Genomic DNA, 54010 nt, shown 5'->3' with positions numbered 1-54010 from the left:
CCGGCCGTGCTTCTTGAAGTACGCGGGCGTGCCGCAGACGACGCGCCGGTTGCTCGCCAGCTTCACCGCGACGAAATTCGGATCGACCGCGCCGCCGATGCGAATCGACAGGTCATAGCCCTCGCGCACCAGATCGACGACGCGATCGGTCAGATTGAACGACATCTGCAATTCCGGTTTGTCGCGCAGGAACGGCGGCGCGTGCGGCGCGACGTGCATGCGCCCGAAGGCCGCCGGCGCCGACACGATCAGATGCCCGCCCACCGCGCGCCGTCCCGCCGCCAGTTCGTTCTCAGCCTGATCCCAGTCCGCGAGCAGGTTCTTGCAGCGGTCGAGGAACGCCGCGCCCTCTTCGCTCACGACGAGCCGTCGCGTCGAGCGATACATCAGCTTCACGCCGAGGCGCTTTTCGAGCGCGTCGATGCGCCGTCCCAGAATCACGGGCGACACGCCCTCTTCCAGCGCCGCCGCCGCGAGACTGCCCGCCTCGGCCACGCGCACGAACGTTTCTATCTGCTTGAAGCGGTCCATCTGCGTCTCCCGCCGATGCCTCATCACTCGGGCATTCGATACTTTTTGTTTGGAAAAAAGCGACTGACGCTGATCTTATCAAACCTTTTTCACAGACTTAAAGTGCAACGGAACCCTGCTTGAATGCAGACAGCGATTTCGGATAGAGACCCCAGGAAGGAGACAACCATGCCCAAAATGAGAGCCGTCGACGCAGCCGTCCTCGTGCTGGAAAAGGAAGGAATCGATACCGCGTTCGGTGTGCCGGGCGCGGCCATCAACCCGTTTTACTCCGCGATGAAAAAGTCGGGCGGCATCAGCCACGTGCTGGCGCGTCACGTCGAAGGCGCATCGCACATGGCCGAAGGTTATACCCGCGCGGCGCCGGGCAACATCGGCGTGTGCATCGGCACGTCGGGCCCGGCGGGCACGGACATGATCACCGGCCTCTACTCCGCCCAGGCCGATTCGATTCCGATTCTCGCGATCACCGGCCAGGCGCCGCGCGCGCGTTTGTACAAGGAAGATTTCCAGGCCGTCGATATCGAATCGATCGCCAAGCCCGTCACGAAGTGGGCTGTCACCGTGCGCGAGCCGGCGCTCGTGCCGCGCGTGTTCCAGCAGGCTTTCCATCTGATGCGCTCGGGCCGTCCGGGTCCGGTGCTCGTCGATTTGCCGATCGACGTGCAGCTCGCCGAAATCGAATTCGACATCGACACGTACGAGCCGCTGCCGGTCTACAAGCCGAAAGCGACGCGCGCGCAGATCGAAAAAGCGCTGACGATGCTCAACGACGCCGAAAAGCCGTTGATCGTCTCGGGCGGCGGCGTGCTGAACGCGGCGGCGGAAGATCTGCTCGTGCAGTTCGCGGAAACGCTCGGCGTGCCGGTCATTCCGACGCTCATGTCGTGGGGCGCGATTCCCGACGATCATCCGCTGATGGCCGGCATGGTCGGCTTGCAGACGTCGCACCGCTACGGCAACGCGACGATGCTCGCCTCCGATTTCGTGCTCGGCATCGGCAATCGCTGGGCGAACCGCCACACGGGCAGCGTCGAGGTTTACACCAAGGGCCGTAAGTTCGTGCACGTGGATATCGAGCCGACGCAGATCGGCCGCGTGTTCGGACCGGATCTCGGCATCGTCTCGGATGCGAAGGCGGCGCTCGAACTGTTCGTCGAAGTGGCGAAGGAATGGAAGGCCGCGGGCAAGCTGAAGGACCGCGGCGCGTGGGTCGCGGACTGCCAGCAGCGCAAGCGCACGATGCAGCGCAAGACGCACTTCGACAATGTGCCGATGAAGCCGCAGCGCGTCTACGAAGAGATGAACCTCGCGTTCGACCGCGACACCTGCTTCGTCACGACGATCGGTCTGTCGCAGATCGCCGGCGCGCAGTTCCTGCACGTGTTCAAGGCGCGCAACTGGATCAACTGCGGCCAGGCCGGCCCGCTCGGCTGGACGATCCCGGCCGCGCTCGGCGTGCGTGCCGCGGACCCGCAACGCAAGATCGTCGCGCTCTCGGGCGACTACGATTTCCAGTTCATGATCGAAGAGCTCGCCGTCGGCGCGCAATTCAAGCTGCCGTACGTGCACGTCGTCGTGAACAACTCGTATCTCGGCCTGATCCGTCAGGCGCAGCGCGGCTTCGACATGGACTACTGCGTGCAGCTCGCGTTCGACAACATCAACGCACCTGAGCTCGAAGGCTATGGGGTCGATCACGTCGCGGTCGCCGAGGGTCTCGGCTGCAAGGCGCTGCGCGTGTTCAAGCCGGAAGACATCGCGGGCGCGCTGAAGCAGGCGCAAGCGTTGGCGGTGGAGCATCAGGTGCCGGTCGTCGTCGAGATGATTCTCGAACGCGTGACCAACATCGCGATGGGCACCGAGATCGACGCGATCAACGAGTTCGAAGAGCTCGCCGAAACGAAGGCAGATGCACCGACCGCCGTTACGCCGCTCGACTAAAGCATCGCCGCCGCGCGTTCATGCAGGAACGCGCGGCGTGCATCCACTGACCGACCATCAGGAAAGAACAATGCCGAAATTTGCCGCGAATTTGACCATGCTGTTCAACGAAGTCCCGTTTCTCGACCGCTTCGCCGCGGCCGCGAACGCGGGTTTCAAGGCGGTCGAGTTCCTGTTCCCCTATGCCTTCTCGATCAGCGACATCCAGACGCGCCTGAAGGACAACGACCTGCAGATCGTGCTGCACAACCTGCCTGCCGGCAACTGGGAAGCGGGCGAGCGCGGCATTGCGTGTCTGCCGGATCGTGTCGCGGAATTCCGCGACGGCGTGCCGCGCGCGATCGAATACGCGAAGGCGCTGAACGTGCCGCAACTGAACTGTCTCGTCGGGATTCCGACGGCGGGCGTATCGGCGGATCAGGCGCGCGCGACCATCGTCGAAAACTTGCGCTTCGCAGCGGAAGCGCTGAAGAAGGAAGGCATCCGCTTGCTCGTCGAGCCGTGCAACGCGTACGACATTCCGGGCTTCGCGCTGAATCGCTCGAAGGAAGGACTGGACGTGATCCAGGCCGTCGGCTCGGACAATCTGTTCTTGCAGTACGACATTTATCACATGCAGCGGATGGAAGGCGAACTCGCCGCGACGATCAGGAAGAACCTGCCGAAGATCGCGCATATCCAGCTCGCCGATAACCCCGGCCGCAACGAACCCGGCACGGGCGAGATCAACTACCCGTTCCTGTTCGGGCTGCTCGACGAGATCGGCTATCAAGGCTGGATCGGCTGCGAGTACAAGCCGCTCAACGGCACGGAAGCGGGCCTCGGCTGGCTGCAGAACATCGGCGGCGTGAAGCAGCACGCGACCGCTTAAACCAGACACATAGGAGGAGCTAGAAGTATGGCAACGATCGGTTTCATCGGCCTCGGCATCATGGGCGCGCACATGGCGCGCAATCTCATCAAGGGCGGCCACACGCTGGTCGTGAACGGCAAGTTTCCGGTGCCGGACGATATCCGCGCGCAGACGCAGGTCGTCGCGGACTCGACCGAAGTCGCACAGGCGAGCGAAATCGTCATCACGATGGTGCCCGACACGCCCGATGTCGCCGCCGTGCTGTTCGCCGATGACGGCGTCGCGAAGGGTCTCACGAAGGGCAAGCTCGTGATCGACATGAGCTCGATCGCCCCGCTCGAGACGCAGGAGTTCGCGAAGAAGATCAACGCGCTCGGCTGCGACTATCTCGACGCGCCGGTGTCCGGCGGCGAAGTCGGCGCACGCGAAGCGACGCTCACGATCATGGTCGGCGGCCCGGAGAAGTCGTTCAATATCGCGAAGCCGCTGTTCGAACTGATGGGCAAGAACATTTCGCTCATTGGCGACAACGGCGCGGGTCAGACTTGCAAGGTCGCGAATCAGATCATCGTCGCGCTGAACATCGAGGCGGTCGGCGAGGCGCTGCTCTTCGCGGCACGCTCGGGCGCCGACCCGGAGCGCGTGCGTAAAGCGCTGATGGGCGGCTTCGCGTCGTCGCGCATTCTCGAAGTGCACGGCGAGCGCATGACGAAGCGCACGTTCAATCCGGGCTTCCGTATCGAACTGCATCAGAAGGACCTAAACCTTGCGCTCGACGGCGCGCGCAAGATGGGCCTCGCCCTGCCCCACACCGCGAGTGCGCAGCAGCTTTTCAGCGTATGCGCGGCGAACGGCGGCAAGGCGTGGGATCACTCGGCGCTTGTGCGTGCGCTCGAAATCATGTCGAACTTCCAGGTGGCCGACGAGCCGCAGCAGGCCAAAGCCGCTGCGTGATTCGCGTCACCTGAACCGTGGGGCGTCCCGCGTATGGGCACGCGGGACAAATGCCGCTCTGGGCTGAGGGCGGCAAAGTGGGGTCCGAGAAGCGGCACCCGGCGGTGCGCCGGGTAAGCCTTGGTCGGTCAGACGGTTTGTCGTCGGGTGTCCGCGTCGGATTGTTGCAAACTGCGTCCTAACGCCGATGCATAGGCGGTGCTACAAATCCTTTTGTTGAAACTCAGAACTATCCGGTGGTCATCGCGACTAATCTGCCTAGACTTCGCGGGCCGTAACACCACCGTCAACCAAGGAGTGAACAATGGGAATCCTCAGCTTTATCAAGGAAGCAGGCGAGAAACTCTTCGGCGCAGCCACGCCGAGCGCGCAGGCGGCGCCCGCTGCGGCACCCGTGGATGTCGCCGCGCTAAATCAGAAGGCAGGCGAAGCCATCGCGACGTACATTCGTTCGCAGGGTCTCAATGCGGACAATCTCGATGTGAAATACGACGGCGCTTCGCATACGGTGACCGTTTCGGGTCAGGCGCCGGATCAGGCCACGAAGGAAAAGATTCTCGTCGCCGCGGGCAATGTGCAGCATGTCGATAAGGTCGACGATAAGCTGACCGTGCCGAGTAGCGAGCCTGAATCGCAGTATTACACCGTCGTGTCGGGGGACAATCTTTGGAAGATCGCCGAGAAGTATTACGGCAATGGGTCCAAGAACGATGTGATCTTCGAAGCGAATAAGCCGATGTTGAAGAGTCCGGATAAGATCTATCCGGGGCAAGTGTTGCGGATTCCTGCTGTTAACTGATTGTTTCTGCTCTACTCGAGAACGCGGACTTCGGTTCGCGTTTTTGCTTTCTGCTGAGGTGGATCTTGGTTTGCCTGCGCTTCTCGGCAATCCTGTGATCGTGTCGGTCTATTAGCGTTGCCCCTGTGCGGGGCGGCACTCACTTTCTTTGCTGCTGCAAAGAAAGTAAGCAAAGAAAGCAGCTCCTGATACGCCCGCGGTCACACGCAATTTGGGTAGTCCTCTCGTCCATCGTGGGCTGCCTAAAGAGTGCCCTCAAACACCTAATCGGGCTTGGCTCGCGCACGGTCTGAACCATCGCACCACACAACAAACTGGTTCAGCACCAAATAGCTCCAGCCCGCTTCGCGGCCGACCGGTCAATCGGGAATGCGCGTGCTTCGCTACTAACGTCTTCATCTCGCCGCCTTTGCCGTACGTCGGTTTCCCTTGCATACCCGGCGGCAGCGCGTAGCGCTGTGCCGAAGCCATTTCGTGCTGAACCAGCGCCCTCGAACTTATTGGGCGGCAGACCGTGCGCGAGCCAAGCCCGATTAGGTGTTTGAGGGCACTCTTTAGGCGAGTGCCGCCTGGGACGAGAGAACTACCCAAATTGCGTGTGACCGCGGGCCTGAAAAGCTGCTTTCTTTGCTTACTTTCTTTGCAGCAGCAAAGAAAGTGAGTGCCGCCCCGCACAGGGGCAACGCTAATAGACCGACACGAATACAGGATTCCACGACCGACCGCCCGACCAACCGGCGGCCCGCCCGCCCAACACCCCAAACACCTCAATAAACATCAAAAACGCGCTGCACGTCCTGCACATTCGAAGCCACTGCAAGCATAAGCAGCACCCGCGCCTTATAAGGATTCAGCGTCCCCGCGCTGACCGTCCCGAGCGCATCATCGTTAGCGGCGCCGTTGCGCATCACATGTCCCGAACCCACGCGCGAAGCGCGCACCACGGCAACGCCCTGCTTCACCGCATCAGCGAGCGCCTGCGTGAGCACCGCATGCATCGAGCCATTGCCCGTGCCCGCGACGACGATACCCCTCACGCCCGCAGCAACAAGCGCATCGACCGTCACACGAGACACATCCGCGTAGCTCGCGACGATCTCGACCATCGGCCATCGATCGGCGACAGCGAACTCGCTCGCGACGGTATGCGCCCGCACGACCGTGCGCTGAAACTCGACGCGTCCGTCCTGCACGAACCCGAGCACACCGGTGTCAGGCGAGCGAAACGCATCGACGGCATAAGTGCTCGTCTTGGTGACATCGCGCGCGCTGTGAATCTGATTGTTGAAAGCGACGAGCACGCCCTTGCCCGCCGCATCGTTCGACGCCGCGACCGTCACCGCATTGAGCAAATTCAACGGACCATCGGCGGAAAGCGCGGTCGATGGGCGCATCGCCGCCGTCAGCACGACGGGCTTCGCGCTCTTCACCGTGAGATGCAGCAGATACGCGGTTTCTTCGAGCGTATCGGTGCCGTGCGTGACGACGACGCCATCGATATCGTCCTGCGCAAGCAGCTCATCGATACGCCGCGCGAGTTGCGTCCACAGCGCGGCGCTCATGTCCTTGCTGTCGATGCTCGCGATCTGTTCCGCGTGGATTCGCGCGATCGAGCCGAGCGCGGGCACGGCGTCGAGCAGCTTGTCGACGCCGACGACGCCCGCCTTGTAGCCCGCGGTCTTGGAGGAATCGCCGGCCTGACCGGCAATCGTGCCGCCCGTGGCAAGCACGGCGACACGAGGAAGCGAGGAAGTATTCATGCCGGCGATTGTAAAACAGCCGGCACGACTCTAAGCGGCTTCGCGAAGCTGCGCGGCGATCTGCGCTTCATCGAGTTGCGGCGCGAACATTTCGATCAGCCGATACGCATACGCGCGCAAGAACGCGCCCTTTCGCAAGCCGACACGCGTCGTGCTCGCCTCGAACAGATGCTGCGTATCGAGCGCGACGAGCTCGGTGTCGCGCTTCGCGTCATACGCCATCGCCGCGACGATGCCGATGCCCATGCCCAGTTCGACATACGTCTTGATGACGTCGGCATCGATTGCGGTCAGCACGATATCGGGCATCGCGCCCGCGCTCGCGAACGCCTGATCGACGTGCGAACGCCCGGTGAAATCGTTGTCGTACGTGACGATCGGATATTCGGCGATCTGCTCGAGCGTGATGTTCTCGCGCCCGACGAGCGGATGATCCTTCGGCACAACGACCGTGTGATGCCACGAATAGCACGCAAACGTGACGATGTCCGGATAACGGTCGAGCGCTTCGGTCGAGATGCCGATATCCGCTTCGCCGTTGATGATCATCTGCGCGATCTGCTGCGGGCTGCCCTGACGCAGCGCGAGATGCACCTTCGGAAACACCTCGGTGAACTGGCGGATGACCTTCGGCAACGCGTAACGCGCCTGCGTGTGCGTCGTCGCGACGACGAGATGGCCGTTGTCCTGATCCGCGAACTGGCGCGCGACGCGCCGCAGATTCTCGGCATCGAGCAGCATGCGCTCGATCAGCTGATGCACTTCCTTGCCCGGCTCGGTCAGTCCCGTCAGACGCTTGCCGCGGCGGATGAAGATATCGACGCCGAGTTCGTCCTCGAGATCCTTGATCTGCTTCGACACGCCCGACTGCGACGTGTAAAGGACGTTGGCGACCTCCGTCAGATTCATGTTCTGACGCACGGCCTCGCGCACGAAGCGCAACTGCTGGAAGTTCATGTCAGCCTCTTTGATTTTTATGATGTCACTGCGCGGGAAACACTCGCAACGCGCGTGGAACGGCGGTCACGCCATCGCCGATATCGAGCCTGAGCGCGCGCCACGCCTCGCGATCCAGTTCTGCCTCGATCACGCCGCCCGTGTTGCCTTCGAGCTCGACGCGCACCGAGCCGCCCAGCGTCACGACGCGCCGCACGCCCACCACGATGCCGTCGCGATGCGTGCCGTCGGCGGGATACAGCGCGAGATCATGCGGACGCACGTACGCGAGCGCCCGCCCGCTGAAATGCGCCTGAGCCGCGATCGGGCTCGCGGCGCCATCGGCGATGAAGCCGTTCGCGTTCACTTCGCCCTGCAGCCGGTTCGCGGCGCCGAGAAACTCGTAGACGAAGGACGTCTGCGGATGATCGTACACGTCTTGCGGACTGCCCACCTGCTCCACGCGGCCATGATTCATCACGACGATGCGATCCGCCACTTCGAGCGCCTCTTCCTGGTCGTGCGTGACGAAGAGCGTCGAGATATGCAGATCGTCGTGCAGCCGGCGCAGCCAGCTGCGCAGTTCCTTGCGCACTTTGGCGTCGAGCGCGCCGAACGGCTCGTCGAGCAGCAGCACTTTCGGCTCGACGGCAAGCGCCCGCGCCAGCGCAATACGCTGCCGCTGTCCGCCTGACAGTTCCGACGGAAAACGCTCCGCGAGCCAGTCGAGTTGCACGAGCTTCAGCAGCTCATGCACTTTCTCGCGAATTTTCGCTTCGCTCGGACGCTCGCGGCGCGGCTTCACGCGCAAGCCGAACGCGACGTTCTCGAACACGGTCATGTGCCGGAACAGCGCGTAATGCTGGAACACGAAGCCGACCTGACGCTCGCGCGCGCCGACCGCCGCGACGTCTTCGCCGTGCAGCACGACCTGTCCCGCATCGGCGAATTCGAGGCCCGCGATCACGCGCAAGAGCGTGGTCTTGCCACAGCCCGAAGGCCCGAGCAGCGCGACCAGTTCGCCCGCCGGAAAGTCGAGCGACACGTTGTCGAGCGCGGTGAAATCGCCGAAGCGTTTTTGCAGATTGCGAACGATGATGCTCATGATGTTTATCGGCCTCTCAATTCTGTGCGGTGGCTTTTGCGGCGGTCAATGCTTGCGTCATGCGGCGCTCCGCGAGGAGTTTCAGCGCGAGCGTCACGAGCGCGAGCAGCGCCAGCAGCGACGCCACCGCGAACGCAGCCGAGAAGTTGTATTCGTTGTAGAGAATTTCGACGTGCAGCGGCATCGTGTCCGTCTGCCCGCGGATGTGCCCGGACACCACCGACACCGCGCCGAACTCGCCCATCGCGCGCGCGTTGCAGAGAATCACGCCGTAGAGCAGGCCCCACTTCACGTTGGGCAGCGTCACGCGCCGGAAGATCTGCCATCCCGATGCGCCGAGCACGTGCGCCGCTTCCTCTTCGTCGTTGCCTTGCGCCTGCATCAGCGGAATGAGTTCGCGCGCGACGAACGGAAACGTGACGAAGATCGTCGCGAGCACGATGCCCGGCACCGCGAAGATGATCTGCACGTCGTGCGCGGCGAGCCACGGGCCGAACCATCCTTGCGCGCCGAACATCAGCACATAGACGAGACCCGAGATGACCGGCGACACCGAGAACGGCAAGTCGATGAGCGTCGTCAGGAGCGCCTTGCCGCGAAACTCGAACTTCGCGATCGCCCACGACGCCGCCAGTCCGAAGACGACATTCAGCGGCACGGCGATCGCGGCGGTGATCAGCGTGAGCTTGATCGCGGACCACGCGTCGGGATCCTTCAGCGACTCGAAGTAATAGTCGATGCCCTTGGCGAACGCCTGCACGAACACCGCGACGAGCGGCACGACGAGAAAGAACGCGAGAAACGCGAGTGCGATACCGGTCAGGAGCCATCGCACGGCGCGCGGCTCGGTGACGGGATTGAGGCCGTGCGCGTCGCGCTGTGTCGTCGTCTGCAATGGAAGCACCTCGCTCATGCCGTTTCTCCCGCTGCCAGGGAGACGTTGACCGGCGCCGCGCCCGTCTTGCTCGTGCGGCGCTGCAGCCACCATTGCAGCGTGTTGATCAACAGAAGCATCAGGAAGGACACGCACAGCATCACGACGGCGAGCGCGGTCGCGCCGGCATAGTCGTACTGTTCGAGCTTCGTGATGATGAGCAGCGACGTGATCTCCGACTTCATCGGCACGTTGCCCGCGATGAAAATCACCGAGCCGTATTCGCCCAACGCGCGCGCGAACGCGAGTGCGAAGCCCGTCAGCAGCGCCGGAAAGAGCGACGGCAGCACGACGCGCCGGAACGTGAGCCAGCGCGTCGCGCCGAGGCACGCGGCGGCTTCTTCCTGCTCGCGCTCGAAGTCTTCGAGCACGGGCTGCACGGTACGCACGACGAACGGCAGGCCGATGAACGTCAGCGCGACGAGCACGCCGAGCGGCGTGAACGCGACCTTGATGCCGAGCGGCGCGAGATATTGCCCGATCCAGCCATTGCCCGCGTAGACCGCGGCGAGCGAAATGCCGGCGACCGACGTCGGCAGCGCGAACGGCAGATCGACCATCGCATCGACGATGCGCTTGAACGGGAACGTGTAGCGCACGAGCACCCACGCGACGAGAAAACCGAACACCGCGTTGATGAGCGCGCCGCCGAGCGCCGCACCGAACGTCAGCCGATACGATGCGAGCACGCGCGGCGACGTCACCGCGCGCACGAACTGCGCCCAGTCGAGCGTCGCCGTCTTAGCGAAGGTGGCGGCAAGCGGAATCAGCACCACGAGGCTCAGATAAGCCACCGTGATGCCGAGTGTGAGGCCGAAACCGGGTAGCGCGCTCGGTTTCCTGAATGTGAGAGTCGTCATCCTTGAATCATCCTTTTTGCGCGCGGGGTGGGCGCGCGTTGCTGCTTCGGGCGCGCGGCGTCTTGAACGCGCCGCGTCGCCGGTTGACGCTTATTGCGGCTGATAGATCGAATCGAACACGCCGCCATCCGCGAAATGCGTCTTCTGCGCCTTGGTCCAGCCGCCGAAGGTGTCGTCGATGGTATAGAGCTTCAGCTTCGGAAACTGCTTCGTCAGATCGGCGGGCACCTTGTCCGAACGCGGCCGATAGAAATTGCGCGCGGCGATCTGCTGCCCTTCGTCGCTATACAGATACTTGAGATACGCTTCGGCGAGCTTGCGCGTGCCGTGTTTGTCGACGACCTTGTCGACCACCGCGACCGGCGGCTCCGCCAGAATGCTCACGGACGGCACCACGATCTCGAACTTGTCCGGACCGAATTCCTTCAGGGACAGGAACGCCTCGTTTTCCCACGCGATGAGCACGTCGCCCTGACCGCGCTGCACGAAGCTCGTCGTCGCGCCGCGCGCGCCGGAATCCAGCACGCCGGCGTTCTTGTAGAGCTTCGTCACGAACTCCTTGGCGGTCTGCTCGTTGCCGCCCGGCTTGTGCTGCGCGTACGCCCACGCCGCGAGGTAGTTCCAGCGCGCGCCGCCCGATGTCTTCGGATTCGGCGTGACGATCGACACGCCCGGCTTCGTCAGATCGTCCCAGTCCTTGATGTGCTTCGGATTGCCCTTGCGCACGAGAAACACGATCGTCGACGTGTACGGCGATGCGTTGTCCGGCAGGCGCTTCTGCCAGTCCGCGCCGACGAGTCCCTTGCCCGCGAGCGCGTCGATGTCATAAGCGAGTGCGAGCGTAACGACGTCCGCCTGCAGTCCGTCGATGACCGCGCGCGCCTGGCCGCCCGACCCGCCATGCGACTGCTTGAAGGTTACGGTCTCGCCCGTCTCCGCCTTCCACTTTTTCGCGAAAGCCTGATTGAAGTCCTGATACAGCTCGCGAGTCGGGTCGTAGGAAACGTTCAGAAACGACGTATCCGCCTGCGCCGGCGCCGTCATGATCAAACCCGCCGCGCCGAGCGTCGCCGCAGCAAGAAGCCGTCGCAATCCCGTGTTGATGCTTTGCATTCCCCGTTCTCCGTCTTATCGAATTGACGGAATCAGTCTAACGAGGCCTCTATATGATTGAAAATAATCGTTATTCACTTTTTTATACGTAAAACTGCTAAGAACGATATTCCTGGATGGAAGAAGCGCCGGCGGGCGCGATCCGACGGTGCGGAGGCTTCGTGGCCGCGAACTTAAAGTAAAGCTTGAAAAGCGCCAAATACTGTATAAAAATACAGTCACCTGTCCATTCATACAGTGCATCAGGGGCTCGAGCCAGTGACCAAAACATCAAAACTTACCGCGCGGCAGCAGCAGGTGTTCGAACTCATCCAGCGCGCGATCGACCGCACGGGCTTTCCGCCCACGCGCGCCGAGATCGCGGCGGAGCTCGGCTTCAGTTCGGCCAATTCCGCCGAGGAGCACCTCAGGGCGCTGGCCCGCAAGGGCGTCATCGAGCTGGCGGCGGGTTCGTCGCGCGGCATCCGGCTGCTCGGCGATGCATCTCGCATCGATCGGTCCGAGGAGCTGCCGCATCAGTTCACGCTGCCGCATCAGAGCATCATGCAATTGTCTCTGCCGCTCGTCGGCCGGGTCGCGGCGGGGAGTCCTATCCTCGCGCAAGAGCACATCTCGCAGCACTATGCGTGCGACCCCGCGCTCTTCTCCAGCAAGCCGGACTATCTGTTGAAGGTGCGCGGCCTCTCGATGCGCGACGCAGGCATTCTCGACGGCGATCTTCTCGCCGTGCAAAAGCGCAACGAAGCGAAAGACGGACAGATCGTCGTCGCGCGTCTTGGCGACGACGTCACGGTCAAGCGCTGGAAACGGCGCGCGGACGGCGTCGAACTCATCGCCGAAAACCCCGAGTATGAAAACATCTTCGTGCGCGCCGGCAGCGGCGATTTCGCGCTTGAAGGCATTGCCGTCGGGCTGATCCGCTCCGGCGAATTCTGATGTTGGCCCGCGAACGGGCAAGGCACGAAAGTCGAAGCACATTACTTTCGCACCGAGACACGAAATGTCTCATTGACATCGCAAGATAGCCTCACCAACCGCTTTCGACACCTGATTCAGGCGTCTCACAACACAACAAGCATGACGGCCACCGCGCGCGGTGCGCCGCGGTGCGTCCTATCGTCTGGAGAGTCATCATGGAACGTTTTGCCCGTCTGCTGCCCTTCCGTCAATTCGGCCGCCTGCGCCATCTGCGCACGCTGATCGCCTGCGGCATGCCGCGCGCCGAAGCCACGCCCGATCTCTTCAACGAAATGCCCGCGTTGCCGTCCCGTCAGCCGGCCTTCGCTCGCGTTTCCCTCAACAGCACGGTGCACGCCGAGGCCGAGCAGCGCGCGCCAGTGCGCGTGTATCGCGGGCAATCGCGCGTGATTCTGGTGGGCAAGATCGACGAGGTTTCGCGCATGATCGACCGCTGCATCGCCGAGGAAAATGCCGGGCTGGCCGGCGGAATCCTCGCCTGAATGGAACGCCATCGCACGCACGACGTGAATTCACGGGATTTAACCGGCGCCCGCGCGGTCAATCCGTAATTCACGTTTTGCAAGAGGCTTGGCCCAAGCATGTCCCGCACTACCCGTTCTATTGTCGTTACGCTCGTCGTCCTGGTTATCGTCGCGGCGCTCGGTTTCGTTTACGCATCGCCTTACATCGCACTCGATCGCGTGAAGCGCGCGGCCGATGCCCGCGATGCGCAAACCGTCAACGAATACGTCGATTTTCCGGCGCTGCGCGCGAGCCTCAAGGACCAGATCGCGGCGCTGCTCACGCGTCGCGTGGATATTCAAAAGAGCGGGAATCCGCTCGCGATCATCGGTGCGATGATCGGCGCGGCGCTCGTCGGTCCGCTGGTGGATTCGTATGCCACACCGGACGGCGTCGCGGCGATTCTGAACGGCATCCCGCCGCGCGGCGATCCGGGCGAGCGTCCGCCGCAAGCTGGCGACGGCGCACCAGCGAATGCGGGGAATGGGCCCGCGTCCGGCGTCACGACCGCACGGCAGCCGCCGAAAGAGCCACCGCAGACGACGGCGGGTTATCGAAGCCTGAACACGTTCGTCGTCACGTATCAACACGGCGCCGGCGATGCGCGATACTCCGCGATCTTCCACCGCAACGGGCTCGTGTCGTGGAAGCTCGTCGCGGTCGATCTCAACGGTTGACGCGTCAAGCGTCGCGGCTCACGCTTCGCACCGCATCACGCCCCGGCTTCGGCCTTGACGGGCTTCGCCGCGTACGCCGCTTCGTCTTCCGCTTCGGCCGATTCACCGGCCTGACAGACGGCAACCAGGATGCTGCACTTCACGCGATCCAGCAGCGGCGTGTTGCCCGCGCCCATCCACCAGCGCGCGAGGCCGCTGCGGCAGCGATGCCCGACGACGACGAGATCGACCTGAAGGCTGTCGGCGAGCGCCGCGATTTCGTCGATCGGATGGCCGAACGCGAAATGTCCCTGTGCCTGAAGGCCACGCTCGCGCAGCCATTCGACGCCCTCTTGCAGGATGTCGCGCGCGGCCTCTTCGAAGCGTCCGCAGGCCATGTCGGTTAGCAGTCCGGCGCTCTGCGCGATGCTCGAGCGCATATCCACCACCGCGAGCACATGCGTCTCCGCATTCAGGTCGAGCGCGAGATTGGCGCCCTGACGCAGTGCCTTGCGGCCTTCTCTGGAGCCGTCGTAGCACAGCAGGATTTTTCGGTAGCTCTCCATCTTGACCTCCCTGGCCAACGTGCCGTTGAGCGCGGCTTGCCCGCGGCGTTGATTCATCATCGTGCGTCGTCCCATGGGAGACAACGCTGGAAAACGCTTACCGGCGCGAACACGCTAGCTCGCACCGTGCCAGAACCACAAAAACGTCGACGGACAAGCCTCTGGCACTTTCGGCCGGAACCGGTTCGACGCGCCCCGCACGGGTTTGACACGCCCGCGCAGCATGCGGTTGCACGCCAAGCGCCGCCTTGGTGCAATGGATTACACTAGCCCGCTGGATTTCCCTCATCCGGCTTTCCCTGCGCACAGATGCATGACTGATCAATCTTTGCAACAAAGCGCTACACGCGACGCCGATGGAAACCGCGCACCCGCCATCGAATTCAGCGAAGTAAGGAAGCACTACGGCGAGCGCACGGTCGTCGACGGCCTGTCGTTCGATGTGCGGCCCGGCGAATGCTTCGGACTGCTCGGACCGAACGGCGCGGGCAAGACGACGACGCTCAAGATGCTGCTCGGCATCACTTCGCCCGATAGCGGCGCGATCCGTCTCGTCGGCGAGCCGGTGCCCGCGCGCGCCCGATTCGCCCGCGAGCGCGTGGGCGTCGTACCGCAGTTCGACAATCTCGATCCCGATTTCACTGTCCGCGAAAATCTGACGGTGTTCGGCCGCTACTTCGGCCTGACGGGCGCGCGCATGGATGCGCTCGTGCCGTCGCTCCTGGAGTTCGCGCGGCTGGAGAGCAAGGCCGATGCGCGCGTCGGCGAGTTGTCGGGCGGCATGAAGCGGCGTCTCACGCTCGCGCGCGCGCTCGTCAACGATCCCGATGTGCTCGTGATGGACGAACCGACCACCGGGCTCGATCCGCAAGCGCGGCATCTGATCTGGGAGCGTCTGCGCTCGCTGCTTGCGCGCGGCAAGACCATTCTGCTGACGACGCATTTCATGGAAGAAGCCGAGCGTCTCTGCGATCGCCTGTGCGTGATCGAGGAGGGCCGCAAGATCGCCGAAGGACGGCCGCGCGAGCTGATCGAATCGGTGATCGGCTCGGACGTGATCGAAATCTACGGACCCGATCCGCAAGCGCTCGCCGCCGAGCTTGCGCCGCTCGTCGCGCGCATGGAAGTGAGCGGCGAGACGCTCTTTTGCTACGTCGACGATCCGCAGCCCGTGCATGCGCGCGTGAAGGGCCGCGCGGACGTGCGCTATCTGCATCGTCCGGCGAATCTCGAAGATGTTTTCCTGCGTCTCACCGGACGTGAGATGGTGGACTGAGCCAATGGATACGCTCGAACGATCCCGCATCGACAAACAGCGCGAGCCGAAGCGCGCACAAAACCTCACGCCGCTTTCCAGCGCGTTGCCCGCGAACGCCACGCACTGGATGTCCGTGTGGCGGCGCAACTATCTCGTCTGGAAGAAACTCGCGATCGCCTCGATGATCGGCAATCTCGCCGATCCGATGATCTACCTCTTCGGCCTCGGCCTCGGTCTGGGCCTGATGGTCGGGCACGTCGACGGCGTGTCGTATATCGCGTTCCTCGCGGCGGGCACGGCGGCGTCGAGCGTGATGATGTCCGCGAGCTTCGAATCGATGTACTCGGGCTTCTCGCGCATGCACGTTCAGCGCACCTGGGAAGCGATCATGCACACGCCGCTCACGCTCGGCGATATCGTGCTTGGCGAGATCGTCTGGGCCGCGAGCAAGTCGGTGCTGTCGGGCGTGGCGATCATGATCGTCGCGGGCGCGCTCGGCTATGCGAGCTTTCCGTCGATGCTGATCGCGTTGCCGGTCATCGTGCTGACAGGACTCGCGTTCGCCAGCACGGCGATGGTCGTCACCGCGCTCGCGCCGAGCTACGACTTCTTCATGTTCTATCAGACGCTCGCGCTCACGCCGATGCTCCTGCTCTCCGGCGTCTTCTTTCCCATCGCGCAACTGCCCGCGATCGCGCAACACGTCACGCAGGTCTTGCCGCTGTATCACGCTGTGGAGCTGATCCGTCCGGCGATGCTCGGCCGCCCGTTCGACGGCTTCGCGCTGCATGCGCTCGTGCTCTGCGCGTATGCGGTCGTGCCGTTCTTCCTGTGCGCGTGGCTTTTCAGGCGGCGCATGATGAAATGAAAAACGGCGATGGACTTCGAAAGCCGATCGCCGTTTTGACATCGCCGAAAAGGAAAGCGCGCTACTTCACCGGAAACTCGTGATGCCCGCCGAAGCCGAAGCGCATCGCGGACAACATGCGTTCCGGGAACGATTCGGCATCGCGCGAACGGAACCGCGTGTACAGCGCCGCCGACAGCACTTGCGCCGGCACCGCTTCCTCGATTGCCGCTTCGATCGTCCATCGTCCTTCGCCGCTGTCCGCGACTTCGGTGGAATAGCGATCGAGCGAGCCGTCGCCCGCGAGCGCGCCCGCGGTCAAATCGAGCAGCCACGACGACACCACGCTGCCGCGACGCCACACTTCCGCGATATCGGCGAGATCGAGCGAGTAACGCTCGTTCTCCGGCAGTTCCGTCGAGTCCTTGCGCTCGAGCACGTGAAAGCCTTCGGCATAGGCCTGCATCAGTCCGTATTCGATGCCGTTGTGCACCATCTTGACGAAATGCCCCGACCCGACCGGCCCGCAGTGCATGTAGCCGTTCTCGACGCGTGCATCCCGCCCTTCGCGGCCCGGCGTCGCGGGAATGTCGCCGCGTCCCGGCGCGAGCGTCGCGAGAATCGGATCGATGCGGCGCACGACCGGCTCGTCGCCGCCGATCATCATGCAGTAGCCGCGCGTCAGGCCCCACACGCCGCCCGACGTGCCAACATCGACGTAATGGATGCCCTGCTCGCGCAACTGCGCGGCGCGGCGGATATCGTCCTTGTAGAAGCTGTTGCCGCCGTCGATGATCACGTCGTCCGCGCCGAGGATCTTGTGCAGATCGTTGAGCGTGTCTTCGGTGATTTTCCCCGCCGGCAGCATCAGCCAGACGACGCGCGGCGCGGTCAGTTTCGCGACGAGATCGCCGAGATCCTTCGCGCCCGTCGCGCCTTCGCTCGCGAGCGCTTCGGTGGCCTCCGGATTGTGGTCGTACACGACGCACGTATGTCCGCCGCGCATGAGCCGCCGCCCGATGTTGCCGCCCATGCGCCCCAGTCCCACGATGCCGATCTGCATGATGGTCACTCCTTCCCGTTGGATTTCACGCGTTCGATCTGCTTCTTCGCGGCGTCGTAGACCGCTTCGGGCGTGAAGCCGAACTTCGTCTTCAGCGCCTTCAATGGCGCGGATGCGCCGAACGTGTGCATGACGATCTGCGACCCGAGGCGGCCGACGTAGCGGTCCCAGCCGAGCGTCGCGGCCTGCTCGACGCACACGCGCGCATGCACGTCCGGCGGCAGCACCGATTCCTTGTACGCGAGATCCTGCTTCTCGAAGATGTCCCAAGACGGCATTGACACGACGCGCGCCGCGACGCCTTCGCTTGTCAGCTTCTCGTACGCCTCGACGCAAAGCGACACTTCGCTGCCCGTCGCGAGCAGCAGCACCTCGGGCTTCTTGCCGCCTTCGGTATCGGCGAGCACGTAGGCGCCGCGCTTCACGCCTTCGGCGGACGCGTATTTCTTGCGGTCGAACGTCGGCAGCGGCTGGCGCGTCAGCACGATGCACGACGGCTCCTTCGGATGCGTCAGCGCGACGCGCCACGCTTCTGCGACTTCGTTCGCGTCGGCGGGACGCAGCGTGCACAGGCCCGGCACGCCGCGCAGCGAGGCGAGCTGCTCGATCGGCTGATGCGTCGGACCGTCTTCGCCGACGCCGATCGAATCGTGCGTGAACACGTAGATCACCGGCACTTCCATGATCGCGGACAGGCGGATCGGCGGCTTCATGTAGTCGCTGAAAATCAGGAACGTCGATCCGTAGGGACGCAAGCCCGACAGCGCGAGGCCGTTGCAGACCGCGCCCATGCCGTGCTCGCGAATGCCGAAGTGCAGATTGCGTCCGCCGTAGCTGTCGTGCTCGAAGCTGCCCGCGCCTTCGAACTTCAGATTCGTCTTCGTCGATGGTGACAGGTCTGCCGCGCCGCCGATCAGCCAAGGCACGCGCGGCGCAATCGCATTCAGCACCTTGCCGGACGAATCGCGCGTCGCGAGGCCCTTGGCGTCCGCCTCGAAGGTCGGGATGTCCGCGTCCCAGTTGTCGGGAAGCTTGCCTTCGAGCATCTGCCACGCTTCTTTCGCGAGTTCCGGATTGGCCTTCTCGTAGGCGTCGAAGCGCTGCTTCCACTCGGCGTGCAGCTTCTTGCCGCGCGCGCCCATGCCGTCGGCGAAGTGCTGCATGACGCCGTCGGGCACGTAGAACTGCTTGTCCTCCGGCCAGCCGTAGAACTTCTTCGCGAGCTTGACCTCTTCCTCCCCGAGCGCCTCGCCGTGCGCGCTCGCGGTGTTCTGCTTGTTCGGCGCGCCCCAGCCGATGATGCTTTTCACGACGATCAGCGTCGGCTTGTCGGTGTGCGACTTCGCCTTGTTGATGGTCGCTTCGAGCGCGTCCGCGTCGTTGGCGTCGTCGACGTGCAGCGTGTGCCAGTTGTAGCCGTGAAAGCGCGCTTCCACGTCGTCGCTGTAGGCGAGCTCCGTATGGCCTTCGATGGTGATGGTGTTGCTGTCGTAGATCCAGATGAGATTCGACAGCCGCAGATGCCCCGCGAGCGACGCCGCTTCGTGCGACACGCCTTCCATCATGTCGCCGTCGCCGCACAGTGCGTAGACGCGGTAATCGAAGAGCTTGTCGTCGCCCTTGTTGAAGCGGCTCTCCTTCCAGCGCGCGGCCATCGCCATGCCCACGCTGTTGCCGAGGCCCTGGCCGAGCGGTCCGGTCGTCGTCTCGACGCCCGTCGTCATGCGGTATTCCGGATGGCCCGGCGTCTTGCTGTCGAGCTGGCGGAACTGCTTGATATCGTCGATCGACACGGCGGGCTTGCCGGTCGGCTTGCCGTCGCCGTCGAACTCCTTCACGCCGGCAAGATGCAACAGCGAGTACAGCAGCATCGACGCATGCCCGACCGACAGCACGAAGCGGTCGCGATTCGGCCATAGCGGCGCGTCGGGATCGTAACGAAGATGGTTCTGCCACAGATGGAATGCGACCGGCGCGAGCGCCATCGGCGTGCCGGGGTGGCCGGAATTGGCCTTCTGCACGGCGTCCATCGAGAGCGTGCGGATGGTGTCGATCGTGAGGCGATCGAGATCTTTGGCCTGAGGTGTTGCTTGAGACATGAGCGACGACTCCTTTGCGAAGAGCGCGCTGTGGCGAGGGGCGCCGCAGCGGGCAACCAGGACCATCGAGCAAGTGCAGTGCCTTACGAAAAGCACCGCACCGCGAATGACACGGGAGCGCGCCGCGAATCCTCGGGTGCGGGATTCGGGCGGCGTTACGGCAGAGTACGGGCCAAAAATTAGGCCGGTATTACAGAGCGATAAACGACGGGCACGCGAACATCAATGCTGACACATTCGCGGCAAAGGCATGCAATTCTTCGCCAAATGCTTGAGCCGGCGAAGAAAATCAGGGCGCCGGATTCGGCTGACGCTCGTGCAGCGCTTCGATTTCGGCCAGGATTTCGTCCGACAGTTCGATGTTCACGCTACCGATGTTCTCCTTCAACTGCGGCATCGACGTCGCGCCGATCAGCGTGCTCGTCGTGAACGGGCGCGTGTTGACGAACGCGAGCGCGAGTTGCGTCGGCGTGAGTCCGTGGCGTTTCGCCAGTTCGACGTACGACGTGATCGCGGCGATCGCCTGCGGCTTGCTGTAGCGCTGGAAACGCTCGAACAGCGTGATTCGTGCGCCCGCCGGACGCGCCCCGCCCTCGTACTTGCCCGACAGCCAGCCGAACGCGAGCGGCGAATACGCGAGCAGCCCGACGCCTTCCTTGTGCGTGAACTCCGACAGTCCGAGCTCGTAAGTGCGATTCACGAGGCTGTACGGATTCTGAATGCTGACGATTTTCGGCAGCCCCGCCTTTTCGGCCGCGCGCAGGAATTGCGCGACACCCCACGGCGTTTCGTTCGACACGCCCACGTGACGGATCTTGCCCGCCTTCACGAGATCGGCGAGCGCCGCGAGCGTTTCCTCGATCGGCACCGTGTATTCATCGTCGATATAGGGATAGCTGGATCGGCCGAACGTCATCGTGCTGCGATCGGGCCAATGCAGCTGATACAGATCGACGTAATCCGTTTGCAGGCGCTTCAGGCTGCCGTCGATGGCTTCGTTCAGATTCTTGCGATCGAACTGGTTGCCCGCGCCGCGGATATGCCGCGGATTGTGCGGCTGGCGCGCGGGCCCGGCGATTTTCGTCGCGAGGACGATATCGGCGCGCTTCGCCGGATGCTTCGCGAGCCACGTACCGATGTATTCCTCCGTGCGGCCCTGCGTCTCGGGGCGCGGCGGCACCGGATACATCTCGGCGGCGTCGATGAGATTCACGCCTTGGGCGAGCGCGTAATCGATCTGCTCGTGCGCTTCGCTTTCGGTGTTCTGCTCGCCCCAGGTCATGGTGCCGAGCCCGATCAGGCTGACGTCGATACCCGAATCGCCGAGTTTCCGAAACTTCATTGCTCATTCCTCTTGTTGACGAGTTGTTTGCGCGCTGTGGGGAGACCGTAGGCGCTTTGTCGGACAGGCTGCCTGGCTGATTTTCCGGCAATCGCAAAACCTACCATAGGCGCGAAAGCTCTGCTCTCGCGGCTAGAATGGCAAGCTTCCAACCCGTCAGGCAGGAGCACGCAACCGATGCCGTTAGCACGCGATCGCGAGACAAAAGGCTCGTCGCTCATCGTCATGCTCGTCGCGGCGACCTTCTTCATGGAGAACCTCGACGGCACGATCATCGCCACCGCCTTGCCGCAGATGGCGCGCTCGTTCAACGTGCATCCCGCCGACATGAGCCTCGGCATCACGGCGTATCTGCTGACGCTCGCCGTGTTCATCCCGATTTCCGGCTGGGCCGCCGACCGCTTCGGCCTGCGCACCGTGTTCGCGAGCGCGATCGCGGTGTTCACGGCCGCGTCCGTGCTGTGCGCGACGACCTCGACCTTGCCCGCGTTCGCCGCCGCGCGCGTGTTGCAGGGCATCGGCGGCGCGATGATGGTGCCCGTCGGGCGCCTGGCCGTCTTGCGCGCGACGCCCAAGGAGGGCCTGATGCGCGCCATCGCGATCATCACGTGGCCGGGTCTCGTCGCGCCGGTGATCGGCCCGCCGCTCGGCGGCTTCATCACGACGTATTCTTCGTGGCGCTGGATCTTCTATCTCAACGTGCCCCTCGGGCTGATCGGCTTGCTGCTGACGCTGCGCTACATCGGCAACGAACGCGAGGATGCGACGCGGCGCTTCGACTTGCCGGGCTTCGCGCTGTGCGGCATCGCGTGCACGACGCTGCTCTACGCGATGGAACTGATCGGACGCAGCGACGTGGACTGGCGCTTCGTCGGCGCGCTGGTGGCGGTAGGCGTCGTCGCGGGCATCGCGTCGTGGCGGCATCTGCGGCGCGCGGCGCATCCGGTCGTGGATCTGTCGGCGCTGAAGGTGAAGACCTTCGCCGTGGCGATGGGCGGCGGCTCGCTCTTTCGGATCGCGATCAGCGCCGCGCCGTTCCTGCTGCCGCTGATGTTCCAGGTCGGCTTCGGCATGAACGCGTTCGATTCGGGCCTGCTCACGCTCGCGGTGTTCGCGGGCAATCTGTCGATGAAGCTCGTCACGACGCCCGTGATGCGTCGGTTCGGCTTCCGGCCGGTGCTGATCGTAAACGGCGTGCTCGCCGCGCTCTCGCTTGCCGCGATGAGCCTGCTGACGCCCTCGACGCCCACGTTCGTGATCGTCGCCGTGCTGTTCGCGAGCGGCTTGTCGCGTTCGCTGCAGTTCACGGCGCTCAACACGCTTTCCTTCGCCGACGTGCCGAAAGCGCAGATGAGCGGCGCGTCGGCGCTATCGAGCACGCTCTTCCAGATGACGATGGGCATCGGCGTGGCGGCCGGCGCAATCGCGCTGCGCATCGGCGAATGGATCCACGGCCACGATGCCCATTCCATCGGACCGGAGGATTTCAGCGTCGCGTTTCTGATCGTCGGGTTCGTGGGGCTCGTCGGCGTCGTCGATCTGTTCGGGCTCGCGAAGGACGCCGGCGCGCTCGTTTCCGGGCATCGCAAGCCGAAGGCGTGAAGGTTTTATGACGGAAAGGCTCAAGCCTTCGCCGCGCCTGCCGTAATCCGCGGTATGAACTCGCACACGCTCGACGCCCTCTCCGCCCTGACCGAAACGGTTGCCGTCCTCCGCCACGCGCGCGGCCTGAAGAATCCGCACGATTTCCCCGACGGCACGCCCGAGCGGCAACTCACCGCCGACGCCTTCGCCGAAGATTTTCTCCGCGCCCTCGATGCCGAGCCGAGCATCGGCGCGTGGTGGCGCATCTGATCGAAGCGTCACCGCGGCAAGGTCGCGGCATCTATTACCGACGTCCGCGCGATCTGATTCCCCGAATCGGCAAATTCTGAGTCAAGTCTTCCTATTTGGCGAAACGTTTGCGCGCGGCTATCAAGTCGCGCCCGTGCGCGCCGACAACTCGCATATCGCCATGACCCAATCAGGAGATGCCAGTGAAGTGGGCAGCGTCACTTTTTGCCATCGCCGTCGCGCTCGTCGTGACCGGCTGCGCGCCGATGCCGGCCGCCAATACGGCTCAGATCGAAAAACCGGCGGCTTCCGCCGAGATCATCCGCTTCGAGATTCCCGCTGACGCGCTCGGCGCCCGCGACCCGCAACTCACGGCGATCCTCGCCAAAGCGGGCGCGCTCGCAGCCGCCCAAAAGCAGCCGACGACCATTCTCGTCACCGCGCTCGCGCAGGACTTTCCCTATCTCAATCAGGCGATCTGGAAAGGCATTCCCGCGCGACATGCAGTCAAGCTCAGTCTCGAAAACCTGACCGCCGGCGCGCGCCAGCCGTACAGCGTGTCCATCAAGCCGACGCAGGGAGGCTGACGCGATGCGCCCATTTCTCATCCTCGCGACTGCGCTGTTTTCGATGCACGCCGCCGCCGGTCCGCTCGACGTGAGCGCGCCCGCGTCCGTGCAAACGATCGCGGCGCTCGGACCTGCCGCGCAGAAGGTCTATCCGCCGCTGCCGACGCTCGCAATGCTTCCGCCTTCCAGCGGCGAAGAAGACGATGCGCCTGCCAAATCCGCGAGCAAGAAAGCGAAGAAAACGCGCCGCGTCGCCGATTGCAAATGCAACGGACCTGAGCCGCGTCTCGTGGTGTCGGACGAGTCGCGCACGTATATGAAAGACGTCGAGCGCCGCATCGACATCGCGCTCGCGCCGTAATCGAAGGAGCCACGTTCCATGTTCCGTCCGTTTTGCGCGGCGCTGGCCGCCTGCGCGCTGCTCGCCGCGCCGCTCGCGCCGCGCGCCGCTCACGCCGACGATTGCTTCGAACAGGCCGGCGCCTATCAGGGCGTCAATCCGCTTGTGCTGCGCGCGGTCGCCTGGCGCGAATCGAAAGGCGACGCCGCCGCGCTCAACCGCAACGCCAACGGCTCGATCGATATCGGCCAACTGCAGATCAATTCGATCCATTTTCCCGATCTCGCGCGTCAGGGCATTCCGCATCGCGCGCTCGCCGATCCGTGCGTCAACGTGTTCGTCGCCGCCTGGCTGCTCAAGCAGAAGATGGTGAAGCACGGCAACACATGGCGCGCGATCGGCGCGTATCACTCCGAATCGCCCAAACATCGCGACGCCTATGCGCGCAGCATCCAGCAGATTCTCGTCAACTGGGGCGAGTTGCAGCCCCAGATGCGTTGAGGGTGCAACTCGGCCATCGGCTCAAAGCTGGCTCATGCCGCCGTCGATGATGATCTCCGTGCCGACGATGAAACCCGATTCCGGCGACGCCAAATGCAGCACCGTCGCCGCCACTTCGCTCGACTTGCCGAAGCGGCCGAGCGGAATCTGGCTTTGAAGCTGCGCGGCGGCTTCATCGATGAGGCCGAGCTTGTCGTGGAGCGGCGTCGAGACCGGACCGGGACTCACGACGTTCACGCGCGCGCCGCGCGGCAGCAATTCCGCCGACAGCGTCTTTGCGAGCGACACGAGCGCCGCCTTGCTCGACGCATAGACCGATGACATCGGCATGCCGATATGCGCGTTGATCGAACCGTTCAGCACGATCGACGCGCCTTCGTTCAGCAAGGGCACGAGCGACTGGATCTGGAAGTACGGTCCTTTCACGTTGATCGCGAAGGTTTCGTCCCACGCTTTTTCGTCGATGCCCGTGAACGGCCCGAAGGTGGCGACGCCCGCGTTCGCGAAGATCGCATCGAGCCGGATGTTCGCATCGGTCAATGCTTGCGCCAGTTCGCGCGCAGCGCTTACCGTGCCCGCCACGTTGCGGATCGCGATGGCGTTCGCGCCGAGCGACTCGCGTGCCGTCGCGAGCGCGCTTTCATCGCGGCCGGTGATGACGACGCGCGCGCCTTCCGCAGCAAATGCCTGCGCTGCCGCGAGACCGATGCCGCTGTTGCCGCCAGTGATCAGAACTGTCTTGCCTTCGAAGCGTTTCATGACGTTCTCCTTGTGAACGTTGCAGGGTGTGAAGGCATTATGGTCGGACGTGCGCCCTTTTCCGTACGACGCGGCCGGCGCACTCGTTCGATATCGTCGAACGAGTTTTTGTCTGAGTGAGGCGCCCCACAGATGCGCCTTGAAGCGAACGCGATCGCCTCCTAGAGTTACGCAGTTCCTTCCCGACAGGAGGCGCATCATGCAAGACGCCCAACGCGGCGCACAGCCCAATCCCGAGCGGCTGCTGCAAATGGGGATGGCGTTCTGGGCGTCGAAGACGCTGCTTTCGGCGGTCGAACTCGGTGTGTTCACGCAACTGGCGACCGGCCCGCGAACGGCCGACGATCTCGTGCAGGCGCTGGCACTGCATCCGCGGGGCGCGCTGGATTTCCTCGATACGCTCGTCGCGCTCAACCTGCTCTCGCGCGAGGGCGGCTTCTACGCGAACGCCGACGACGCCGATTTCTTCCTGGATCGCAACAAGCCTTCATATGTCGGCGGATTGCTGGAAATGGCGAACGCGCGCCTCTATCCGTTCTGGGGTTCGCTCACGGAGGCGCTGCGCACCGGCCTGCCGCAGAACGAATCGAAGCACGGTGGCAACGTCTTCGAGACGCTCTATAGCGACCCGGCACGTCTGCGCGGCTTTCTCCAGGCGATGAGCGGCGTCAGCATGGGCGCGGCGCACGCGATCGCGCGACAGTTCCCGTGGAGCGAGTACCGCACGTTCATCGATATCGGCGCGGCGCAGGGCGCGTTGCCGGTGCAGGTGGCGCTTGCGCATCCGCATCTGACGGGCGGCGGCTTCGATCTGCCGGTGGTGGGTCCGGTCTTCGACGCGTACGTCGCCGCGCACGGACTCCAGGACCGGCTGCGCTTTTATCCCGGCGATTTCTTCAAGGAGCCGTGCCCGTCGGCGGATGTGCTCGTGATGGGGCACATCCTGCACGACTGGGATCTGCCGCAGAAGCTCGAACTGCTCGCGAAGTGTCATGCGGCGTTGCCGGCGGGCGGCGCGTTGATCGTGTACGACGCGATCATCGACGATGAGCGCCGTCAGAATGCCTTCGGGCTTCTGATGAGCCTCAACATGCTGATCGAAACGCCCGGCGGCTTCGACTACACCGGCGCGCAATGCTGCGCGTGGATGCGGCAAGCGGGATTCGCGACGGCGCGCGTCGAACCGCTCGTCGGCGCGGAGTCGATGGTGATCGCGACGAAGTGAGCGGGCCGCGCGCCTGAACGCTTCGTCAGCGGTCGTTCGACATGCCTTTCAGGCGATCGTTGCCGGCGTCGCGGGCGGCGTCGGCGGTGGAGAAATTCTCTTCGGAAACCAGCGCGCGCTTGACCTCGCGCGCCGCGAAATCGACGAGCGTGATGACCCAGACGAAACCGCCCGCCTGCTCCGCGGTCTGCACGAATGCGCGCAGATCGCCTTCATTCGACGATGCCATACCGACCTCCTCGTTCAAGTTGATGCGCCCTGCCGGCCGCGCGAGACGCGTATCGACCGGCGATGCGATGCGTCGGCTGAACGGGCGCTAACGGGCGGCAGCCGGCCGCCTTCAGGCTTCGAAATCGAGACCGCCGAAGAGCACCGACGGTTCCGCCTGCGAGCGCGTCGCGAGATCGACCTCGCGCGCGCCCTGCCACGCGTCGAGCTTCGCGCCGATGGCGTCGAGATAACGCAGGAATCGAGCCTCGCCGCCCGCGCCCATCAGCCGTTCGATCTCGTCGTCGTCCCAGGTCAGAAATACGTTCAGCGGATACGGATAAACGCGCCGATGTTCATCGCCCTGTCGCGGTGCACGTTCGGCGCTGACATGCAGACGCGTCGGCACGGCCGGGCTTTCGTAGCCGAGGATGTCGACGCGCACGCCGTGATCGACGACGCGCGTCACACGTTCCACGATGCGCGGCATGAATTCGGTTTCGAACCGGAGCGCCTGTTGCCGGTTCAACGGGCTTCTCCGCGAGCGCTCGACTGCATCAACGGCATCGTCAGACGGCGGGCAAGTCTTCGAGCGATTTCTCGATCTGACCGTCCTGCACGCGCGCTTCGATGCCGATGTGTCCGTTCGTGTAAGGCAGCGCGCTGACTTTCGGGCCGAGGAAGGCGCGGCCGCCGAGCTTGAAGAGCGTGCGGACTTCCTTGCCGCTCTTGATGGCGTCCACGACCTGCTGGACATCCACGATGGTGGTGGGCGCGGCCCAGTCGTTCGTGGCCGGATCGAAACTGCCCCAGCGCACGCTGGTCACGCGGTCGTTGACCCAGCGCACACCGTCGATCGCCAAAGTAGCCATGTCTGCCTCCGATGCCGTCGTTGGGGTGATCTCGAAATCCTAGCATTGTTGGACGAAGGCGGCTGACGTTTGCGCGGGCGAAACGCTCAGCCGGCGCGAACAAACTGCCGCGCTGCGGTAAAATCGCGGATTCCCCTTGAAATTCAAGCGGTTCGCATGAAGGTGCGGCCGCCGTCGCCCATGTCAGCCGTATCGAAGATCAGTCCCCGCCGCGTCTCCGTCGCTCCTATGATGGATTGGACCGACCGCCATTGCCGGTCCCTGCATCGGCTGGTATCGCGTCATACGTGGCTCTACACGGAGATGGTGACGACGGGCGCGCTGCTCTACGGCGATGTCGCGCGGCATCTCGCGTTCACACCCGCCGAAGCGCCCGTTGCGCTGCAGCTCGGCGGCAGCGAGCCGGCCGATCTCGCGAAAAGCGCGAAGCTCGGCGAGCAATGGGGCTACGACGAGATCAACCTGAATTGCGGCTGCCCTTCCGAGCGCGTGCAGCGCGGCGCGTTCGGCGCTTGTCTGATGAAGGAGCCGCAGCTCGTCGCGGATTGCGTGAAAGCGATGCGCGACGCGGTGTCGATTCCGGTAACGGTCAAGCATCGCATCGGCGTCGACACCGTCGAGGAATATGAGTTCGTGCGCGATTTCGTCGGCACGATCGCCGATGCCGGCTGCGAAGTGTTCATCGTGCACGCGCGCAACGCGATCCTCAAAGGCTTGAGCCCGAAGGAGAATCGCGAGATTCCGCCGCTCAAGTACGAATATGCGTATCGGTTGAAGCGCGACTTTCCGCAACTTGAGATTTCGATCAACGGCGGCATCAAGACGCTCGATGAAGTCGAGGAGCATCTCAAGCACGTCGACGGCGTGATGCTCGGGCGCGAGGCTTATCACAATCCGTACGTGCTCGCCGGCGTCGACACGCGCTTTTACGGTGCGAATACGCCGGTTCCGTCGCGCGAAGAAATCGAGGCGGGACTCATCGACTATGCACGCGGCGAACTGACGCGCGGCACGTATCTCGGCGCGGTGACGCGGCATGCGCTCGGGCTGTATCGCGGCGTGGCCGGCGCGCGCGGATGGCGTCGCGTACTGTCCGACAATCGCCGTCTCGCGAAGGGCGATCTGACGATTTTCGATGAAGCGCGGGCTCACCTACGCGAGGCGGTGGAAGCGCTCGATGCATGATGCGTGGCCGTCGGAAAAAGATGCTAAAAGGGACTAGGCAAGCGCAATCATTGTTCGTATAATCTCGCTTCTTGATTGCTGCAGCGGTTTTGAAGCAGTCGAGATCGCGGTAACAGTGGTGGCTGTAGCTCAGTTGGTAGAGTCCAGGATTGTGATTCCTGTCGTCGTGGGTTCGAGTCCCATCAGCCACCCCACCGAGAATTCATGCAAAAAGCCCAGTCGAATGACTGGGCTTTTTGCTTTGCGGCTTCTGATTCGGACGGCCCTCGGGCACGCGCCGTGCACATCGAAAGTCTCCCCTTGGCGGAGACTCATCATGTCCCGACATCACCTCGCAACAGCCGCCCTTCTCCTCGCCACGACCTTCGCGACCCAAGCCCAGACCGCGCGCCCCGACGAGAGTGCCTCAATGGTCAAGCCGCCGGGCGCACCCGGCGCGCCGTCCGCGAGCGCCACCCGCCCCGACAATCCCGACAACATGCCGGTGAAGCGCCCGAATCCGCCGCAGAACAGCGATCGCATGCTGCATCACAGCCCCGCGAGCGACGCGATCGCGAAATAACCCGCAACGGCCCCGAACCCGCGCTGGAAGCACGCGCGACGCCACTATAATGGCGCTCGTCACGATAATCGGAGCCTACCGCGTGCTCATGCTCCAAGCGGTCTAGCCAATGCAAAAAGTCATTCTGCCGTTCGTTTCCGGTTTTCTCGCCGCACTCTTTTTTCGCGAATCGACCCTGGCGCTGTTGCACGCAGCGGGTCTCGTCGATCCGGCCGGCTTTTCCACCGCACCGTTTGTTCCGCTCGGCATCCCGGAATTCATCGCGAATGCGCTGTGGAGTTCGATCTTCGGCGTGCTGATGGCGTGGCTGCTGCGCGTCGCGCCCGAGCGCAGCGCGCCCTGGATCGGCGCACTCGTGTTCGGCGGCATCGTGCTGACGGCCGTCGGCGTATTCGTCATCGATCCGGCCCGCGGCATCTGGCCGAGCGGCAACATGCTGCCGCGTCTCGCGCCGAACTTCATCGCCAATGCGATCTGGGGCTGGGGCGCGCTCGTCTTCATGCGCGCGTTCATGGCGGGTCACGAGCCGCACTGACCCGCCGCCGGAAACGAAAGCGGCCCGCGCGGGCCGCTTTTCACAGCGTCAGTCCTTCAACAGCCGCAGCGGATGCGCCGCGGGCGTCCACGCGCTTTCGAACATGCGATCGACATCGGCGGCGTTCACATCCTCGGCGCGCGCGATCTTCCAGCGCGGCTCGTTGTCCTTGTCCACGATGCGCGCGCGGATGCCTTCCAGCACATCGCCGCGCTCGAACATCGTGCGCGTCAGATCGAGATCGCGGCGCAGCGTCTCGGCCATCGTCGAGAATTTCGCGCGATCGACCTGCTGCAACGCTACATCGACGGACAGCGGCGAGCGCTCGCGCAGCTCGGCGGCCGTGCGTTTCGCCCAGTCGTTGCCGATGTCCGCCTCGCGTTCGAGCGACGCGAGGATCGACGCGCCGTTGCCCGCCGCGAAGTGCTTGTCGATCATCGTGCGCGCGGCGGCCAGCTCGCCCTTTTCGGGAATCGGCGCGACCTTGTACTTCGTCGTTTCGTTCTGCACGAAGCGCACGATCTCGACGCCATCGAGAAAGCGCTGATGCCTGAGCGATTCGATGAGGCCCGGCAGCGCGCCGTCGTCGAGGTAAGCGTCCGCCATGCGGGCGTACAGCGCGTCCGCGGCGGAAAGGCTCGCGCCCGTCGCCGCGAGATAACGGCCGATCGCCCCGGGCGTGCGCGCGAGGAACCAGCTCACGCCGACATCGGGAAAGAGACCGATGCGCGTCTCGGGCATCGCCATCTTCGTCGATTGCGTGACGACGCGCAGGCCGCCCGTGTGATGCGCGCCCTGCGAGATGCCCATGCCGCCGCCCATCACGACGCCGTTCACGACCGCGACATACGGCTTCGGGAACGTGAAGATCGCGTGATTGAGCTTGTATTCGTCGGTGAAGAACGCGTCGATCGCCGCCCGGTCGCCCGCCTGCGCGGACTCGTACAGAAAGCGGATATCGCCGCCCGCGCAAAACGCGCGCACGTGCGGGCTATAGACGATGACGGCGCGGATCGCCTGATCGTGGCGCCACGCGCGCAAAGCCTCGCTGATCGCGCGCAGCATCGGCGGGGTCAACGCGTTGAGTGCCTTCGGACGATCGAGCGCAATGAAGCCGATGCCGTTGGCGGTGTCGATACGGATGTCTTCGGTGGTCATCGTGTTGAAGTGTCGGGTCGATTCGCTGAGACGAATCGAGGTTCGGTTCGGTTGGCCGGCGCGAACCACGCGTCGAGCGACAACTCGACGAGCGTCGTGGCCGGCGTCTCGGGCAGCGCCGCGCCGGTCAGCTTGAGCGCGACGATGCCATGCAGATTCGCCCACAGGCCTTCCGCGCACGCGAGCGGCGCGGCGTGCGCGGGCAGCCGGTCGGCGGCACGCAATTCGGCGAACGCGTCCGCGATCAGCGAAAGCGTCGCCGCGCCTTGCTCCGCCGCGTGATCGTCGCCTTTACGCTGGGCCTCGGCGACTGCCTGCGCGGAATCCGTGTGCTCCATGAACATCAGCCGATACGTCTCGGGCTCGGCCAGCCCGAATTCGACATACGCGCGGCCCATCGCGTTCAGGCGCGCGGCCGGATCTGCAATCGATGTATGGGCGAGGAACGCGTCGCGCAGACTCGCGTGCCCTTCCACGCGCAACGCCCGCGCGATATCGCCACGGCTCTTGAAGTGAAGATAGAGCGCGGCGGGCGAATAATCGATCGCCTCGGCCAGCTTTCTCATCGATAGCGATGCAAAGCCTTCGCGCTTCACGATCTCGCGCGAGACCTCGAGTATGCGCTCGCGCAGCGCCTCGCGCTGCTCGCGTCTTTGCTCCGTGCGGCGCTCTTGCGAACCCATGCGAGGCATTGTCGGCACCGCCTCTTTCGAAGTCAAATTGCGACGCGCGGGCGCGCGCTCAGACGGTCATCTTGCCGTCGTCGTCCCGTCGCGAAGCCGCGCGATAAAGCGGCTCGTCCGAGTCGCGCAGCACGACCGACGCGAACACGATGCACAGCGCAAGAATCAGCACACCAACGGCTGCCCAGATGAGCCATAGCGCATTGGACTCGACAAGTGAGTGAAGAAAGGATTGAAGCATGACGACCCCGCGCGATTTTTATATTTGACCGCCCAAGCGCATGGCGTTGAGCAAGTAATGTGCCGAGCGAATCGCATCGCGTGCGGCGAATAGATGGATGGTACTCCGTTGCGCGATCACGCGGAAGGAGGCGCGGCGTGTCCCGCGCGAATAAAGAGGCGGCGCGATGCAGGTCTTACATCGCGCCGTGTAAGAGATGAACGAAGGTGCGTCAGACGGTGACGCGCCCCGGCGGAAAGTGTCCGCTTTTCAGGAGCACGGGCATGCCGTTGGTCACGCGCAGATGCTCCCGCGCGACCGCTTCGATGCGCGTGCGGCCCGCATCGAATGCGTCGATCCAGCCGGCGCTGTCATAGGTCTGCGCGCCGAAGTGATCTTCGAGCGCTTCGACCGAAATGGCGCACGGCACGCGCCGGCCATCTACGATCGCGGCGAACTCGACGGTCAGGTTGGAATCGCGGTAATCGGGCGCGTCCGGAAGGAATCGGATATTCATGATTGTCTCGTTGCTGAAGACGTTCAAGCGCTGGAATCACTTCTATCGCTGCGTTCGATGCGAGTCCGCTCGCGGCGCCGCGAACGATCGCACGAATCGATTCGGCGACTATGGTACTCGCGCTCGCGCCGCGCGGTCCAGCGCCGCGCCGCTCATGCCGCGAGCACGGATTCGTCGACATCGACGACGAGCAGCGAGCTTGCAAGCGGATCGGCATAGTTGAAGTCGAGCAGCCGGCTCATTTCGCGCACGCGGTCGCACACGCGTTGACGCGCATCCAGCGACAGATGCGGATAGTCGCGCAACACTTGCGCGTCGAATCGGTAATGCACGCCCCACGCGACATTGCCCGGATGATTCGCGACGCCGCCCGTGCGCCAGCTCACGAAAAGCGCCGGCGTCGGCTCCGCGCCGATTTCCGCGACGTCCGCGCCGCTCGGAAACAGATCGATCAGGCTGTTCGCGACGTCGTACAGCACGGTATGTCGAAGATGAACGGGGCGCATCACGTCGATTGCAGCAAGCGGTCGATGTATTCGCGCGCGGCCTGCTCGACGTGTGCGAGCGCCTCGTCTTCGGTTGCGAAGCGCCGCTCGGGACCGAGATCGACGAGCGCTTCGAAACGATGGACATCGTCCGGGCCGCCGCGCGCGAGGCTCACCGAGCCGACATAGATCGGCGCTTCACCGTCGTTTTCGCCGTGCGACTGCACGAGCCGCGCCGAAGCGCTGATGTAATACCCACGATATGGCCCCGTGACTCGTTCTGCCATGGTTTTGCCTCCGTTCAATTGGCCGCGCATGCGCCGGTTTTCGCCGATATCGGCGGCAATTTCAACCGAAACGCCAGATGAATAAGGCGCGCGATCCGGAAAATAGTTCATCGGGCGGCTTGACGCGCATACGGGCGCTCTCACGGTTTGATCGCAAGCATCGCGCCCGCGCGGGTTGCGCTAACAACCGCTTACGTGTCGCGTAAGGCGCGTATGGGACAATGCGTCTCTCAAAAAACGCGCCCTCGCCGCGAAGCTCGAGGCACTGCGGCGCGCATCGCAATTCGCTCTCACGAGGTAAAGATGAAGGAATCCGGTCGGCGCTTGCGCCGTATCTCCGCACGCGTCGCGACGCTCGGCGCTGTCGTCGCGATCTCGGCTCTCGGCGCGTGCGCGTCGTCGAACGAAGCATCGCTCATCAATCTGCCCGATGGACAGACCGGCTACGCGGTCAACTGCAGCGGCGCCGACGCCGGATCGAGCTGGGCGAGCTGCTACGTGCTCGCCGGCAAGAAATGCGGCGCGACCGGTTACGACATCGTGTCGAAGGACAACGAGGAAGGCGGCCCGACCGGCGGCGGCATCAGCAACGTGGTCTCCGCGAACGTCAAGAACCGTTCGATGATCGTGCGTTGCAAGTAAAGCGCATCAATGCGCGCTCATCTTCGAGAAGGCGTTGAGCACGACCACGCCGGCGACGATGAGACCCATGCCGAGCATCGCGGGCAGATCGGGCGTCTGTTTGAAGAGCAGCGCCGCGACGAGCGTGATGAGCACGATGCCCGCGCCCGACCACACCGCATACACGATGCCGACCGGCAACGCGCGCAGCGTCAGCGACAGCAGATAGAACGACAACCCGTATCCGGCCACGACGATCGCGGCGGGCAGCGCGCGCGTGAAGCCATCGGAGGCGCGCAGCGCGGAAGTCGCGATGACTTCGGCGACGATCGCGATGGCGAGAAGCACATAAGCGGTTGAGCGCATCGGCGTCGGGGCTCTCTTTTAGTCGCGTCCGAGAGACAGGTCGCCGAAGTTCTGGCCGAGCACGGCGCATAGTGCTTCGACCACAAGCTGATGGTCGTCGCGCTGCGGAAGTCCCGACACCGCGACGGAACCGATCACGCCCGCGCCCTGCACGCGCAGCGGGAATGCGCCGCCGTGCGTCGCGAACGCTTTGGGATCGAGCGTGTACTTGTCCGCGAGCGTCGTGCCGGCCTGTTGCAGCGTGAGGCCGATCGCATACGAACTGCGGCGGAAATGCTCGACGGTGCGCGACTTGCGCTCGACCCAGCGCGCGTTGTCGGGTGTGGTGTTGTCGAGCGCTGCGTAGAAAAGCTGGCGCCCGAAGGTACGCACATCGATGACGATGGCCGCATCGCGCGCCAGCGCCATCTCGCGCAATTGCGAACCGATTTGCCACGCGTGTTCCGAGTGAAATTGCGGGAACACGAGCGTGTGCTCCTGATGCGCGATGGCTTGCAGAACGTGGGGAATGTCCATGGACGGGTCCTTTGGCGTGCTTGAAGCGAAGATGGTGGGTGTGGAGGAGATTTTCGCACGCGTGGGGGAAGGCGCGATGTCTGCGTTGGTCGTGAAGGAGTGGAAATGCGACTTGGGATTTGGAAGTCGAGGACGACGTTGATGCGAAAAGCCTGACTGACCAGGCTGATTGCGACCCCAGAAACCGAACGCGACGGACGCTGCCTGCGCGACAGCGAATGTGTCGTCTGCGAGCATTGCGGACACAGCGGGTTTCTCAGCCACCTACGACCGACGCCTTGTTTGTCTCGCGCAGCATCGTGACCATCAGTTCTTCCGTGAATCGGCTCTGCTTCATGACTTCCATATCTCGGTTGGAAGCCATTTCTCAGTTTCGGTTGGCCCAAACTCACCAGGCAAGGCAACGAAATCAGGTTATACGGTAATGCGATCAGGCTCACGTTTCGACAGCGGCTCGACATCGCTCAGAATCAGCGCCGGCATCGCTCACTTCATGAAGTTGCAATGCTCGCGCGTAGCGGGCTACAGCGGGCCAGCCGAATTCGTCTGCCTGAGCATGCAGTTGGCGAGTTAAGGATCACTCTTCCGAGAGGCGCTCCGAAAGTTGTCATTTCGAAAGCAACCCGCCGGCGCTCGTCGAGATCGAACTTGCGCTCGCTTTGGCGCTTGTGATGGCGTCAGTCGCCGTGTTGACGCTCTGCGCCGCCGCTTTGCTCGCGGCGGCGGCTCCCGAGACACTCGACGCCGCCGACGCGGCAGCCGCCCCGGCGTTCGATACGGACTGCTGCGGCGCATCGCGTTTCACGGCTTTCGGATCCGCACCTTCGAGCACGAGCAGATTGCTCTGCACACTGATTCTCACCGGATCGGTGTCCTTCCACTGCTTCTTCGGAATCAACAGCTTCCACACGCCGTTGCTGCTCGGCGAGCGGAAGAACGCCACTACGCCAACGTACTCGGCGTCCTTCTGCATCGGTTCGGCAACGCTCGCGCTCGCGCCCGGGCGCAGCACGACGTCCTTGGTGGCGACGAGATCCGTCTTGAGCAGTTCGAGATCGGCGTTCTGCAACTGGACGTATTCGAGTTGCGCGAAGGTCTTCGAATCCTTGAGTTGATAGAACCGCACCACCGTCGAAAGCGGCTGGCCGGTCGCGTTCTCGTTCAACGCGGCGCGACCGTTCAGTTCGACGTTCATCGACTTGACTTGCGTGGTGAAGAGCCACTCGGCTGCGCTTACCGTGCTGTCCTTCGTGGCCTGCCACGCGCCGCAGCCGGCGATCGAGAGCAGACTGGCCGTGGCGAGTGCGGTCGTTGCGCTTCGCATCAGGCGGCCCGTGATGGAAGCATTCGAGTTGTAGTGATGCATGGTCGGTCCTGCCCTGCTTGATTTATTCGGCTGCGCCATCCCAGCGCCCCAGATGCACGCGCGTAGTGCGCGCAGGCTCGTCCGTCGGGGCCGAGCGGTCGAACAGTTGCGTCGTCAATCCCAGACTGGTTTGCTTCGGCTTCGTCTCCGGCCACTCGATGCGCGCGCCCGACGGCTGGGAGATGACGACCAGCTTCGTATAGAGATTCAGCGTCGCGTAGAGCGCAAGGAAGCGATTCAGCATGCCGCCGAACATGTCCAGATCTCCGTCGCCCGCGAAGCGCGTGCTGTCGAGTGTCACGCTCACTTCGACCCCGCGCATCAGTCCACCGGCACCCATTGGTCGCCCTGTAACTGGATCACGCCCGCGAGTTGCGTGGCGAGGAACGTGTCGATGAGCCCGCCTTGCGGACGCAGAAAACGCGCGAGTTCCGGCAGCGAGGCGTCGTTGACGGTACTCGCGAACGGATACACGCCCCGCAACCGAAAAAGGTACTGGTGCGGTTTGAACTTGTGACGAACCAAGATCGCCTCGAGGATTTGAGGGATCGTCTTGTGCTGATAGATTTTGGTGTCGCGAATGCCCTGCAGGCGCGCGAGATGAGATTTGACAACAATCTCATAGCTCACGAAGTCGTTTGTCGTCTTGATTCTTGAGAATGACGAGATGAACCCAGACCACTTACGCGTGGTACCGTCATCGGCGGTCAGCGAAAAGCTCGCCTCCTGGTTCAGATAGTCGCGACGGGAAATGGCACGGGGGTGGGAGACGAGGACCGTCAAGACCACTGGCTCGCCCATCTTCTCCGAGATATGATGCGCCGTCACTGACAGGAGCGCCGCACTGTCTGCGCTCGGCACTTCAAGGTGCTGCGACTGACGCCCCGTCACCAGGCTCGTGATCCGCTCTGCTGCGTCCAATAAGCTGGACATGGTCATACACTCCTTTCTCTGCAATGCTATCGATGCTTGCCAGAAAGCAAGCGGTGATCAGTCTTCGCATGGATGCGCCATTGGCATCGGACCATAGCTCATTGGCAATCGATCTGTAAGAGGGAAATGTCTTAGTTATCCGTATTCCTGATCTTTCTCAAAGCGCGATAGCATCTCACGTTCGGACGTGATATACGTTGCCGCCTCATCGAATTAACGGCACGCGGTCTCGCCTCTAGGGCGATTGCTCTCGTTACCGCGCTTAAAGCATATTCAAGCATGTTGGTGCATATTCCGTCCGATTCTCGACACCTCACTTCGCACGCGGTCATTGACGCGTCCGATCGATCTGCCTCCGCGCCGCAGCGATCATCCGAATTGCACATCGACATGGAGATCGCGAGTGTCGATCAACGGCTCGGCGATCAACTCGATGCGATCCTGCATCACCCCGACTTCCAGCGGCTCGAAGCGGCCTGGCGGGGCTTGAAGTTTCTGGTCGACCAAACAGACTTTCGCAAGAATGTGCACATCGAAGTGCTCGACGTCGACAAGGAAACGCTGCGGCGGGATTTCGAAGACGCACCCGACGTCGTTCAGAGCGGCCTGTTCCGACACACCTACACCGAGGAATACGACACACCGGGGGGCCAGCCGATCGCTGCTCTGATCTCAAACTACGCATTCGATCGCAGCCCGCAGGATATGGCGCTGTTGCGCGACATTTCGAAAGTGTCCGCCGCCGCACACATGCCGTTCATCGGCGCGGTGTCGCCTGAATTCTTCGGCAAGGCATCAATGGAAGATGTCGTCGCAATTCGCGACCTGCGCGGCCATTTCGAACGCGCCGAATATTTTCGATGGAACAGTCTGCGCAAGACGGACGATGCGCGTTATCTGGGTCTGACGCTGCCGCGCTTTCTGGCGCGTCTTCCGTACGGTGCTGATACGACACCGGTGCGCTCATTCAACTACACCGAGGCGGTGAACCATTCGAATCGCGCCGGATATCTCTGGGCGAACGCGTCGTTCGCTTTCGCCACCAATCTCGTGCGAAGCTTCGTGCGCAACGGCTGGTGCATCCAGATCCGCGGGCCGCGCGCGGGCGGGATCGTCGAGAACCTGCCCACGCAACTGTACGCGCTCGGCGCCGGCAATCTCGCCAAGATTCGCACCGATGCACTCGTGCCCGAGACGCGTGAGTTCGAGTTCGCTCATATCGGTCTGATCGCGCTGTCGCATTTCCAAAATCACGATGACGCGTGCTTCTACTCCGCGCACTCCGTTCAGAAGCCCGAGGACTTCGACACCAAGGAAGCGAGCGCCAACAGCCGCGTCAATGCCCGCTTGCCTTACATCTTTCTGCTCTCGCGAATCGCGCATCATCTGAAGATGATCCAGCGCGAGAACATCGGTACGACCAAGGACCGGCGGCTGCTGGAGCTCGAGCTCAACACCTGGGTCAAGACGCTCGTCACCGAAATGACCGCGCCTGGCGACGACTTGCAGGCCTCGCACCCGCTGCGCGAGGCGCGCGTGGAGGTGGAAGACATCGAGGACAACCCGGGGTTCTTTCGCATGAAGCTCTTTATCGTGCCGCATTTCCAGATCGAGGGCATGGACATCGGTCTCTCGCTCACTTCGCAGATGCCCAGGGCGAAGAATTGAACCCGTTCAATCCGGCGGAAGCGTGTCGAAACGCGCTCCCGGCGACATCAAGACCTTCAACCTTATGAAAATAACGAGACCCCTATGGGCACAAGGCGTCTTTATGACGCCGCAGCACTTCCAGCAACAAGCGTTGTGGGAGCAGTTCGCGAACGCGCGCATCGCCGAGATGGCGAGCCCCGATCCTTGGGGCGTGATCGACGTGGCAGTCGACAAACAGGCGCTGGGCATCGATCGTGTGCAGTTCACCAAGCTGGTACTGCGCTTGCCCGATGGGACGCTCATCGACAGCGACACGTCCGACTGGCTCCCGGCCGCGCGCAGTCTCGATGAAGTCGGCTCGCAATACGATGCGATAACGGTGCTCGCGGGTGTGGCGCTCGTCGATGCGCAAGGCGGCAACTGCATCGAGCCTGGGGCGAAACCCGCCCGGCCACGCCGGTTCGTGCGGGAGTATCTGCACGTCGCTGATTTGTACGGCGAAGGTAAGGAAGAAATCAGCGTCGAACGCCACGCCGTCTCTTTGCTGTTCGATTTCGAGGCGGGCGGCGATTACGTGACGTGCCCGGTTGCGCGCTTTATCCGCAATGCGCAGGGACGCTTCGAACTCGATGCGGCCTTCGTGCCGCCGTGCCTGTTCTTGTCGGCCCATACGATGTTGACGACACGCATGAAGCGCCTGTCGGAAATCCTCAGCGCGAAGAGCGCGAGCCTGGCGGTGCGCCGGCGCGAACGTTCGGACCAGATCGCCGACTACGCGGTCGCCGACGTCTCGCTCTTCTGGCTGCTGCACAGCGTGAACTCGTCCTGGCCGGAACTCGCGCGGCTGGTGCAGGCACCGAATCAGCATCCGGAGCGGCTCTATGCGCTGCTTTCGCGGCTGGCGGGTTCGCTTCTGACTTTCTCCACGACGGAGACGTTGCAGGCGCTCCCCGCCTACGACCATCGCGCACCGGAGCCCGTGTTCGCGGAGCTGGAGTCGCTCATTCGCAATTTGCTCGATACGGTCATCCCATCGCGCGTGGTGCCGATCGCACTAGAGCGCGTGCGCGGCACGGTCTGGACCGGCCAGATCGAAGACGAGCGGCTCGTCGAGGATGCGGATTACTACCTCTCGGTGCAGGCCGCGCTGCCCGCTCATGCACTCATCGAGCAGTTCCCGAGACTCTGCAAGGCGGGCGCGCCCGATGAAGTCGAACAGATCGTCAATTCGGCGCTCTCCGGCATTCCGATCAAACCGATGGCGCGTCTGCCCGCGGCGATTCCGGTACGCATCGAGAACCAGTACTTCGCGCTCGATGCATCGCACCCGGCTTTCAAACGCATGATCGATGCGCGCGCGTGTCGGTTCTACGTGCCTGCCTCAATTCCCGATGTTTCGCTCGAACTTTATGCGGTGCTACCGACGTGAACAGCATGACATTGAATGTCGACATCGATCTGCTGCCGGTGGCGCTGCGCGACACGGCGCTCACGGTCGCGGATTTTGCCGACGAAAGCATAGAGAAGTCTGCGGACGATTTGAAAACGACGTGCAAAGCTCAAATCGATGCCCTGACTGCCGAACTCAAAGCACGAGGGTATCCGCAAGACGTGATCGAGGACGCCCGATACGCCCAGTGCGCGCTGCTCGACGAAGCGGCCTTGAACAGTCTAAGAGGCGATGAACGCGAGGACTGGGAACGCCGACCGTTGCAGTTGGAGAAGTTCGAGACCAACGATGCCGGCGAAGAACTCGTGCGGCGAATCCGAGAGCGGCTGCGAGACCCCAGGCCGGTGCTTGCGCTGCTCGCGATCTTCGGCGCGGTGCTGGATCTCGGTTTCACGGGGAGACTCGCCCTCGAAGGCGACGACGCGAAAATTCGCCTCCGACGGGCCATCGATGCTCAGCTTCGTGTCGAGCAGAGGCAGCAGAAGGATGATGGCTCCGTCATCGTCAAAGCGCCAATTATGCGTGCGTGGACGCAGCGAATCTCTCCGCTCGCCGGCATCGCAGTCGCTTGCGTAGTGGTCGGGCTGATCTGGTTTGGAATCAATGCGTGGCTGGATGCGTCCGTTGCCCGCATGACGCAATGAAAGGAGCGCAGGCATGAAACACGAGGTCAAACGATGATGCGCGCGGGACCCGGCCTCTTCGAGCGGATCACCGGACACTTCGCGGACGGAACGGCGATCATCGATCACTCGCCCGAAGAGCAGACTTTCTATTCGGTGCGGGACAACATCCAGCGGATTCTCAACAGCCGTCGCAAGGCGCTCGCGCATTTGCCCGGGTATGGGCTCGACGATCTGTCCGAGATATACCGGCACTTGCCGGCTTCCGCGCATAAGTTGAAAACCGAGATCGAGTCGACGTTGCTCGAGTACGAGCCACGCCTGAGGGCGATCGACATCGAGATCAACAAGCCCGAGCCGGGCATGCTATTGAGCTTCACGATGGCGTGTCACCTACGACGCGAGGGGCTTGTGCGCTTCGGCACGGACTTCATGCCGGATGGCAGGACGCGGTTGAGGATGCTTCAGCAGGCCCTCGATGAGTGAGCGTTCGACTGAGGTTCCCCTCGAATCGATGTCGTGGCTTCCGCAAGGAGCGATTCATTTCTGATCGCGCGTCCGAGCGCTGCACGCATCAGGCCTTTAGTTGGCGAACGGGTGGTAGAAGCCGCAGGCCTTTCGCTGATCCTTGATGCGACTCGGGCGCGCACGAGCGCGGTTCTGGCCGCGCGATTGACAAGGCATATTTGCATTGAAAAGACAGACAACAAAAAACCCGCTCAAAGGCGGGTTTGATGGTGTGACGGCTTGCCGATATTGGTTGCGGGGGTAGGATTTGAACCTACGACCTTCGGGTTATGAGCCCGACGAGCTGCCAGACTGCTCCACCCCGCGTCCGTCGAAGAAAAGATTATATGTCATCGCTTACTTTGCCGCAACACCCTATTTTCTAAAACAATCAATCGATGCGTCCCATCCCTCGCGAAGCGCCTACAAACGCGCATGGCATAATCGCTCGTTCATCATCGTCCATGTATCGGCATGCATCACTTGCGTCGGGGCATCATCGGGAAGATCGGCGGGTTCGCTGCGATATGCGCGATCCTGCTGCTCTCGCTCGCGCCCGTCGCATCGCAAACGCTCGAACATGCGCGCATCGAATCGTTGCTCGCGTCCGTGTGCGCAACCGATGCCCAGTCATCGCGCGACACGCATCCGCAAAAGCATGACACCGTCGATCATCTGCAGGCCTGCGCTTATTGCGATCTCATCGCGCACGCGCCCACGCCGACCGTATCGCCGCATCGCGCGGCCGCCCTTCTCCCGCCGCGCGAAACCTTCGTCGCAAATCATCGCACCGACGCGCCTCGCCGAGCATCGCTCACCGCCGCACAACCGCGCGCCCCGCCCGCCTTCGCCTGATTCGCATCGGCAAACACAGACTTCGTTCATCGCCTGAACCCCCATCGGTTTCGGGCACGCAAGGACACATCATGCTTTCATCATCGTTGATGCGCAGCGCACTCGCGCTCGCGTTCATCGGCTCCGCGCAACTCGCATTCGCGCATGCATTGCCGAAGCTGCAACAACCCGGCCCCGGCGCGACCGTCAGCGCCCCGCACGAAGTTGCGATCGACTTCGGCGAAGCGCTCGAACCGACCTTCAGCAAGCTCATCGTCACCAATGCGCAGGGCACGCAAGTCAACACCGAGAAATCCACAGTCGATGCACGCGACAAAAAGCACATGAGCGTCGCGCTCCCCGATCTCGCGCCGGGCGTCTACAAGGTCCAATGGAGCGCGTTCGCGGCCGACGGGCATCGCACGCAAGGCCACTACAACTTCACCGTCAAGTGAGGACACAATGAAAAAAATCGCTGTACTCGCGAGCGCGCTCGTCTGCGCATCGTTCGCTCAGGCCGCGACGCTCGAGGCCCGCGATTGCTGGGTTCGTGCGATGCCGCCGAACCTGCCGTCATCGGGCTACTTCACCGTCGCCAACAACGGCGACAAACCCGCGACCCTCACGGCCGCGGAAACGCCCGCGTTCGGCATGACGATGATGCACAAGTCGGAAAGCAAGAACGGCACGGCGACGATGTCGGCCGTCGATTCCGTCGATGTCCCCGCGCACGGCACCTTGAACTTCGCGCCGAAGGGCTATCACCTGATGCTCGAAGAGCCCGGCAAGCCGCTCAAGGTCGGCTCGACGATTCCGCTCACGCTATCGTTCGCGGACAAGTCGACGCTCAAGGTGAACTGTGACGTGAAGTCGGCAGCGACGGTCGGCCACTGAGTTTCGCGCCCCCCAAAGAAAAGCGCGCCGGATTGTGAAGTCCGGCGCGTTTTTTTATCGCTAGTGCTTGCTGAACAGATCCATGATCTGCTTGCGCTCGTCGGTCGTAACCTGCGGCGCGGGCGGCGCCTGCATGCCCGCCGGACCCACGCCGCCCATCGTGGTGGCATCGCCCGCCATCGGATTGGCGTTATCCAGCCCGATGCTCGCGACGAATCCCGCGCCCGGCGTCCGGTCGGCGTAAAAGAGTTCGCCATCGACCGTGGTGATGCCGTCCGGCCGCTCCATCTGCTCCTGCGGAATGCCACGCAGCGCGCGTCCCATGTACTCGACCCAGATCGGCAATGCGAGCTGCGCGCCGAACTCGCGGCTGCCGAGCGTCTTCGGCTGGTCGTAGCCCATCCACGCGACCGCGACGAGCTGCTTCTGATAGCCCGCGAACCAGCCATCCTTTGCGTCGTTGGTCGTGCCGGTCTTGCCTTGCAGATCGTTGCGCTTCAACACGTTGGTGCCCGAGCCCGTGCCCTGCGTCGCGACGGTATGCAGCAGGCTGTTCATGATGTACGCGTTGCGCGGCTCGAGCGTCTGCGGCGCGTTGCTCCCCGCGATCAGCGGATTGGCGCGCGAGATCACGGTGCCGCGCGCATCGGCGACCTCGGCGATCAGATACGGATTAATGCGATAGCCGCCGTTCGCGAACACCGAGTACGCACCGCTCAACTGCAACGGCGTGACGAGACCCGCGCCGAGCGCGAGCGGCAGATAAGGCGGCGTCTTGTCCTTGTCGAAGCCGAACTTCTGCGTGACGAAGTCCTGCGCGTAGCCCGTGCCGATATACGAGAGGATGCGGATCGACACGAGGTTCTTCGACTTCTGCAGGCCGACGCGCATCGACATCGGGCCGTCGGGCTGGTCATCGTCCTTCGGCTCCCACGCATCGCCGCCGCCCGCCGCGGGAAAATACAGCGGCGCGTCGTTGATGATGGTCGCCGGTCCGAGACCCTTGTCGAGCGCCGCCGAATAGATGAACGGCTTGAAGCTTGAACCCGGCTGACGCCATGCCTGCGTAACGTGATTGAACTTGTTCTTGTTGAAGTCGAAGCCGCCGACGAGCGCGCGGATCGCGCCGTCCTGCGGCGTCATCGAAACCAGTGCGCCTTCGACCTGCGGCAACTGCGTGATCTGCCAGTTGCCCTTGCCGTCCTTCGTGAGACGCACGATCGAGCCCGGCTTGATCGCGAGCGCCTTCGATGCGTTGTTGCGCAGCGCCGCCGCCACGAAGCGCAGGCCGTCGCCCGCGATCGTCGCAGTATCGCCGCCGACGAACTGTGCGCTCACCTGCTTCGGGCTCGCGGCCGTGACCACCGCCGCGACGAGCTCGCCGTTGTCCGGATGATCGACGAGCGCGTCTTCGATCGCCTCGGCGCGGTCATCCGCGTTCGACGGCAGATTGACATTGCCCTCCGGCCCGCGATAGCCATGCCGGCGCTCATAGTCCATCACGCCCTTGCGCACGGCTTTATACGCGGCGTCCTGATCGGCGGAATCGATGGTCGTCGTCACCGTGAGGCCGCGCGTGTAGGTCTCTTCCTTGTATTGGGCGTACATCATCTGCCGGACCATTTCCGCGACGTATTCCGCATGCACGCCGTATTCGGTGCCCGAGGACTTCGTGTGAATTTCCTCGGCGCTCGCCTGAGCGAACTGTTCGCGCGTGATGAAGTTCAGATCGAGCATGCGCTTCAGGATGTACTGCTGACGCACCTTCGCGCGCTTCGGATTGACGACCGGGTTATACGCCGACGGCGCTTTCGGCAGGCCCGCGAGCATCGCCGCTTCGGCAAGCGTGATGTCCTTCAGGTCCTTGCCGAAATACACGCGCGCAGCAGCCGAAAAACCGTACGCGCGCTCGCCCAGATAGATCTGGTTCATGTACAGCTCGAGAATCTGATCCTTCGTGAGCGCGCTCTCGATCTTGTACGCGAGCAGCATCTCGTAGATCTTGCGCGTATAGGTTTTCTCGCTCGACAGGAAGAAGTTGCGCGCGACCTGCATCGTGATCGTGCTCGCGCCTTGCGATGCGCCGCCGTGCATCAGATCGGTCACGCCCGCGCGCAGGATGCCGACGAAGTCGACGCCGCCGTGATCGTAGAAGCGGTAATCCTCGATTGCGAGCACCGCCTTCTTCATCTGATCGGGAATGTCCTGAAAGCGCACGAGGCTGCGGCGCTCCTCGCCGAACTCGCCGATCAGCACGTGATCGGCCGTATAGACGCGCAGCGGCACCTTCGGACGATAGTCGATGAGCGCATTGAGCGACGGCAGATTCGGCCCCATGACGACGAGCGCATAACCGACGATGAGCGCGCCGATCACCACGCCGATGGCCGCGAGTCCCGCGAACCAGAGCGCGATGCGTGCGAGCGGAGAGCGGCCCCGGCCGCCGCGGTCATTGCGATCGTTGCGGTCATTGCGGCCGCCACCGCCGTTGCGCCCGCCGCCGTCGCGGCCGCCCGAGTCATTGCGTGAGTCGTTGCGTGAGTCGTTCCAGCGGGGTTCGCGATCGTAGCGCGAGGAATTCGATGAGTCGGGTCGTTTGATGATAGGCATGACTGGGTTCGTTCGGCGCGCCATGAAGCGCGCCCGCTGCCGCGCTGCGATGCGCCGAAAAACGACGCGACTGCCAAGACGGGACGAGCGAATGTGCAGGCCGGATCCGGCCGGAGGTAACAGCGCATTTTAAAGAATTCGCGCGGGCCACCACAAAATGCGCAGGATTTTTTTGTAAGTAAATTGCCGCGAGCCCGCCAGATGCGCGCCAATGTTGTGTTACCCACAGAAAGTGTTGAGAGCCTTGTGGACAACCGTATGAGAAAATGCACAAGTCGTTGATCGCGCGCCGTTTTTGCGCAACGCTCATCGCGTGTGATGCGAGGCCATTCACACGCACGGCCGCGCGCAAACCGATATGATGGATGAATGGATCGCGGGTTCCCGAAACGGCTCTCGCGAGCCTGCAATAACGATGTCGTGCAGTTTGATGAACCGAAGCCGCGGTCGTCCCCTTAGTCCGGTTACGATCGCCTTACTGTTTGTGAGCCGCCCATGACGACCAAACCCAGCGAACGCATCGTTGTTTTCGTGACTCCCGCGCAGAAGCTGGCCATCAGCAATACAGCGGACTCCCTCGGCATCAGCGTGAGCGAGCTCATGCGGCGCGCCGTGCTGAACTTCAACGCGACGAGCGAGCAGATCAAGGTCGCGGGCATCGTCGATCGGCTGCGCGCGCCCAAAGCGCCCGATGCGCTCAACGCCGCGCTGAAGAGCGTCGCTGCGAAAGCCGCCGCACGCGAAGCCCGCGATGCCGCCGCAAGCGCGACCAAACGCGCAGCGCAGGCGCGCACGCTTGCGCAGGCGCATCCCGAGCCCCCCGCATCCGAAGACGCACTCGAGCATGACGCCGATGAGGGCGACGACGCCTCGCTGACCGACGACACGCACACCGAGCGCTAGCCACCGGCGCCCTGCCTGCCTTTTCCGGCAAGGCGCGCCGTTACACTCCTTAACCTTCCGTTAAGTCCCGGTTAAGCCGCGGCATGATCTAATGAGCGGGTAAACCCGGCGTGCACGCGAAGCTCGCGTGCGCTTGCAATCCCGCGCATTGCGCCTCACATTCGAGCCGCGCGGCGCGTGGATCGAGTGAACGCCGCCGTCTTCCTCCAGGAGAAATACATGTCGCTTTTCGATTCCATCACGCGCACGGTCAAAGGCCTCTTGAACGACGCCGCCGACACCATGCAGGACCCTTCGCGCGACGCTCGCCAGATCGTGCGCGAACTCGACGACAGCATCGCGAAGGCGGAAAACTCGCTCATCGAGATCGAAGCGCAGGTCGCGACGCAGCAAAGCAAGCGCGACGCCGCCGCCGACAAGGCGAAGAAGTACGAAGACGGCGCGAAGCGCGCGCTGCAGTCCGGCGATGAAAGCCTCGCGCGCGAAGCCCTCGCGGCGCAGGCGAACGCCGAAACCGAACGCGACGCGCTCGCCGCGGAACTGCAGACGCTGGTGCCTTCGGTCGATCATCTGAAGCAGCAGATCACGGACATGCGTCAGCGCCGCAACGATCTGAACGCGCGCTCGAACATCCTTCAGGCGAAGCAGCAGATCGCGCAGGCGAAGGACACCGCGGCGACGGCGCTGGGCGGCATTGGCGGAAAGAATCTTTCGGAGGACTTTCAGAAGCTCGAAGACAAGGTTCAGCTCGCCAACGCCCGCTCGGATGCGCGCCTGAATTCGGCGGACCAGAAGTCCGGCAAGGCGCTCGATGACAAGCTCGCCGCGCTCAATCGCGGGCCTTCCGTCGAAGACCGTCTCGAAGCGCTGAAGAAGCAGTTGAATCCGCCGGCGCAATAAGTGCTGGCGAGTGCATGCGTGGCGAGCCGCCGGGCAAGCCACGCGTCGCACGAATATGCGTTACCTTGAGCAGTACACGATTGCATCGACAGGAGACGGACGTTCATCGCGTCCGGCCCGCATCATGAAAAAGTTCTTGACGGCTCTGGCGTTGTCGCTGTCGCTCGCATCCCCGCTCGCGTTCGCGTTGCCGACCGCGCAGCAGGTCGAGCAGTCGATGACGCAGGGCAACTGGCAAAAGGCCGACTCGCAACTGAGCGAAGTGCTTGAGGCGCATCCGAAGAACGCGCACGCGCATTATCTCTACGCGCAGGTTCTCGACCGCGAAGGCCGTTACAGCGACGCCCTTTCGCATCTGCAACAAGCGAAATCGCTCGATCCCGCATTGAGCTTCACCGATCCGTCGCGCTTCGCGGCCACGCAGGCCCGCATTCAGGCCGACGCGACGCGCGCGAGCATCTCGCCGCGATCGGACAACGGCGCGACTACGTCGAGCGCACAGAATCCCTTCAATCAGCAACAAGCCGCGCCCGCGCCGCAGACGCACGGCATCGGCATGGGCGCGTGGATCGGTTTGGCGATCCTGATCGCGGCGATCGCGCTCGTGCTGCGCTGGGGCTTGCGCCGTGCGCGCTCACGCGACGACGGTCAGGCCGAGAACGATCGCCGTTCGCAGATCAAGCGCGCAACCGAACTGCTCAACGAAGTGCGCACGCTCAAACTAGACGTGCGGCTCTCCACCGCGCCGGGCCATGAAGCGCTGCTGAAGGACGTCGAAGGCGCGGAAACGCAGTTGCGCGAGATGGTCGAATCGCTGTCGAACTCGAAGAATCCGGTACCGCCGTATGCGATCGAAGATCTGGAGAATCAGGTTGCAAGCCTGAAGGCGCGCGCCGAAGGCCGGCCCGATCCGAACGCGAACAACTATGCGCAAGCCGGCGCACCGAACGGCTCGCCATATGCGCAGGAAGCCGAGCGTTTCGGACGCGGCCAGCCGCAGTATCCGCAGCAAGGGCCGTATCCGCCGCAGCAAGGGCAGCAGCCGCCCGTCATCATCCAGCAAGGCGGCGGTGGGTTCGGCGGCGGCATGGGCGGATTGCTTACCGGCGTGCTGCTGGGCGAGGCGCTCTCGCATGGGCGCGATCGCGTGATCGAGCGCGAAGTCCCCGTCGATCGTCCGCCGCAGAACGATAACGGCGGTCTCGACTTCGGCAACGACAACGGCGGCGGCCTCGATTTCGGCAACGGCTCCAACGACTGGAACGATGGCGGCGGGGGCGGAAACCTCGACCTCGGCAGCAACGACGACAGCTGGCGCGATTCCTGATCTGCTCGCGTACGAAAAACAAGGGCTCCGTTTCGCGGAGCCCTTTTGGTTTCGTCGTGAAGATCAGCGCATCAACCGCCGCCGAGAAAGCGCAGCAGGCCCCAGAGAAACTTGAAGAAGCCGACGATGAATTCCCAGATGCGCTCGAGCTGATCCCAGCTCGCGACGCGCAGGATGGCATGCAGGATCATGCCGTCGGCGCCACGCGGCCTTGAAGAGGCGCGCGTTCATGCGTGAAAGATACGGCCATCGTGGAAAAAAGAAGGCGGCTCCCGCCGCCTTCTGTCGCTATCGCAAAAACCAGATGATAACCGCTCGCGCGCCGGACCCCGCCGACACGAGCCTCAACTCGGCTCGCCTTCAGGCGGGACTTCGTCCGTCAGCGCTTCTTCCAGCCGCTTGAAAATGCGCTTGGTCGCGCCGCGCGGCTGAAGCGCAAACAAGAGCAGCGAGCGGCCCGTCACCTGATACACATCGTCCGCGCCGAACTCCGGCAATTCCTCGCGAATCGGCGCGTTGGTGTCGATGAGACAAATCCACTCGTCGGGGCCCGGAATGTCGGGCAGCGTGAAATCGACCACGTCGTGATACGCGTTGACGATGAGCAGCAGCGTCGCATCCGATGCCGGCTTGCGGATGCCCGTCGCCTGCGCGCGCCCGTCCATCACCACGCCGAAGCAGCGCATGTTCGGATCGTCCCATTGCTCCTGCGTGAGTTCGTCGCCGGTCGTGCCGAGCCACCGGACGTCGGCGACCTGCAGGTCCTCGTTGTATTCGCCGGTCAGAAAGCGCTGGCGCCTGAGCACCGGCAGCGTGTGACGCAGCGTCGTCAGCTTGCGCACGAATTCGGTGAGCGCGCGGCCATCGTCGTCGATGTCCCAGTTCACCCAGCTGATGTCGTTGTCCTGGCAATACGCGTTGTTGTTGCCCTTCTGCGTGCGGCCGAATTCGTCGCCGGCGAGCAGCATCGGCGTGCCTTGCGAAAACAGCAGCGTCGCGAGCATGTTGCGCTTCTGGCGCTCGCGCAGCGCGCGGATCTCGGGGTCGTCGGTCGGACCTTCGACGCCGCAGTTCCACGATTTGTTGTCCGAATGGCCGTCCTTGTTGTCCTCGCCGTTCGCCTCGTTGTGCTTCTCGTTGTACGAGACGAGATCGTTCAGCGTGAAGCCGTCGTGCGCGGTGATGAAGTTCACGCTCGCCCACGGACGGCGCCCGCGCTTGTTGAACTTGTCGCCCGATGCGGTGATGCGCTTGCCGAGCTCAGGCGACACGCCTTCGTCGCCCTTCCAGAATTCGCGCACGGTGTCCCGGTAACGATCGTTCCATTCCGCCCAGCCCGGCGGAAAGCCGCCCACCTGATAGCCGCCCGGACCGCAATCCCACGGTTCCGCGATGAGCTTCACGCTCGAGAGAATCGGGTCTTGCCGGCAACTGTCGAGGAAGCCGCCGCCCTCGTCGAAGCCGTAGGGCTCGCGGCCGAGAATCGTCGCGAGATCGAAGCGAAAGCCATCGACGTTCATCTCCGTCACCCAGTAGCGCAGGCTGTCGGTGACCATCTGCAGGACGCGCGGATGCGACAGGTTGAGCGTATTGCCGGTGCCGGTATCGTTGATGTAATAGCGCGATTCCTCGGGCATCAGCCGGTAGTACGACGCATTGTCGATGCCGCGAAACGACAGCGTCGGCCCGCGTTCGTTGCCTTCGGCGGTGTGGTTGTACACGACGTCGAGGATCACTTCGAGGCCGGCCTCGTGCAGCCGGTCGACCATTTCCTTGAACTCGGCGACGACGCCCGGCCCGCGCGCGAAGTAGCGCGGATCGGCGGCGAAGAAGCCGATCGTGTTGTAACCCCAGTAATTCGTGAGGCCCTTGTCGAGCAGATAACTGTCATTGACGAACGCGTGGATCGGCAAAAGCTCGACCGACGTCACGCCCAGGCTCTTGATGTAATCGACCACTTCCTTCTGTCCGAGCCCCTCGAAAGTGCCGCGCATGTGCTCCGGAATCGCCGGATGCAGCTTCGTGTAGCCGCGCACGTGCGTCTCGTAGAAGATCGTGTGCTCCCACGGCACGCGCACGCGCGTCGCATGCGTCCACGAGAAGTCCTGATCGACGACCTGGCACTTCTGCATGAAGGGCGCGCTGTCGCGTTCGTCGAAGGTGAGATCGTCGCCTTCGGCGTTGAGCGTATAGCCGAACACGGCCGGGTCCCACTTCAGTTCGCCGACGTGCGCCTTCGCGTACGGATCGAGCAGCAGCTTGTTGGGATTGAAGCGATGTCCGGCTTCGGGCTCGTACGGTCCATGCACGCGATAGCCATAGACCGCGCCGGGTTGCAGGCCGTGAACGTAGACGTGCCAGACTTCATCGGTGTATTCGGGCAGTTCGATGCGCTGCGTTTCCTTTTCGCCCTTCTCATCGAAGAGACACAGCTCGACTTTGGTCGCGTTCGCGGAAAACAGCGCGAAATTCACGCCCTGTCCGTCCCAGGTTGCGCCGAGCGGAAACGGGGAGCCTTCGGCAATGCGGATTTCGTTGGGCATGAGATGATGTGTTCGAAAGATTGACGCGAAGTGCGTCGGGATCGTGCGTTGGCATTGCGCGGCTTCAAGCCGATCGTAAAGAGCATATCCCGTGCCCGTGGCCCGGCCCGGCGTGCAGCTTGCTTCATGCGGTTCGCGCCATCGAGACGCACCCGCGTCATGCGCTGCGCGTGTAAAACCTTCCCGCCGGGAGCGCCGAATGCTCTGCGTTCGACGAACGCTCGACACGCCCTTTTATCGCCGAAGGAGAACGCGCCTTGTCCACCCGCCCTGGTTCCGCTTCGACGAATACACCCATCAACGGCGCGGCCGAGCAAAGCCGCGCCATGGGCCGTTCACTGCGCGACGCGGTTCCGTTCGACGCGCACGGCGCCTGGTCGCCCGAGCCGGACCGGCCCGATCCCGTCGAACGCGTGCTCGCGGGCAACGCGGGCCGGCAGGAGCGGCTCATTCCGCTGCGGATGCAACGCATGGCCGAGTCGCCGTTCGCGTTCCTGCGCGGCTCCGCGACGGTGATGGCGTGGGATCTGGCGAAGTCGCCTTCGATCGGCCACAACGTCATCATCGACGGCGACGCGCACGTCAATAATTTCGGCCTTTTTCGCACGCCGCGCCAGGACGTCGTGTTCGATCTGAACGATTTCGACGAAACGCTCGTCGGCCCGTGGGAATGGGACTTGAAGCGTCTGACCGCGAGCATCAACGTCGCGGCGCGCGAAAATGGCGTCGATGCCGCCGGGCGCGAAAGCGCCGTGCGTTCGGCATGCGCCGCGTATCGCACGACGATGGCCGGACTCTGGCAAGTAAGCCCCTACGATCTCTGGCAGATGCGCTCCTACGCGAGCGCGCTGCACATGGACGCGCCCACGAAGCTCGATTCCGACGAGAAGGCGACCATAGAGAAAACCGTTGAACGCGCGATGAAGCGCTCGCACGCGACGATGCTCGCGAAAGTCGCGGAGCCCGTCGGCAAAAGCTATCGCTTCAAGGCCGATCCGCCGATCCTGACCGCGCTCGACGCCGCCGAGAAAAATCATGTGATCGATGGCCTGAAGGCTTATCTGGAAACGCTCGCCGGCGAATGGCGCATGATGCTCGAACGCTACGACGTCGTGGATGTCGCGCATCGCGTCGTCGGCGTGGGCAGCGTCGGCACGCGCGCGTATCTCGTGCTGATGCTCGGCCGCGCGCTCGGCGATCCGCTCTTCATTCAGGTGAAGGAAGGCATCGTGCCGGCCGCCGCGCCGTTCGTGCCGCCGCTCCCGGAGCCGTATCGCCATCAGGGACGGCGGGTCGTGCACGGTCAGCGTCTGATGCAGAGTTCATCGGATGCGCTGCTCGGCTGGACGACCATTTCCGGCCGCGACTTCTACGTGCGCCAGATGAAGCAGATCCGCGGCTCGATTCCCGTCGACTGGCTGCACGGCGCGACCTTCGACTTTTACGCGTGGTGCCTCGGCCTCCTGCTCGCCCGCGCCCACGCGCGCACCGGCGATGCCGCGCTCATCGCCGGGTATTGCGGCAACTCCGACCGGCTCGACGCCGCCTACGCGATGTGGGCCGAGCGCTATGGCGCGCAGACGGTCGCGGATCACGCGGCTTTTTGCGCGGCGATCAGCGTGGGGCGCGTGCCGTCGGCCTGAGCGAATTCCGGCGCCCCGCGCGAGCCGCAATCGAATTGACTATCATTGTCGGTGCCCGCAACGAAACGCGCCGCGCCCGGCGTTTCGCGCGGGTTCCAACGGCATAGCCCTTGCTGCCGCCTTGGCCCGCACAACCGTCTAACGCACACTGGAGGAAGCCGCGCATGAGCATGATCGAAGAATTCAAGAACTTCGCCCTGAAGGGCAACGTCATGGACCTCGCGGTCGGCGTCATCATCGGCGGCGCATTCTCGACGATCGTCAATTCCGTCGTCAAAGATCTGATCATGCCGGTGGTCGGCCTCGCCACCGGCGGCCTGGACTTTTCGAACCTGTTCGTCCGGCTCGGGCCGATACCGCCAACGTTCAAAGGCAATCCCGATTCGTACAAGGACTTGCAGACCGCGGGCGTCGCCGTATTCGGCTATGGCTCGTTCATCACCACGCTGATCAACTTCATCATTCTCGCGTTCATCATCTTTCTGATGGTCAAGTTCATCAACAATCTGCGCAAGCCGGCCGAAGCCGCGCCGCCGCCCGCGACGCCCGAAGACGTGCTGCTGCTGCGCGAGATTCGCGACGAACTCAAGAACGCACCGCGCGTCTAGCCGGGCAAACCCGCTCGCATCGCAGCGGAACCCGCACGGCGCGGGCGGGTCTGCCTGATTGGCCACCCTACCCCTTGGTGCGCCCACCCGCTTTTTTCTTCATGAAAGCTGTTCGCGTGGGGTGCAGCAGGACTATTATTGAGATAGATGCTCTGAGGGAAGCCAAGCGGGCCGCCAAACGGTCGTCGGCACGAATCGTGCGCCAGGAAGGAGCAGCGGCTCTTGCCGTTGCTAAAAACGAATGGCCCGATTCACCGTGACCTAATCACATCGATGCGCTATAAAAGATCGACGTGCGGCGCGCAAGACGGGAGTGGCCGCATGAGGACGCTGCGTTTCTTGCAATTCTTTTTCAGGCGAGTTTTTATGTCCTTCCCGAAAAAGCGTAAGCGCGTGAAGGCTGATGGCGACGAGTCTTTTCTCGCCGTGCTTCGGCATTTCAAGCCATTTGGTCAGCTAGACACCAAGATCGCCAGGGCTCGCGCCCAGGATGAACCGGTGCTGTACGCACATGTGTTGCCGGGACTCGATGTCCTTCTGTGCAGCGTGCGAGGCGCCCAGCCGCCCTACCCGGCGATCGACGAGCTGCACAGGCGTTGTGTCGAATCCATCACCAACGCGCTCGAACAGCCGCTCGACGGACTCGAGAACGGCGGTTACTGGTACGAGGGAAACG

59 protein-coding genes, 2 tRNA genes and 1 pseudogene (2 of these 62 cut by a window edge) are annotated in these 54010 nt (G+C 63.5%); 33 read left to right on the top strand and 29 right to left on the bottom strand.

Going from position 1 to position 54010, the window contains the following annotated elements; translation table 11 throughout:
• Positions 1–531 carry the 5' portion of a LysR family transcriptional regulator gene (locus tag LDZ23_RS06540; protein WP_008349850.1) on the bottom strand. Its footprint begins 423 nt before the window's first position, so 531 of the gene's 954 nt are visible here — the first part of the coding sequence; the start codon lies at positions 529–531; its stop codon lies off the left edge, out of view.
• 168 nt (positions 532–699) lie between these two features.
• Here LDZ23_RS06540 and gcl point away from each other — a divergent pair, with 168 nt between their 5' ends.
• From gcl to lysM, 4 genes are all read left to right on the top strand, one after another.
• Positions 700–2475 (top strand): glyoxylate carboligase, encoded by a 1776-nt coding sequence (gene gcl / locus LDZ23_RS06535; RefSeq protein ID WP_175980101.1) that lies wholly within the window; start codon positions 700–702, stop codon positions 2473–2475.
• Between the two features lie 70 nt (positions 2476–2545).
• Positions 2546–3346 carry a hydroxypyruvate isomerase gene (gene hyi / locus LDZ23_RS06530; protein WP_034473676.1) on the top strand — a complete coding sequence of 267 codons (801 nt, stop codon included), beginning with the start codon at positions 2546–2548 and terminating at the stop codon, positions 3344–3346.
• Positions 3347–3373: 27 nt separating this feature from the next.
• Positions 3374–4282, top strand: a complete 909-nt coding sequence (locus tag LDZ23_RS06525) for a 2-hydroxy-3-oxopropionate reductase (protein WP_244808053.1) — start codon at positions 3374–3376, stop codon at positions 4280–4282.
• Between the two features lie 304 nt (positions 4283–4586).
• Positions 4587–5081 (top strand): peptidoglycan-binding protein LysM, encoded by a 495-nt coding sequence (gene lysM, locus LDZ23_RS06520; RefSeq protein ID WP_244808052.1) that lies wholly within the window; start codon positions 4587–4589, stop codon positions 5079–5081.
• A 767-nt stretch (positions 5082–5848) separates the two neighbouring features.
• Here the strand turns inward: lysM and LDZ23_RS06515 are convergent.
• The 6 genes from LDZ23_RS06515 to LDZ23_RS06490 form a co-directional block, all read right to left on the bottom strand.
• Positions 5849–6850 carry an asparaginase gene (locus tag LDZ23_RS06515; RefSeq protein ID WP_280519320.1) on the bottom strand — a complete coding sequence of 334 codons (1002 nt, stop codon included), beginning with the start codon at positions 6848–6850 and terminating at the stop codon, positions 5849–5851.
• Between the two features lie 21 nt (positions 6851–6871).
• Entirely contained in the window at positions 6872–7798 is a 927-nt protein-coding gene (locus LDZ23_RS06510; RefSeq protein ID WP_008349894.1) for a CysB family HTH-type transcriptional regulator, read from the bottom strand.
• Between the two features lie 25 nt (positions 7799–7823).
• Positions 7824–8882 (bottom strand): sulfate/molybdate ABC transporter ATP-binding protein, encoded by a 1059-nt coding sequence (locus LDZ23_RS06505; protein ID WP_244808050.1) that lies wholly within the window; start codon positions 8880–8882, stop codon positions 7824–7826.
• Between the two features lie 16 nt (positions 8883–8898).
• A complete protein-coding gene (cysW, locus tag LDZ23_RS06500) occupies positions 8899–9795 on the bottom strand; it encodes a sulfate ABC transporter permease subunit CysW (protein WP_175980096.1) in 897 nt (298 codons plus the stop codon).
• Positions 9792–10676 carry a sulfate ABC transporter permease subunit CysT gene (gene cysT / locus LDZ23_RS06495; RefSeq protein ID WP_008349900.1) on the bottom strand — a complete coding sequence of 295 codons (885 nt, stop codon included), beginning with the start codon at positions 10674–10676 and terminating at the stop codon, positions 9792–9794. The genes cysW and cysT overlap by 4 nt, the downstream gene beginning before the upstream one ends.
• Positions 10677–10766: 90 nt before the next feature.
• The gene (locus LDZ23_RS06490) at positions 10767–11789 is read right to left on the bottom strand and encodes a sulfate ABC transporter substrate-binding protein (protein WP_280519315.1); all 1023 of its coding nucleotides are present in this window, start codon (positions 11787–11789) and stop codon (positions 10767–10769) included.
• Between the two features lie 258 nt (positions 11790–12047).
• Here LDZ23_RS06490 and lexA point away from each other — a divergent pair, with 258 nt between their 5' ends.
• The 3 genes from lexA (at position 12048) to LDZ23_RS06475 (ending at position 13948) form a co-directional block, all read left to right on the top strand.
• Complete coding sequence (gene lexA, locus LDZ23_RS06485) at positions 12048–12725, top strand: transcriptional repressor LexA (RefSeq protein ID WP_008349903.1); 678 nt, start codon at positions 12048–12050, stop codon at positions 12723–12725.
• A 197-nt stretch (positions 12726–12922) separates the two neighbouring features.
• Positions 12923–13249 carry a hypothetical protein gene (locus tag LDZ23_RS06480; RefSeq protein ID WP_008349906.1) on the top strand — a complete coding sequence of 109 codons (327 nt, stop codon included), beginning with the start codon at positions 12923–12925 and terminating at the stop codon, positions 13247–13249.
• A 99-nt stretch (positions 13250–13348) separates the two neighbouring features.
• Positions 13349–13948, top strand: coding sequence for a DUF2939 domain-containing protein (locus LDZ23_RS06475; protein WP_175980094.1), 600 nt, complete (start codon positions 13349–13351; stop codon positions 13946–13948).
• A gap of 35 nt (positions 13949–13983) precedes the next feature.
• Here LDZ23_RS06475 and LDZ23_RS06470 read toward each other — a convergent pair whose 3' ends face one another.
• Positions 13984–14493, bottom strand: coding sequence for a universal stress protein (locus LDZ23_RS06470; RefSeq protein ID WP_033535751.1), 510 nt, complete (start codon positions 14491–14493; stop codon positions 13984–13986).
• Between the two features lie 313 nt (positions 14494–14806).
• Here LDZ23_RS06470 and nodI point away from each other — a divergent pair, with 313 nt between their 5' ends.
• Both nodI and LDZ23_RS06460 read left to right on the top strand, forming a co-directional pair.
• On the top strand, positions 14807–15769 hold the full coding sequence (nodI, locus tag LDZ23_RS06465; RefSeq protein WP_008349912.1) for a nodulation factor ABC transporter ATP-binding protein NodI: 963 nt from the start codon (positions 14807–14809) through the stop codon (positions 15767–15769).
• 4 nt (positions 15770–15773) lie between these two features.
• Entirely contained in the window at positions 15774–16619 is an 846-nt protein-coding gene (locus LDZ23_RS06460) for a nodulation factor ABC transporter permease subunit NodJ (RefSeq protein ID WP_175980093.1), read from the top strand.
• Between the two features lie 61 nt (positions 16620–16680).
• Here the strand turns inward: LDZ23_RS06460 and gnd are convergent, their stop codons facing one another.
• The 3 genes from gnd to LDZ23_RS06445 all read right to left on the bottom strand — a co-directional run bounded on the left by gnd (position 16681) and on the right by LDZ23_RS06445 (position 21102).
• Entirely contained in the window at positions 16681–17661 is a 981-nt protein-coding gene (gene gnd / locus LDZ23_RS06455) for a phosphogluconate dehydrogenase (NAD(+)-dependent, decarboxylating) (RefSeq protein WP_244808049.1), read from the bottom strand.
• Positions 17662–17666: 5 nt separating this feature from the next.
• On the bottom strand, positions 17667–19760 hold the full coding sequence (gene tkt / locus LDZ23_RS06450; RefSeq protein ID WP_244808048.1) for a transketolase: 2094 nt from the start codon (positions 19758–19760) through the stop codon (positions 17667–17669).
• A 289-nt stretch (positions 19761–20049) separates the two neighbouring features.
• Positions 20050–21102, bottom strand: a complete 1053-nt coding sequence (locus LDZ23_RS06445) for an NADP(H)-dependent aldo-keto reductase (RefSeq protein ID WP_244808047.1) — start codon at positions 21100–21102, stop codon at positions 20050–20052.
• Between the two features lie 177 nt (positions 21103–21279).
• Here LDZ23_RS06445 and LDZ23_RS06440 point away from each other — a divergent pair, with 177 nt between their 5' ends.
• From LDZ23_RS06440 to LDZ23_RS06420, 5 genes are all read left to right on the top strand, one after another.
• Entirely contained in the window at positions 21280–22704 is a 1425-nt protein-coding gene (locus LDZ23_RS06440) for an MFS transporter (protein WP_008349921.1), read from the top strand.
• Between the two features lie 54 nt (positions 22705–22758).
• On the top strand, positions 22759–22956 hold the full coding sequence (locus LDZ23_RS06435) for a hypothetical protein (protein WP_008349923.1): 198 nt from the start codon (positions 22759–22761) through the stop codon (positions 22954–22956).
• Positions 22957–23132: 176 nt separating this feature from the next.
• Entirely contained in the window at positions 23133–23522 is a 390-nt protein-coding gene (locus LDZ23_RS06430) for a hypothetical protein (RefSeq protein ID WP_244808046.1), read from the top strand.
• A 4-nt stretch (positions 23523–23526) separates the two neighbouring features.
• A complete protein-coding gene (locus LDZ23_RS06425) occupies positions 23527–23865 on the top strand; it encodes a hypothetical protein (protein ID WP_244808045.1) in 339 nt (112 codons plus the stop codon).
• An 18-nt stretch (positions 23866–23883) separates the two neighbouring features.
• The gene (locus tag LDZ23_RS06420) at positions 23884–24345 is read left to right on the top strand and encodes a lytic transglycosylase domain-containing protein (RefSeq protein ID WP_244808044.1); all 462 of its coding nucleotides are present in this window, start codon (positions 23884–23886) and stop codon (positions 24343–24345) included.
• Between the two features lie 21 nt (positions 24346–24366).
• On the opposite strand, the gene LDZ23_RS06415 is transcribed toward LDZ23_RS06420, so the two are convergent.
• Entirely contained in the window at positions 24367–25104 is a 738-nt protein-coding gene (locus LDZ23_RS06415; RefSeq protein ID WP_244808043.1) for an SDR family oxidoreductase, read from the bottom strand.
• Positions 25105–25303: 199 nt separating this feature from the next.
• On the opposite strand from LDZ23_RS06415, the gene LDZ23_RS06410 reads away from it, so the two are divergent.
• The gene (locus tag LDZ23_RS06410; RefSeq protein WP_008349933.1) at positions 25304–26329 is read left to right on the top strand and encodes a methyltransferase; all 1026 of its coding nucleotides are present in this window, start codon (positions 25304–25306) and stop codon (positions 26327–26329) included.
• A gap of 25 nt (positions 26330–26354) precedes the next feature.
• Here LDZ23_RS06410 and LDZ23_RS06405 read toward each other — a convergent pair whose 3' ends face one another.
• From LDZ23_RS06405 to LDZ23_RS06395, 3 genes are all read right to left on the bottom strand, one after another.
• Complete coding sequence (locus LDZ23_RS06405; protein WP_008349934.1) at positions 26355–26558, bottom strand: hypothetical protein; 204 nt, start codon at positions 26556–26558, stop codon at positions 26355–26357.
• A gap of 111 nt (positions 26559–26669) precedes the next feature.
• Positions 26670–27065, bottom strand: a complete 396-nt coding sequence (locus tag LDZ23_RS06400; protein WP_008349935.1) for a DUF5594 family protein — start codon at positions 27063–27065, stop codon at positions 26670–26672.
• 40 nt (positions 27066–27105) lie between these two features.
• Positions 27106–27408, bottom strand: a complete 303-nt coding sequence (locus LDZ23_RS06395; RefSeq protein ID WP_008349936.1) for a hypothetical protein — start codon at positions 27406–27408, stop codon at positions 27106–27108.
• Positions 27409–27588: 180 nt separating this feature from the next.
• Here LDZ23_RS06395 and dusA point away from each other — a divergent pair, with 180 nt between their 5' ends.
• From dusA to LDZ23_RS06375, 4 genes are all read left to right on the top strand, one after another.
• Entirely contained in the window at positions 27589–28593 is a 1005-nt protein-coding gene (gene dusA / locus LDZ23_RS06390; RefSeq protein WP_244808042.1) for a tRNA dihydrouridine(20/20a) synthase DusA, read from the top strand.
• 118 nt (positions 28594–28711) lie between these two features.
• A tRNA-His gene (locus LDZ23_RS06385) sits at positions 28712–28787 on the top strand.
• Between the two features lie 122 nt (positions 28788–28909).
• Entirely contained in the window at positions 28910–29155 is a 246-nt protein-coding gene (locus LDZ23_RS06380; RefSeq protein WP_033535750.1) for a hypothetical protein, read from the top strand.
• A gap of 109 nt (positions 29156–29264) precedes the next feature.
• Complete coding sequence (locus LDZ23_RS06375; RefSeq protein WP_008349938.1) at positions 29265–29690, top strand: hypothetical protein; 426 nt, start codon at positions 29265–29267, stop codon at positions 29688–29690.
• A gap of 48 nt (positions 29691–29738) precedes the next feature.
• Here LDZ23_RS06375 and LDZ23_RS06370 read toward each other — a convergent pair whose 3' ends face one another.
• The 6 genes from LDZ23_RS06370 to LDZ23_RS06345 all read right to left on the bottom strand — a co-directional run bounded on the left by LDZ23_RS06370 (position 29739) and on the right by LDZ23_RS06345 (position 33040).
• Entirely contained in the window at positions 29739–30848 is a 1110-nt protein-coding gene (locus LDZ23_RS06370) for an enoyl-CoA hydratase/isomerase family protein (RefSeq protein ID WP_034473621.1), read from the bottom strand.
• Positions 30845–31540 (bottom strand): TetR/AcrR family transcriptional regulator, encoded by a 696-nt coding sequence (locus tag LDZ23_RS06365; RefSeq protein WP_244808041.1) that lies wholly within the window; start codon positions 31538–31540, stop codon positions 30845–30847. The genes LDZ23_RS06370 and LDZ23_RS06365 overlap by 4 nt, the downstream gene beginning before the upstream one ends.
• 49 nt (positions 31541–31589) lie before the next feature.
• On the bottom strand, positions 31590–31772 hold the full coding sequence (locus LDZ23_RS06360; RefSeq protein ID WP_008349944.1) for a hypothetical protein: 183 nt from the start codon (positions 31770–31772) through the stop codon (positions 31590–31592).
• Between the two features lie 211 nt (positions 31773–31983).
• The gene (locus tag LDZ23_RS06355) at positions 31984–32268 is read right to left on the bottom strand and encodes a DUF1488 family protein (protein ID WP_008349946.1); all 285 of its coding nucleotides are present in this window, start codon (positions 32266–32268) and stop codon (positions 31984–31986) included.
• A 152-nt stretch (positions 32269–32420) separates the two neighbouring features.
• A complete protein-coding gene (locus LDZ23_RS06350; protein ID WP_008349948.1) occupies positions 32421–32774 on the bottom strand; it encodes a hypothetical protein in 354 nt (117 codons plus the stop codon).
• Positions 32774–33040 carry a hypothetical protein gene (locus LDZ23_RS06345; protein WP_033535792.1) on the bottom strand — a complete coding sequence of 89 codons (267 nt, stop codon included), beginning with the start codon at positions 33038–33040 and terminating at the stop codon, positions 32774–32776. The genes LDZ23_RS06350 and LDZ23_RS06345 overlap by 1 nt, the downstream gene beginning before the upstream one ends.
• 303 nt (positions 33041–33343) lie before the next feature.
• Here LDZ23_RS06345 and LDZ23_RS06340 point away from each other — a divergent pair, with 303 nt between their 5' ends.
• A complete protein-coding gene (locus LDZ23_RS06340; protein ID WP_008349952.1) occupies positions 33344–33682 on the top strand; it encodes a hypothetical protein in 339 nt (112 codons plus the stop codon).
• Between the two features lie 6 nt (positions 33683–33688).
• Here LDZ23_RS06340 and LDZ23_RS06335 read toward each other — a convergent pair whose 3' ends face one another.
• The 5 genes and pseudogenes from LDZ23_RS06335 to LDZ23_RS06315 all read right to left on the bottom strand — a co-directional run bounded on the left by LDZ23_RS06335 (position 33689) and on the right by LDZ23_RS06315 (position 36710).
• Entirely contained in the window at positions 33689–34027 is a 339-nt protein-coding gene (locus LDZ23_RS06335; RefSeq protein ID WP_008349954.1) for a DMT family transporter, read from the bottom strand.
• An 18-nt stretch (positions 34028–34045) separates the two neighbouring features.
• Complete coding sequence (locus tag LDZ23_RS06330) at positions 34046–34543, bottom strand: heme-degrading domain-containing protein (protein WP_034473617.1); 498 nt, start codon at positions 34541–34543, stop codon at positions 34046–34048.
• Between the two features lie 607 nt (positions 34544–35150).
• Positions 35151–35909: a type VI secretion system lipoprotein TssJ gene (tssJ, locus tag LDZ23_RS06325; protein WP_425306896.1), complete on the bottom strand. Its 759-nt coding sequence runs from the start codon at positions 35907–35909 to the stop codon at positions 35151–35153.
• A 139-nt stretch (positions 35910–36048) separates the two neighbouring features.
• A pseudogene (locus LDZ23_RS06320) lies at positions 36049–36240 on the bottom strand (type VI secretion system baseplate subunit TssF); the annotation flags it as partial.
• Positions 36231–36710, bottom strand: coding sequence for a contractile injection system protein, VgrG/Pvc8 family (locus LDZ23_RS06315; RefSeq protein ID WP_244808115.1), 480 nt, complete (start codon positions 36708–36710; stop codon positions 36231–36233). The pseudogene LDZ23_RS06320 and the gene LDZ23_RS06315, both read right to left, overlap by 10 nt.
• A 411-nt stretch (positions 36711–37121) precedes the next feature.
• Here LDZ23_RS06315 and tssC point away from each other — a divergent pair, with 411 nt between their 5' ends.
• The 4 genes from tssC to tssE all read left to right on the top strand — a co-directional run bounded on the left by tssC (position 37122) and on the right by tssE (position 41051).
• Entirely contained in the window at positions 37122–38510 is a 1389-nt protein-coding gene (gene tssC / locus LDZ23_RS06310; RefSeq protein ID WP_280519314.1) for a type VI secretion system contractile sheath large subunit, read from the top strand.
• Between the two features lie 64 nt (positions 38511–38574).
• Positions 38575–39921 carry a type VI secretion system baseplate subunit TssK gene (gene tssK, locus LDZ23_RS06305; RefSeq protein ID WP_175980007.1) on the top strand — a complete coding sequence of 449 codons (1347 nt, stop codon included), beginning with the start codon at positions 38575–38577 and terminating at the stop codon, positions 39919–39921.
• Between the two features lie 5 nt (positions 39922–39926).
• The gene (locus LDZ23_RS06300) at positions 39927–40586 is read left to right on the top strand and encodes a DotU/TssL family secretion system protein (RefSeq protein WP_244808039.1); all 660 of its coding nucleotides are present in this window, start codon (positions 39927–39929) and stop codon (positions 40584–40586) included.
• A 36-nt stretch (positions 40587–40622) separates the two neighbouring features.
• Positions 40623–41051 (top strand): type VI secretion system baseplate subunit TssE, encoded by a 429-nt coding sequence (gene tssE, locus LDZ23_RS06295; RefSeq protein ID WP_244808114.1) that lies wholly within the window; start codon positions 40623–40625, stop codon positions 41049–41051.
• Between the two features lie 271 nt (positions 41052–41322).
• Here tssE and LDZ23_RS06290 read toward each other — a convergent pair.
• Positions 41323–41399: transfer RNA gene (locus tag LDZ23_RS06290), tRNA-Met, on the bottom strand.
• Between the two features lie 147 nt (positions 41400–41546).
• On the opposite strand from LDZ23_RS06290, the gene LDZ23_RS06285 reads away from it, so the two are divergent.
• From LDZ23_RS06285 to LDZ23_RS06275, 3 genes are all read left to right on the top strand, one after another.
• Positions 41547–41927, top strand: coding sequence for a DUF2946 domain-containing protein (locus tag LDZ23_RS06285; protein ID WP_034473600.1), 381 nt, complete (start codon positions 41547–41549; stop codon positions 41925–41927).
• Positions 41928–41998: 71 nt separating this feature from the next.
• On the top strand, positions 41999–42361 hold the full coding sequence (locus tag LDZ23_RS06280) for a copper resistance CopC family protein (RefSeq protein ID WP_008349969.1): 363 nt from the start codon (positions 41999–42001) through the stop codon (positions 42359–42361).
• A 7-nt stretch (positions 42362–42368) separates the two neighbouring features.
• Positions 42369–42800 carry a copper chaperone PCu(A)C gene (locus LDZ23_RS06275; protein WP_008349971.1) on the top strand — a complete coding sequence of 144 codons (432 nt, stop codon included), beginning with the start codon at positions 42369–42371 and terminating at the stop codon, positions 42798–42800.
• A gap of 60 nt (positions 42801–42860) precedes the next feature.
• Here the strand turns inward: LDZ23_RS06275 and LDZ23_RS06270 are convergent, their stop codons facing one another.
• A complete protein-coding gene (locus tag LDZ23_RS06270; RefSeq protein ID WP_244808038.1) occupies positions 42861–45410 on the bottom strand; it encodes a penicillin-binding protein 1A in 2550 nt (849 codons plus the stop codon).
• Positions 45411–45905: 495 nt separating this feature from the next.
• Between LDZ23_RS06270 and LDZ23_RS06265 the strand changes: the two genes are divergently transcribed.
• From LDZ23_RS06265 to LDZ23_RS06255, 3 genes are all read left to right on the top strand, one after another.
• Complete coding sequence (locus LDZ23_RS06265; protein ID WP_008349975.1) at positions 45906–46313, top strand: plasmid mobilization protein; 408 nt, start codon at positions 45906–45908, stop codon at positions 46311–46313.
• A gap of 219 nt (positions 46314–46532) precedes the next feature.
• Positions 46533–47213 carry a PspA/IM30 family protein gene (locus LDZ23_RS06260; protein ID WP_034473631.1) on the top strand — a complete coding sequence of 227 codons (681 nt, stop codon included), beginning with the start codon at positions 46533–46535 and terminating at the stop codon, positions 47211–47213.
• A gap of 124 nt (positions 47214–47337) precedes the next feature.
• Positions 47338–48540 carry a tetratricopeptide repeat protein gene (locus LDZ23_RS06255; RefSeq protein ID WP_034473597.1) on the top strand — a complete coding sequence of 401 codons (1203 nt, stop codon included), beginning with the start codon at positions 47338–47340 and terminating at the stop codon, positions 48538–48540.
• Positions 48541–48884: 344 nt separating this feature from the next.
• Here the strand turns inward: LDZ23_RS06255 and glgX are convergent, their stop codons facing one another.
• The gene (gene glgX, locus LDZ23_RS06250) at positions 48885–51083 is read right to left on the bottom strand and encodes a glycogen debranching protein GlgX (RefSeq protein WP_175980004.1); all 2199 of its coding nucleotides are present in this window, start codon (positions 51081–51083) and stop codon (positions 48885–48887) included.
• A gap of 257 nt (positions 51084–51340) precedes the next feature.
• Here glgX and LDZ23_RS06245 point away from each other — a divergent pair, with 257 nt between their 5' ends.
• The 3 genes from LDZ23_RS06245 to LDZ23_RS06235 all read left to right on the top strand — a co-directional run.
• On the top strand, positions 51341–52726 hold the full coding sequence (locus LDZ23_RS06245; protein WP_175980003.1) for a DUF2252 domain-containing protein: 1386 nt from the start codon (positions 51341–51343) through the stop codon (positions 52724–52726).
• 164 nt (positions 52727–52890) lie between these two features.
• Positions 52891–53334 carry a large conductance mechanosensitive channel protein MscL gene (mscL, locus tag LDZ23_RS06240; protein ID WP_008349984.1) on the top strand — a complete coding sequence of 148 codons (444 nt, stop codon included), beginning with the start codon at positions 52891–52893 and terminating at the stop codon, positions 53332–53334.
• Between the two features lie 321 nt (positions 53335–53655).
• Positions 53656–54010, top strand: partial view of a hypothetical protein gene (locus LDZ23_RS06235; RefSeq protein ID WP_244808037.1) — the 5' portion only. It continues 137 nt past the right edge of the window; 355 of the gene's 492 nt are visible here — the first part of the coding sequence; it begins with the start codon at positions 53656–53658; its stop codon lies beyond the right edge, outside the window.

It is taken from the genome of Caballeronia zhejiangensis, assembly GCF_022879815.1.
In the GTDB taxonomy this organism is placed as follows: domain Bacteria; phylum Pseudomonadota; class Gammaproteobacteria; order Burkholderiales; family Burkholderiaceae; genus Caballeronia; species Caballeronia zhejiangensis.
Note: the sequence above shows the minus strand (reverse complement) of the source record. Positions and strands in the feature narration are given on the sequence as shown.

What these genes read in the sequence shown, in the direction of transcription:
- LDZ23_RS06505 (WP_244808050.1), bottom strand. Translation starts at nt 8,882, where the DNA reads ATGAGCATCATCGTTCGCAATCTGCAAAAACGCTTCGGCGATTTCACC.
- LDZ23_RS06300 (WP_244808039.1), top strand. Translation starts at nt 39,927, where the DNA reads ATGACATTGAATGTCGACATCGATCTGCTGCCGGTGGCGCTGCGCGAC.
- lysM (WP_244808052.1), top strand. Translation starts at nt 4,587, where the DNA reads ATGGGAATCCTCAGCTTTATCAAGGAAGCAGGCGAGAAACTCTTCGGC.
- LDZ23_RS06445 (WP_244808047.1), bottom strand. Translation starts at nt 21,102, where the DNA reads ATGAAGTTTCGGAAACTCGGCGATTCGGGTATCGACGTCAGCCTGATC.
- LDZ23_RS06370 (WP_034473621.1), bottom strand. Translation starts at nt 30,848, where the DNA reads ATGACCACCGAAGACATCCGTATCGACACCGCCAACGGCATCGGCTTC.
- tssK (WP_175980007.1), top strand. Translation starts at nt 38,575, where the DNA reads ATGAAAATAACGAGACCCCTATGGGCACAAGGCGTCTTTATGACGCCG.
- LDZ23_RS06270 (WP_244808038.1), bottom strand. Translation starts at nt 45,410, where the DNA reads ATGCCTATCATCAAACGACCCGACTCATCGAATTCCTCGCGCTACGAT.
- nodI (WP_008349912.1), top strand. Translation starts at nt 14,807, where the DNA reads ATGACTGATCAATCTTTGCAACAAAGCGCTACACGCGACGCCGATGGA.
- LDZ23_RS06480 (WP_008349906.1), top strand. Translation starts at nt 12,923, where the DNA reads ATGGAACGTTTTGCCCGTCTGCTGCCCTTCCGTCAATTCGGCCGCCTG.
- LDZ23_RS06380 (WP_033535750.1), top strand. Translation starts at nt 28,910, where the DNA reads ATGTCCCGACATCACCTCGCAACAGCCGCCCTTCTCCTCGCCACGACC.
- dusA (WP_244808042.1), top strand. Translation starts at nt 27,589, where the DNA reads ATGTCAGCCGTATCGAAGATCAGTCCCCGCCGCGTCTCCGTCGCTCCT.
- LDZ23_RS06260 (WP_034473631.1), top strand. Translation starts at nt 46,533, where the DNA reads ATGTCGCTTTTCGATTCCATCACGCGCACGGTCAAAGGCCTCTTGAAC.
- LDZ23_RS06350 (WP_008349948.1), bottom strand. Translation starts at nt 32,774, where the DNA reads ATGCGCCCCGTTCATCTTCGACATACCGTGCTGTACGACGTCGCGAAC.
- LDZ23_RS06315 (WP_244808115.1), bottom strand. Translation starts at nt 36,710, where the DNA reads ATGGGCGAGCCAGTGGTCTTGACGGTCCTCGTCTCCCACCCCCGTGCC.
- LDZ23_RS06265 (WP_008349975.1), top strand. Translation starts at nt 45,906, where the DNA reads ATGACGACCAAACCCAGCGAACGCATCGTTGTTTTCGTGACTCCCGCG.
- LDZ23_RS06460 (WP_175980093.1), top strand. Translation starts at nt 15,774, where the DNA reads ATGGATACGCTCGAACGATCCCGCATCGACAAACAGCGCGAGCCGAAG.
- glgX (WP_175980004.1), bottom strand. Translation starts at nt 51,083, where the DNA reads ATGCCCAACGAAATCCGCATTGCCGAAGGCTCCCCGTTTCCGCTCGGC.
- gnd (WP_244808049.1), bottom strand. Translation starts at nt 17,661, where the DNA reads ATGCAGATCGGCATCGTGGGACTGGGGCGCATGGGCGGCAACATCGGG.
- LDZ23_RS06430 (WP_244808046.1), top strand. Translation starts at nt 23,133, where the DNA reads ATGCCAGTGAAGTGGGCAGCGTCACTTTTTGCCATCGCCGTCGCGCTC.
- cysT (WP_008349900.1), bottom strand. Translation starts at nt 10,676, where the DNA reads ATGACGACTCTCACATTCAGGAAACCGAGCGCGCTACCCGGTTTCGGC.
- LDZ23_RS06330 (WP_034473617.1), bottom strand. Translation starts at nt 34,543, where the DNA reads ATGGACATTCCCCACGTTCTGCAAGCCATCGCGCATCAGGAGCACACG.
- LDZ23_RS06360 (WP_008349944.1), bottom strand. Translation starts at nt 31,772, where the DNA reads ATGCTTCAATCCTTTCTTCACTCACTTGTCGAGTCCAATGCGCTATGG.
- tkt (WP_244808048.1), bottom strand. Translation starts at nt 19,760, where the DNA reads ATGTCTCAAGCAACACCTCAGGCCAAAGATCTCGATCGCCTCACGATC.
- tssC (WP_280519314.1), top strand. Translation starts at nt 37,122, where the DNA reads ATGTTGGTGCATATTCCGTCCGATTCTCGACACCTCACTTCGCACGCG.
- LDZ23_RS06365 (WP_244808041.1), bottom strand. Translation starts at nt 31,540, where the DNA reads ATGCCTCGCATGGGTTCGCAAGAGCGCCGCACGGAGCAAAGACGCGAG.
- LDZ23_RS06375 (WP_008349938.1), top strand. Translation starts at nt 29,265, where the DNA reads ATGCAAAAAGTCATTCTGCCGTTCGTTTCCGGTTTTCTCGCCGCACTC.
- LDZ23_RS06425 (WP_244808045.1), top strand. Translation starts at nt 23,527, where the DNA reads ATGCGCCCATTTCTCATCCTCGCGACTGCGCTGTTTTCGATGCACGCC.
- LDZ23_RS06285 (WP_034473600.1), top strand. Translation starts at nt 41,547, where the DNA reads ATGCATCACTTGCGTCGGGGCATCATCGGGAAGATCGGCGGGTTCGCT.
- LDZ23_RS06340 (WP_008349952.1), top strand. Translation starts at nt 33,344, where the DNA reads ATGAAGGAATCCGGTCGGCGCTTGCGCCGTATCTCCGCACGCGTCGCG.
- LDZ23_RS06510 (WP_008349894.1), bottom strand. Translation starts at nt 7,798, where the DNA reads ATGAACTTCCAGCAGTTGCGCTTCGTGCGCGAGGCCGTGCGTCAGAAC.
- hyi (WP_034473676.1), top strand. Translation starts at nt 2,546, where the DNA reads ATGCCGAAATTTGCCGCGAATTTGACCATGCTGTTCAACGAAGTCCCG.
- LDZ23_RS06490 (WP_280519315.1), bottom strand. Translation starts at nt 11,789, where the DNA reads ATGCAAAGCATCAACACGGGATTGCGACGGCTTCTTGCTGCGGCGACG.
- LDZ23_RS06395 (WP_008349936.1), bottom strand. Translation starts at nt 27,408, where the DNA reads ATGGCTACTTTGGCGATCGACGGTGTGCGCTGGGTCAACGACCGCGTG.
- LDZ23_RS06470 (WP_033535751.1), bottom strand. Translation starts at nt 14,493, where the DNA reads ATGGAGAGCTACCGAAAAATCCTGCTGTGCTACGACGGCTCCAGAGAA.
- LDZ23_RS06335 (WP_008349954.1), bottom strand. Translation starts at nt 34,027, where the DNA reads ATGCGCTCAACCGCTTATGTGCTTCTCGCCATCGCGATCGTCGCCGAA.
- LDZ23_RS06405 (WP_008349934.1), bottom strand. Translation starts at nt 26,558, where the DNA reads ATGGCATCGTCGAATGAAGGCGATCTGCGCGCATTCGTGCAGACCGCG.
- LDZ23_RS06525 (WP_244808053.1), top strand. Translation starts at nt 3,374, where the DNA reads ATGGCAACGATCGGTTTCATCGGCCTCGGCATCATGGGCGCGCACATG.
- LDZ23_RS06410 (WP_008349933.1), top strand. Translation starts at nt 25,304, where the DNA reads ATGCAAGACGCCCAACGCGGCGCACAGCCCAATCCCGAGCGGCTGCTG.
- LDZ23_RS06435 (WP_008349923.1), top strand. Translation starts at nt 22,759, where the DNA reads ATGAACTCGCACACGCTCGACGCCCTCTCCGCCCTGACCGAAACGGTT.
- LDZ23_RS06420 (WP_244808044.1), top strand. Translation starts at nt 23,884, where the DNA reads ATGTTCCGTCCGTTTTGCGCGGCGCTGGCCGCCTGCGCGCTGCTCGCC.
- mscL (WP_008349984.1), top strand. Translation starts at nt 52,891, where the DNA reads ATGAGCATGATCGAAGAATTCAAGAACTTCGCCCTGAAGGGCAACGTC.
- gcl (WP_175980101.1), top strand. Translation starts at nt 700, where the DNA reads ATGCCCAAAATGAGAGCCGTCGACGCAGCCGTCCTCGTGCTGGAAAAG.
- LDZ23_RS06355 (WP_008349946.1), bottom strand. Translation starts at nt 32,268, where the DNA reads ATGAATATCCGATTCCTTCCGGACGCGCCCGATTACCGCGATTCCAAC.
- LDZ23_RS06415 (WP_244808043.1), bottom strand. Translation starts at nt 25,104, where the DNA reads ATGAAACGCTTCGAAGGCAAGACAGTTCTGATCACTGGCGGCAACAGC.
- LDZ23_RS06345 (WP_033535792.1), bottom strand. Translation starts at nt 33,040, where the DNA reads ATGGCAGAACGAGTCACGGGGCCATATCGTGGGTATTACATCAGCGCT.
- LDZ23_RS06255 (WP_034473597.1), top strand. Translation starts at nt 47,338, where the DNA reads ATGAAAAAGTTCTTGACGGCTCTGGCGTTGTCGCTGTCGCTCGCATCC.
- tssE (WP_244808114.1), top strand. Translation starts at nt 40,623, where the DNA reads ATGCGCGCGGGACCCGGCCTCTTCGAGCGGATCACCGGACACTTCGCG.
- LDZ23_RS06440 (WP_008349921.1), top strand. Translation starts at nt 21,280, where the DNA reads ATGCCGTTAGCACGCGATCGCGAGACAAAAGGCTCGTCGCTCATCGTC.
- LDZ23_RS06275 (WP_008349971.1), top strand. Translation starts at nt 42,369, where the DNA reads ATGAAAAAAATCGCTGTACTCGCGAGCGCGCTCGTCTGCGCATCGTTC.
- LDZ23_RS06475 (WP_175980094.1), top strand. Translation starts at nt 13,349, where the DNA reads ATGTCCCGCACTACCCGTTCTATTGTCGTTACGCTCGTCGTCCTGGTT.
- tssJ (WP_425306896.1), bottom strand. Translation starts at nt 35,909, where the DNA reads ATGCATCACTACAACTCGAATGCTTCCATCACGGGCCGCCTGATGCGA.
- LDZ23_RS06280 (WP_008349969.1), top strand. Translation starts at nt 41,999, where the DNA reads ATGCTTTCATCATCGTTGATGCGCAGCGCACTCGCGCTCGCGTTCATC.
- cysW (WP_175980096.1), bottom strand. Translation starts at nt 9,795, where the DNA reads ATGAGCGAGGTGCTTCCATTGCAGACGACGACACAGCGCGACGCGCAC.